Source organism: Diaphorobacter sp. MNS-0, assembly GCF_019602835.1.
Taxonomy (GTDB): domain Bacteria; phylum Pseudomonadota; class Gammaproteobacteria; order Burkholderiales; family Burkholderiaceae_C; genus Diaphorobacter; species Diaphorobacter nitroreducens.
In genome coordinates this window covers 1267501-1325171 of sequence record NZ_CP080761.1, presented here as the reverse complement: position 1 = coordinate 1325171, position 57671 = coordinate 1267501, and the positions used below count along the sequence as shown (strand labels likewise).

Annotated in this window: 43 protein-coding genes, 2 tRNA genes, 2 rRNA genes and 10 pseudogenes (2 of these 57 only partly in view); 21 read left to right on the top strand and 36 right to left on the bottom strand. The window is 64.2% G+C overall.

What is annotated here, in order from left to right; translation table 11 throughout:
- From K2L43_RS06335 to K2L43_RS06305, 7 genes and pseudogenes are all read left to right on the top strand, one after another.
- Positions 1 to 613, top strand: partial view of a copper resistance system multicopper oxidase gene (locus K2L43_RS06335; protein WP_011804655.1) — the 3' end only. 1280 nt of this gene lie to the left of the window's left edge; the window shows 613 of its 1893 coding nt (coding positions 1281–1893); its start codon lies beyond the left edge, outside the window; its stop codon occupies positions 611 to 613.
- 25 nt (positions 614 to 638) lie between these two features.
- On the top strand, positions 639 to 1619 hold the full coding sequence (locus K2L43_RS06330) for a copper resistance protein B (protein ID WP_011804654.1): 981 nt from the start codon (positions 639 to 641) through the stop codon (positions 1617 to 1619).
- A 42-nt stretch (positions 1620 to 1661) separates the two neighbouring features.
- Positions 1662 to 1865: pseudogene (locus K2L43_RS06325) on the top strand (copper-binding protein); the annotation flags it as partial.
- Positions 1862 to 4981 (top strand): efflux RND transporter permease subunit, encoded by a 3120-nt coding sequence (locus K2L43_RS06320; RefSeq protein WP_011804653.1) that lies wholly within the window; start codon positions 1862 to 1864, stop codon positions 4979 to 4981. The pseudogene K2L43_RS06325 and the gene K2L43_RS06320, both read left to right, overlap by 4 nt.
- A gap of 208 nt (positions 4982 to 5189) precedes the next feature.
- Positions 5190 to 5318 (top strand): annotated as a pseudogene (locus K2L43_RS06315) (LysR family transcriptional regulator); the annotation flags it as partial.
- 83 nt (positions 5319 to 5401) lie between these two features.
- Positions 5402 to 6490 carry an IS5-like element ISDisp1 family transposase gene (locus tag K2L43_RS06310; protein ID WP_011803559.1) on the top strand — a complete coding sequence of 363 codons (1089 nt, stop codon included), beginning with the start codon at positions 5402 to 5404 and terminating at the stop codon, positions 6488 to 6490.
- 147 nt (positions 6491 to 6637) lie between these two features.
- On the top strand, positions 6638 to 7405 hold the full coding sequence (locus K2L43_RS06305; protein WP_041836219.1) for a LysR family substrate-binding domain-containing protein: 768 nt from the start codon (positions 6638 to 6640) through the stop codon (positions 7403 to 7405).
- A gap of 31 nt (positions 7406 to 7436) precedes the next feature.
- Here K2L43_RS06305 and K2L43_RS06300 read toward each other — a convergent pair.
- A pseudogene (locus K2L43_RS06300) lies at positions 7437 to 7592 on the bottom strand (helix-turn-helix domain-containing protein); the annotation flags it as partial.
- Positions 7593 to 7631: 39 nt separating this feature from the next.
- A pseudogene (locus K2L43_RS06295) lies at positions 7632 to 8060 on the bottom strand (transposase); the annotation flags it as partial.
- A gap of 64 nt (positions 8061 to 8124) precedes the next feature.
- Between K2L43_RS06295 and K2L43_RS06290 the strand changes: the two are divergent.
- Positions 8125 to 9323 (top strand): IS3 family transposase gene (locus K2L43_RS06290; RefSeq protein WP_103738857.1). Its coding sequence is split into 2 segments (ribosomal slippage): positions 8125 to 8392 and positions 8392 to 9323, totalling 1200 coding nucleotides; the frame shifts between segments, so codons are not numbered across the junction.
- Between the two features lie 39 nt (positions 9324 to 9362).
- On the opposite strand, the pseudogene K2L43_RS06285 reads toward K2L43_RS06290, so the two are convergent.
- Positions 9363 to 10163 (bottom strand): annotated as a pseudogene (locus K2L43_RS06285) (IS256 family transposase); the annotation flags it as partial.
- A 68-nt stretch (positions 10164 to 10231) separates the two neighbouring features.
- A pseudogene (locus tag K2L43_RS19015) lies at positions 10232 to 10375 on the bottom strand (transcriptional regulator); the annotation flags it as partial.
- 119 nt (positions 10376 to 10494) lie between these two features.
- Here K2L43_RS19015 and K2L43_RS06280 point away from each other — a divergent pair.
- Positions 10495 to 11130, top strand: a complete 636-nt coding sequence (locus K2L43_RS06280) for a LysR substrate-binding domain-containing protein (protein WP_035624309.1) — start codon at positions 10495 to 10497, stop codon at positions 11128 to 11130.
- Positions 11131 to 11154: 24 nt separating this feature from the next.
- On the opposite strand, the gene K2L43_RS06275 is transcribed toward K2L43_RS06280, so the two are convergent.
- Entirely contained in the window at positions 11155 to 12144 is a 990-nt protein-coding gene (locus K2L43_RS06275) for a GlxA family transcriptional regulator (RefSeq protein ID WP_009516242.1), read from the bottom strand.
- 334 nt (positions 12145 to 12478) lie between these two features.
- Here K2L43_RS06275 and istA point away from each other — a divergent pair, with 334 nt between their 5' ends.
- The 3 genes from istA (at position 12479) to K2L43_RS19005 (ending at position 15470) form a co-directional block, all read left to right on the top strand.
- Positions 12479 to 14083 (top strand): IS21 family transposase, encoded by a 1605-nt coding sequence (gene istA, locus K2L43_RS06270; RefSeq protein ID WP_034303860.1) that lies wholly within the window; start codon positions 12479 to 12481, stop codon positions 14081 to 14083.
- Positions 14080 to 14844, top strand: a complete 765-nt coding sequence (istB, locus tag K2L43_RS06265) for an IS21-like element helper ATPase IstB (RefSeq protein ID WP_011804279.1) — start codon at positions 14080 to 14082, stop codon at positions 14842 to 14844. Before istA ends, istB begins: the two co-directional genes overlap by 4 nt.
- Before the next feature lie 290 nt (positions 14845 to 15134).
- Positions 15135 to 15470, top strand: coding sequence for an isochorismatase family protein (locus K2L43_RS19005; protein ID WP_231403488.1), 336 nt, complete (start codon positions 15135 to 15137; stop codon positions 15468 to 15470).
- Positions 15471 to 15533: 63 nt separating this feature from the next.
- On the opposite strand, the pseudogene K2L43_RS06255 reads toward K2L43_RS19005, so the two are convergent.
- From K2L43_RS06255 to K2L43_RS06185, 15 genes and pseudogenes are all read right to left on the bottom strand, one after another.
- Positions 15534 to 16847 (bottom strand): annotated as a pseudogene (locus tag K2L43_RS06255) (tyrosine-type recombinase/integrase); the annotation flags it as partial.
- Positions 16848 to 16966: 119 nt separating this feature from the next.
- Positions 16967 to 18419 (bottom strand): annotated as a pseudogene (locus K2L43_RS06250) (IS5 family transposase).
- 103 nt (positions 18420 to 18522) lie between these two features.
- Positions 18523 to 18810 (bottom strand): annotated as a pseudogene (locus K2L43_RS06245) (integrase); the annotation flags it as partial.
- A gap of 31 nt (positions 18811 to 18841) precedes the next feature.
- A complete protein-coding gene (locus K2L43_RS06240; RefSeq protein ID WP_015913892.1) occupies positions 18842 to 20395 on the bottom strand; it encodes an IS66 family transposase in 1554 nt (517 codons plus the stop codon).
- 80 nt (positions 20396 to 20475) lie between these two features.
- On the bottom strand, positions 20476 to 20808 hold the full coding sequence (tnpB, locus tag K2L43_RS06235) for an IS66 family insertion sequence element accessory protein TnpB (protein WP_015912732.1): 333 nt from the start codon (positions 20806 to 20808) through the stop codon (positions 20476 to 20478).
- Entirely contained in the window at positions 20805 to 21143 is a 339-nt protein-coding gene (locus tag K2L43_RS06230) for a transposase (protein ID WP_015912731.1), read from the bottom strand. The genes tnpB and K2L43_RS06230 overlap by 4 nt, the downstream gene beginning before the upstream one ends.
- A gap of 53 nt (positions 21144 to 21196) precedes the next feature.
- Positions 21197 to 21604: pseudogene (locus K2L43_RS06225) on the bottom strand (Arm DNA-binding domain-containing protein); the annotation flags it as partial.
- A gap of 227 nt (positions 21605 to 21831) precedes the next feature.
- Positions 21832 to 21907: transfer RNA gene (locus K2L43_RS06220), tRNA-Gly, on the bottom strand.
- Positions 21908 to 22004: 97 nt separating this feature from the next.
- Positions 22005 to 24425: an endopeptidase La gene (gene lon / locus K2L43_RS06215; RefSeq protein WP_220638718.1), complete on the bottom strand. Its 2421-nt coding sequence runs from the start codon at positions 24423 to 24425 to the stop codon at positions 22005 to 22007.
- 139 nt (positions 24426 to 24564) lie between these two features.
- Positions 24565 to 25830: an ATP-dependent Clp protease ATP-binding subunit ClpX gene (clpX, locus tag K2L43_RS06210; RefSeq protein ID WP_011804642.1), complete on the bottom strand. Its 1266-nt coding sequence runs from the start codon at positions 25828 to 25830 to the stop codon at positions 24565 to 24567.
- A gap of 97 nt (positions 25831 to 25927) precedes the next feature.
- The gene (gene clpP, locus K2L43_RS06205) at positions 25928 to 26536 is read right to left on the bottom strand and encodes an ATP-dependent Clp endopeptidase proteolytic subunit ClpP (RefSeq protein ID WP_015912823.1); all 609 of its coding nucleotides are present in this window, start codon (positions 26534 to 26536) and stop codon (positions 25928 to 25930) included.
- A gap of 123 nt (positions 26537 to 26659) precedes the next feature.
- Positions 26660 to 27970: a trigger factor gene (gene tig / locus K2L43_RS06200; RefSeq protein ID WP_047351258.1), complete on the bottom strand. Its 1311-nt coding sequence runs from the start codon at positions 27968 to 27970 to the stop codon at positions 26660 to 26662.
- Between the two features lie 78 nt (positions 27971 to 28048).
- Positions 28049 to 28135 (bottom strand) — tRNA-Leu (locus K2L43_RS06195).
- 89 nt (positions 28136 to 28224) lie between these two features.
- Entirely contained in the window at positions 28225 to 31374 is a 3150-nt protein-coding gene (locus tag K2L43_RS06190; RefSeq protein ID WP_220638717.1) for an efflux RND transporter permease subunit, read from the bottom strand.
- An 11-nt stretch (positions 31375 to 31385) separates the two neighbouring features.
- Positions 31386 to 32639, bottom strand: a complete 1254-nt coding sequence (locus K2L43_RS06185; RefSeq protein WP_220638716.1) for an efflux RND transporter periplasmic adaptor subunit — start codon at positions 32637 to 32639, stop codon at positions 31386 to 31388.
- Positions 32640 to 32726: 87 nt separating this feature from the next.
- On the opposite strand from K2L43_RS06185, the gene hpnC reads away from it, so the two are divergent.
- Complete coding sequence (gene hpnC / locus K2L43_RS06180; RefSeq protein ID WP_220638715.1) at positions 32727 to 33617, top strand: squalene synthase HpnC; 891 nt, start codon at positions 32727 to 32729, stop codon at positions 33615 to 33617.
- An 84-nt stretch (positions 33618 to 33701) separates the two neighbouring features.
- Here the strand turns inward: hpnC and K2L43_RS06175 are convergent, their stop codons facing one another.
- Complete coding sequence (locus K2L43_RS06175) at positions 33702 to 34868, bottom strand: glycosyltransferase (RefSeq protein ID WP_220638714.1); 1167 nt, start codon at positions 34866 to 34868, stop codon at positions 33702 to 33704.
- Positions 34869 to 34873: 5 nt separating this feature from the next.
- Complete coding sequence (locus tag K2L43_RS06170) at positions 34874 to 35764, bottom strand: UDP-2,3-diacylglucosamine diphosphatase (protein WP_015912818.1); 891 nt, start codon at positions 35762 to 35764, stop codon at positions 34874 to 34876.
- A 147-nt stretch (positions 35765 to 35911) separates the two neighbouring features.
- Between K2L43_RS06170 and hpnD the strand changes: the two genes are divergently transcribed.
- Both hpnD and hpnE read left to right on the top strand, forming a co-directional pair.
- On the top strand, positions 35912 to 36751 hold the full coding sequence (gene hpnD, locus K2L43_RS06165; RefSeq protein ID WP_011804634.1) for a presqualene diphosphate synthase HpnD: 840 nt from the start codon (positions 35912 to 35914) through the stop codon (positions 36749 to 36751).
- Positions 36748 to 38052, top strand: coding sequence for a hydroxysqualene dehydroxylase HpnE (gene hpnE, locus K2L43_RS06160; protein WP_220638713.1), 1305 nt, complete (start codon positions 36748 to 36750; stop codon positions 38050 to 38052). Before hpnD ends, hpnE begins: the two co-directional genes overlap by 4 nt.
- 24 nt (positions 38053 to 38076) lie before the next feature.
- Here hpnE and K2L43_RS06155 read toward each other — a convergent pair whose 3' ends face one another.
- On the bottom strand, positions 38077 to 39366 hold the full coding sequence (locus K2L43_RS06155) for a YihY family inner membrane protein (RefSeq protein ID WP_172206596.1): 1290 nt from the start codon (positions 39364 to 39366) through the stop codon (positions 38077 to 38079).
- A 21-nt stretch (positions 39367 to 39387) separates the two neighbouring features.
- Between K2L43_RS06155 and K2L43_RS06150 the strand changes: the two genes are divergently transcribed.
- The 6 genes from K2L43_RS06150 to xth all read left to right on the top strand — a co-directional run bounded on the left by K2L43_RS06150 (position 39388) and on the right by xth (position 44234).
- The gene (locus tag K2L43_RS06150) at positions 39388 to 39804 is read left to right on the top strand and encodes a DUF2069 domain-containing protein (protein WP_220638712.1); all 417 of its coding nucleotides are present in this window, start codon (positions 39388 to 39390) and stop codon (positions 39802 to 39804) included.
- Positions 39805 to 39845: 41 nt separating this feature from the next.
- The gene (locus K2L43_RS06145; protein ID WP_220638711.1) at positions 39846 to 41270 is read left to right on the top strand and encodes an FAD-binding oxidoreductase; all 1425 of its coding nucleotides are present in this window, start codon (positions 39846 to 39848) and stop codon (positions 41268 to 41270) included.
- 52 nt (positions 41271 to 41322) lie between these two features.
- Positions 41323 to 42156, top strand: a complete 834-nt coding sequence (locus K2L43_RS06140; protein ID WP_047351250.1) for a thymidylate synthase — start codon at positions 41323 to 41325, stop codon at positions 42154 to 42156.
- A 37-nt stretch (positions 42157 to 42193) separates the two neighbouring features.
- Complete coding sequence (locus K2L43_RS06135; protein ID WP_011804628.1) at positions 42194 to 42889, top strand: phospholipase D family protein; 696 nt, start codon at positions 42194 to 42196, stop codon at positions 42887 to 42889.
- Between the two features lie 2 nt (positions 42890 to 42891).
- Positions 42892 to 43386, top strand: coding sequence for a dihydrofolate reductase (locus K2L43_RS06130; RefSeq protein WP_220638710.1), 495 nt, complete (start codon positions 42892 to 42894; stop codon positions 43384 to 43386).
- 71 nt (positions 43387 to 43457) lie between these two features.
- Entirely contained in the window at positions 43458 to 44234 is a 777-nt protein-coding gene (gene xth, locus K2L43_RS06125) for an exodeoxyribonuclease III (protein ID WP_011804626.1), read from the top strand.
- Positions 44235 to 44276: 42 nt separating this feature from the next.
- Here xth and K2L43_RS06120 read toward each other — a convergent pair whose 3' ends face one another.
- From K2L43_RS06120 to K2L43_RS06060, 13 genes are all read right to left on the bottom strand, one after another.
- Positions 44277 to 45230: a PA2169 family four-helix-bundle protein gene (locus K2L43_RS06120; protein WP_220638709.1), complete on the bottom strand. Its 954-nt coding sequence runs from the start codon at positions 45228 to 45230 to the stop codon at positions 44277 to 44279.
- 181 nt (positions 45231 to 45411) lie between these two features.
- Positions 45412 to 46947 carry a nitrogen regulation protein NR(I) gene (gene ntrC, locus K2L43_RS06115; protein WP_103738720.1) on the bottom strand — a complete coding sequence of 512 codons (1536 nt, stop codon included), beginning with the start codon at positions 46945 to 46947 and terminating at the stop codon, positions 45412 to 45414.
- Positions 46948 to 46998: 51 nt separating this feature from the next.
- Entirely contained in the window at positions 46999 to 48069 is a 1071-nt protein-coding gene (gene glnL / locus K2L43_RS06110; protein WP_047351613.1) for a nitrogen regulation protein NR(II), read from the bottom strand.
- 34 nt (positions 48070 to 48103) lie between these two features.
- On the bottom strand, positions 48104 to 48607 hold the full coding sequence (locus K2L43_RS06105; RefSeq protein WP_015912808.1) for a hypothetical protein: 504 nt from the start codon (positions 48605 to 48607) through the stop codon (positions 48104 to 48106).
- A 206-nt stretch (positions 48608 to 48813) separates the two neighbouring features.
- Positions 48814 to 50229 carry a type I glutamate--ammonia ligase gene (glnA, locus tag K2L43_RS06100; protein WP_015912807.1) on the bottom strand — a complete coding sequence of 472 codons (1416 nt, stop codon included), beginning with the start codon at positions 50227 to 50229 and terminating at the stop codon, positions 48814 to 48816.
- Between the two features lie 156 nt (positions 50230 to 50385).
- Positions 50386 to 51207 carry a molybdopterin-binding protein gene (locus K2L43_RS06095; protein ID WP_172206593.1) on the bottom strand — a complete coding sequence of 274 codons (822 nt, stop codon included), beginning with the start codon at positions 51205 to 51207 and terminating at the stop codon, positions 50386 to 50388.
- Positions 51204 to 52094, bottom strand: coding sequence for an EI24 domain-containing protein (locus K2L43_RS06090; protein WP_234305600.1), 891 nt, complete (start codon positions 52092 to 52094; stop codon positions 51204 to 51206). The genes K2L43_RS06095 and K2L43_RS06090 overlap by 4 nt, the downstream gene beginning before the upstream one ends.
- 27 nt (positions 52095 to 52121) lie before the next feature.
- Entirely contained in the window at positions 52122 to 53120 is a 999-nt protein-coding gene (locus K2L43_RS06085; protein ID WP_047351605.1) for a sterol desaturase family protein, read from the bottom strand.
- Between the two features lie 50 nt (positions 53121 to 53170).
- On the bottom strand, positions 53171 to 54007 hold the full coding sequence (locus tag K2L43_RS06080) for a polysaccharide deacetylase family protein (RefSeq protein ID WP_220638708.1): 837 nt from the start codon (positions 54005 to 54007) through the stop codon (positions 53171 to 53173).
- Positions 53994 to 54968, bottom strand: a complete 975-nt coding sequence (locus tag K2L43_RS06075) for a beta-propeller fold lactonase family protein (RefSeq protein WP_220638707.1) — start codon at positions 54966 to 54968, stop codon at positions 53994 to 53996. Before K2L43_RS06075 ends, K2L43_RS06080 begins: the two co-directional genes overlap by 14 nt.
- A 159-nt stretch (positions 54969 to 55127) precedes the next feature.
- The gene (locus K2L43_RS06070) at positions 55128 to 55865 is read right to left on the bottom strand and encodes a 16S rRNA pseudouridine(516) synthase (protein ID WP_220638706.1); all 738 of its coding nucleotides are present in this window, start codon (positions 55863 to 55865) and stop codon (positions 55128 to 55130) included.
- 74 nt (positions 55866 to 55939) lie between these two features.
- A 5S ribosomal RNA gene (gene rrf / locus K2L43_RS06065) occupies positions 55940 to 56052 on the bottom strand.
- Between the two features lie 120 nt (positions 56053 to 56172).
- Positions 56173 to 57671, bottom strand: a 23S ribosomal RNA gene (locus tag K2L43_RS06060) (it continues 1377 nt past the right edge of the window).

Below are 57671 nucleotides of genomic sequence, written 5' to 3'. Positions count from 1 at the left end.
AGGCATGAATCACGGCGCCATGAACCACGGTGGCATGGCGATGGATCACAGCCAACACGCCGCGGCGGCGGGGGGACTGGCCGTGCCCAGCACTACTGCTCGCCACGCTCGCACCGAGTATGGTGCCAGCACGGACATGCGCGTTGACATGGCGCGCACCAACCTCGATGACCCCGGCATCGGACTGCGCAACAACGGTCGGCGCGTGTTGACCCTCGCGGATCTGCATACCCCGTCGGGGCCGCTGGACAAGAGAGGCCCCGGCCGGGAGGTCGAACTGCACCTCACGGGCAACATGGAACGCTACGCATGGTCCCTGGACGGGCTGGAGTTCGGAAAGTCCACGCCGGTGCACTTCAAACACGGCGAGCGGCTGCGGGTCATTCTGCACAACGACACCATGATGACCCATCCCATGCACCTGCACGGCATGTGGAGCGAGCTGGAAAGCCCCGACGGTCGCTTCCTTGCGCGCCGCCACACCCTGCCGGTGCAGCCGGCACAACGCATCAGCTTCCTGGTGACAGCCGACGCGCTCGGCCGCTGGGCGTGGCACTGCCACCTGATGTTCCACATGGATGCCGGCATGTTCCGCGAAGTCGTGGTGTCTTGAACCCAGCGCACAAGGAAGACCAAGAATGTCCAAAGCACTCCCCACTCGCGCACTGGCCACGACGCTTCTGGCCCTGGTAAGCGTCGCCGCCCAGGCACAAGCACAGAACGACCATGCAGCGCACGGCCAGGCCGACGCTCAAACGGCCGCGCCATCCACTCAGACCGTGGCTCCTGCCGCCGACCCGCACGCGGGTCACGCGACGTCGGCGAGCGGCTCGACCGCGGCCCCGGCCATGGATCACGGCAACATGCAGATGCAGGGCGGGTCGGCGCCTCCTGACGCCCGCGATCCGCATGGCTACTCCAATGGCCTGACATTGGGATCGGGCGACTACGCCGTACCCGGTGTGCCGCGGCTGATGCTGGCCGACGAACACAGGTTCTTTTCGTTGCGCGGCGAAACTCTGGAACGCCGCTTCACGCGCAAAGGAGACGACTCCACGGCCTACGACCTCCAGGCGTGGTATGGGACGACCTACAACAAGGCCGTCGTGAAGGCCGAAGGCGATATCGCCAAAGGAAAGCTCGAAGAATCGCGTACCGAGCTTCTCTGGGGGCACGCCGTCGCACCGTACTGGGACACCCAGCTCGGCGTTCGGGTGGATAACGGGGAAGGCCCGAGCCGTCAATGGTTGGCTTTCGGCATCCAGGGCCTCGCCCCCTACTGGTTCGAGCTGGAGGCGACGGGCTACCTGGGAAGTGGTGGACGTACGGCGCTGCGTGTCGAAGGCAGCTACGAGCTGCTGCTGACCCAGCGACTGATTCTGGAGCCTCGCGCCGAGTTGCAGTTTTATGGCAAGGACGACCCGGAACGCGGTATCGGCAAGGGCCTGGCCGAAGCGTCTGCTGGCTTGCGCCTGCGCTATGAATTCAGTCGCCAGTTCGCCCCCTATATCGGCGTGGAACGGGCGGGCAGCTTCGGACGCACCGCGGACTATGTGCGTGCCGAAGGCGGCCGTGCGCAGCAGACGCGCTGGGTGGCTGGCGTGCGATTCTGGTTCTAGAACCTAGCGGGTTTGAGGCGGGTCAGTTTTGCGTGGAAATTAACAATCGAGGAGATGTCGCCCACCGAGCTGACGCTGGCGCACGAGGCCGTGCCGGCCCTCCAATGGCCGGCCATGACCATGGGCTTCAAGCTGAGCAGCCCGCAGCTCGCCGCGGGTCTTTCGGTTCGGCAGCAGGTGCGATTCACCTTCTCCAAGCAAGGTGAGGACTACGTGATCACGGCCATCGAAAAGGTGCAGCCATGATCGCCAAGCTGATTCGATGGTCGGTGGCCAATCGCTTCCTGGTGCTGCTGGCCACCGCCATGCTCACGGCATGGGGCGTGTGGGGCGTTCGCAGCACGCCCGTGGATGCGCTGCCGGACTTGTCAGACGTGCAGGTCATCATTCGCACCAACTACCCAGGACAGGCGCCGCAGATCGTCGAGAACCAGGTCACCTACCCGTTGGCCACCACCATGCTGTCGGTGCCAGGGGCCAAGACCGTGCGCGGCTTCTCGTTCTTTGGCGACTCGTTCGTCTATGTCTTGTTCGAGGACGGAACCGACCTGTACTGGGCCCGCTCACGGGTACTGGAATACCTGAACCAGGTCCAGGGCCGATTGCCCGCCACGGCGAAGCCGGCCCTGGGTCCGGACGCCACAGGCGTCGGCTGGATCTTCCAGTACGCGCTCGTGGATCGCACGGGCAAGAACGATCTGGCGCAACTGCGTGCGTTGCAGGACTGGTTCCTGAAGTTCGAACTCAAGAGCCTGCCCAACGTGGCCGAGGTGGCATCGGTGGGGGGCATGGTCAAGCAGTACCAGGTCGTGCTCGACCCGATCAAGTTGGCGTCCTATGGCCTCAGTCAGGCTCAAGTCCGCGATGCCCTGATGGCGGCCAACCAGGAGACCGGCGGCTCCGTCCTGGAATTGTCAGGCGCGGAGTACATGGTCCGCGCGAGCGGATACCTCAAGACCCTGGACGAGTTCCGGGAGATCCCCTTGACGGCACGCGGCGGTGTGCCGGTGCGGCTGGGGGATGTGGCGATGCTCCAGATAGGCCCGGAGATGCGGCGTGGCATTGCGGAACTCGACGGAGAAGGCGAGGTCGCCGGCGGCGTGGTGGTGCTGCGCTCCGGCAAGAATGCCCAGGAGACGATCGCTGCCGTCAAGGCCAAGCTGGCGGAGCTGCAGGGCAGCCTGCCGCCGGGCGTCGAGATCGTCACCACCTACGACCGCAGCGCGCTGATCGAGCGGGCCATTCGCAATCTCACGACCAAGCTGGGCGAAGAGTTTCTGGTGGTGGCGCTGGTCTGCGCACTGTTCCTTTGGCATCTTCGTTCTGCGCTGGTGGCCATCATCTCGCTACCTCTGGGCGTGATGACGGCGTTCCTGGTCATGCGCTACCAGGGCATCAACGCCAACATCATGTCGCTGGGGGGGATTGCCATCGCCGTGGGGGCGATGGTGGATGCAGCGGTGGTGATGATCGAGAACGCCCACAAGAAGCTGGAGGCTTGGCAGCACGCGCACCCGAATCAACGACTGCAGGGCAAGGAACGGTGGGACGTGATCACACAGGCCGCGGAGGAAGTCGGTCCTGCGCTCTTCTTCTCGCTGCTCATCATCACGCTCTCGTTCATCCCGGTCTTCACCCTAGAAGCGCAGGAAGGCCGGCTGTTCGGCCCGCTGGCATTCACCAAGACCTACGCGATGCCTGCGGCCGCAGGGCTGTCGGTGACGCTGATTCCCGTACTCATGGGCTACTGGATTCGCGGGCGTATCCCAGATGAGCAGAAGAACCCCATTACCCGCATCCTGATTGCAGCCTACCGGCCAGCACTGGAGTGGGTACTGCGCCGGCCCAAGGCGACGCTGCTGATCGCCGTGCTGGCCTTGGCGACCACGGCCTGGCCCTTGGCGCGGCTCGGCGGTGAGTTTCTGCCGAGGTTGGACGAAGGGGACCTGCTCTACATGCCCTCGGCCCTGCCGGGACTCTCGGCGCAGCGCGCCACGGAGTTGCTGCAGCTGAGCAACCGCATGATCAAGACCGTACCTGAAGTGGACAAGGTGTTCGGCAAGGCAGGACGGGCCGAAACTGCGACCGATCCGGCGCCCCTGGAGATGTTCGAGACCACGGTGAAGCTCAAGCCCAGGGAACAATGGCGTCCAGGCATGACGCCCGAGAAGCTCGTGGAAGAGCTGGATCGTGCCGTGAAGATCCCGGGCCTGTCCAATATATGGATTCCCCCTATCCGCAATCGCATCGATATGCTGGCTACCGGCATCAAGAGCCCGATCGGGGTGAAGGTGACTGGCAACGACCTGGGCGTGATCGATCGCATCGCTGCAGAGGTCGAGCAGGTCGCCAAGGGCATTCCCGGCGTGACGTCATCACTCGCGGAGCGCTTGACGGGCGGGCGCTACGTGGATGTTCAGATCGATCGCGTAGCCGCCGGTCGCTACGGCCTGAACATCGCCGATATCCAGGCGGTCATCGCCGGCGCGGTGGGTGGCGAAAACGTCTCGGAGACGGTCGAGGGGCTTGCCCGCTTTCCGATCAATCTGCGCTACGCGCGAGAATGGCGTGATTCACCACAACGGCTGGCAGAACTCCCCATCTTCACGCCGATGGGTCAGCAGATTACGTTGGGGACCGTGGCACGCATCGCGATCACCGATGGGCCGCCCATGCTCAAGAGCGAGAACGCACGGCCCTCCGGTTGGGTCTATGTCGATGTGCGCGGCCGTGATCTAGCCTCGGTGGCCAATGAACTGCGCGATGCCATCGGGCAGCAGGTCAAGCTGGAGCCGGGTGTGAGCATCACCTACTCCGGGCAGTTCGAATACATGGAGCGGGCCAATGCACGCCTGAAGGTTGTGGAGCCTGCCACCCTGTTGATCATCTTCGTTCTGTTGTACCTGACCTTCGCGCGTGTGGACGAAGCGGGCTTGATCATGGCGACTTTGCCCTTCGCGCTCACGGGGGGCATCTGGTTCCTGTACCTGCTGAATTACAACCTGTCCATCGCCACCGGCGTGGGATTCATCGCGCTGGCAGGTGTGGCGGCGGAGTTCGGCGTGGTGATGCTCATCTATCTGAAGCAGGCCTTGGCGGAACGTTGCCCCGATGGACGCGAACCGACGCGAGAAGAACTGCTCGATGCGATCCGGGAAGGGGCGGTGCTGCGCGTGCGCCCAAAAGCGATGACCGTTGCGGTCATCCTGGCGGGCCTGGTACCCATTGTTTGGAGCAGCGGCACGGGCTCTGAAGTCATGAGCCGCATAGCAGCCCCGATGCTCGGCGGGATGGTGACCGCACCGTTGCTGTCGCTGTTCGTGATTCCGGCTGCCTACCTGCTGATGCGTAAGCCACGCTAACGTTGCAACGCGGCAGGGCCTCACGACGAGGCCCTGCTGGACGCGAGGGATCAAGCCGCCCGCGCAGAAGCCGGGAGCATTTCTCTCTGGCAAGGACTTCCTATTGCATTGATCTTTACAAGAAAATAATCATCTGCTCATCACTCTGTCAGGGGTGACCTGAACAATGGTTAAGCAATTCATGCATTCAATCTTGGGGCACTGATCCATGGAATTGCGACACCTTCGTTGTTTTGTAGCCCTAGCAGAAGAGTTGCATTTCACCCGAGCGGCGGAGCGCCTGCATATCGAGCAACCCCCGCTGTCCCGAGCCATCAAGGAACTTGAGGATGAGTTAGCAGGCCGTTGAAAAATCCCCCGCCGACGCCCGCGTTGGCCGCTACGATCTGAAGCCATCGGTGAACGACCCAGACGAGGACGATGAGAGGCAGTCAAGATTTCCAGGGGGCGATGTTCAGCTACATCAGCCTTGAAGAGCGCGTGCCGCAGGCACACCCGCTGCGCAAGTTGCGCGCGGTGGTTGATGCGCTGCTGGCAACCATGAACCGCGAGTTCGAAGCGGTGTACGCCCGCCGTGGCCGCCCATCGGTGCCACCGGAGATGCTGCTCAAGGCCTTGCTGCTGCAGATCCTGTTCTCCATCCGCAGCGAGCGCCAGTTGGTCGAAGCGATCAACTACAACCTGCTGTACCGCTGGTTCGTGGGCCTGAACATCGAAGACAAGGTCTGGGACCACTCCACTTTCAGCGCCAACCGCGAACGTCTGTTCAACGAAGACCTCGCCCGCGCCTTCTTCGAGCGCGTCAAGCTCAGTGCCCAGTGGGGCAAGCTCGCCAGCGACGAGCACTTCAGCGTGGACGGCACGCTCATTGACGCCTGGGCCTCGCACAAGAGCTTCAAGCGCAAAGACGACGACAGCGGCACGCCGCCTGGGCGCAACCCCGAGGTGGACTTCAAGGGGCAGGAGCGCTGCAACGACACCCACGAGAGCACCACGGACGCCGATGCCCGGCTGTTCAAGAAGAGCCAGGGCGACAAATCCCGCCTGTGCCACATGGGGCACATCCTCATGGAGAACCGCAACGGGCTGATCGTGGATGTCGAGATCACCCACGCCAGCGGCACGGCCGAGCGCGAGGCGGCGCTGGCCATGTTGGAGCGTCGGGGCAACAGGAACAAACGGGCCACGGTCGGTGCCGACAAGGGCTACGACAGCAAGGCCTTCATCAAAGGCTGCAGAAAGCTCAAAGTCACGCCCCACGTGGCGGCCAAGGACAAACACTCGGCGGTGGATGCGCGAGTGACACGGCACGAGGGCTACAAGACCAGCCTGAAGGTGCGCAAGCGCATCGAAGAGGCCTTTGGCTGGATCAAGACCGTCGGTGGTCTGGCAAAGACCAAGCTGATCGGTCAGGCCAAGCTCACGGGCCAGGCGCTGCTGTGCTTTGCCACCTACAACCTTGTGCGAATGGGCAGCATCGGCGGCTGGTGGGACGCGCATCATGCGTGAGCCCAGGGATACGTGCGCCCGAAATGGGCGGGAGGGCCTGCAAACCGGCCAGATGGGCCGTTGCAATCGCTGCGCAGACGCGTCTGGGCAGCTCGTGTCTTCGCACTCAGCGTCCCTGATGCGTTCGAAAAGCACTTTTTCAACGGCCTGTTAGGAGTGGTGCTCTTCGATCGAAATCGACGTGGAACTCTGCTGACCTCCGCGGGCGTCGCCTTTCTGCAGGACGTTCGCAGATTGTTTACCGTATTGGAACAAGCACGGGAGAACGTCAAAGCGGTAGCAGCGGGCTCACAAGGGAGCCTGCGCATCGCCGTATCCGACGGCGCGATTGATCCTCGGCTGTCGGCGTTCCTGGCCCATTGTCGCGAGGAAGAGCCGGAGATCGAGATTCGCCTGTCCGAAGTGCCCTTGGCCGAGCAAGTGCGAGGACTCCGATCAGGCGACTTCACCATCGGATTTGCGCACGCTGCCGATGTGGGCGAAGGCATCGTGGCCGAAACAATCTGGCAGGATCCATTGGTGGTCGCGATGCCTCCTAGGCACCCGCTGTTGTCGCACAAGAAGATTCCCCTGCACGAACTCGCCTGCCATCCTCTGGTGCTGTGCAACCCACAGGTATGCGAAGGCTACTGCCGTGAACTGGCCCGGCTCTTGCGGCCGCTGGAACGTGAACCCAACGTCGCTGAGCAGGTGTCTTCGCTCGACATGATGCTCACCTTGGTTGGCGCAGGCTATGGTGTCGGCTTCACAACCGCGGCCAGGATCGCAGTCAGCCAGCGTCCTGATGTCGTAGTCCGTCCCCTGGCCGTTGATTCGGCGGTGATCACCACCTATCTGCTTCGGCCCGATAGCGACGACTTGCCGGAGGCGCTGGAGCGATTTATCGTGCGCCTGCGCGAACACTCGGGTGACTGAGGGAAGGTGCTGCCCTTCGGAACGCTCGATCTCAGGCCTCGGTTGGATTGCGAAGATTGCTTTCCGTTGCCGCGATCAATTCGGCCGCACTGATCTTGAGCGCCATGGAAATTTTAAGTATGAGGGGGAGCGTGGGTACATGCTCGCCACGCTCGATCTTGCCCATGTGCGAGCGCGAAATGCCTGCCAGGGGCGTGTCCGAATTTTTGTGTAAACGGTTCGGACTTCAGTTGACGGAGATGCGGTCTCCGAACTGAATGGTAAAGCGGGTCAGCGCAGCCTTCCAATCCCGGATGGGCATGGTCCACTTCTGGCTGATGTTGCGCAGGGCCAGGTAGAACAGCTTGCTCAGCGCCTCATCGCTGGGGAATGAGCCCCGGTTCTTGGTCAGCTTCCTCAGGCCCATGTTCACCGACTCGATGGCGTTGGTGGTGTAGATGACCTTGCGGATTTCCGGCGGGTAGTCAAAGAACGGGATGAGTCGGCTCCAGTTCCTGCGCCAGGACTGGCCAATGGGCAGGTACTCGGCATCCCAGCGCTCCTCGAATTCCCCGAGCATCAGCTCGGCCTCCTCGGCGGTGGCGGCCGTGTAGATGCGGCGCAGGTCGGCAGCCACCTCTTTGCGGCGCTTCCATGAGACGTAGTTCAGGCTGTGTGAGGTTGCCCCTGAAAAGTGGAGTTCTTAACCCTTGTTGAAGATACCGACAAGGAGTTCAGAGATGAGTGACAAGCAGGTGCGTGCGCAGTACACGCGAGAGTTCAAGCAGGAGGCTGTTCGGCAGGTCCGCTCGGGTCAGGCGATTGCGGTGGTGGCCAAGGTACTGGGCATCCCCAAAGCGAGCCTGGGCAACTGGGTGCGGCTGTCAGCCAAGGGAGAATTGGACGGTGCGGGCGGTGGTGACAAGGGCATCCAAGTCTCGCCCGAGCAGATGGAGATAGCCCGGTTGCGTGCAGAGAATGCTCGCCTTCGCATGGAGCGCGACATCGCAAAAAAAGCCGCGGCGTACTTCGCGCAGGACACGCTGCGAGGTACGCCTGGATTCACCAAATGAGAAAGCTGTACCCGGTGAGTGTGTCCTGCGGGGTGCTGGAGGTCAGCGCGAGCGGGTACTTCAACTGGCTGCGCCGGCGTGAGTCTGGCCACGGTGGACCTGCCCGGCGTCACAGCGACGAAGCCCTGCTGGCGTACATGCGCGCCATCCACGCCGAGGTGAAGGGGGAATACGGCTGGCCACGCATGCACAAGGAACTGCTGGCCCGGGGCATCCGAGTGGGCAAAGACCGGGTGCGCAAGCTCATGCAGCAGCACGGCATCAGGGCCAAGACCAAACGCAAGTTCGTGGTGACCACCGATAGCCGCCACAGCCTGCCGGTGGCGCCCGACTTGGTACAGCGGCGCTTCAACCCCGAGGCGCCCAACCAGCTCTGGAGTGGCGACATCACCTACATCCAAACCGACGAGGGCTGGCTGTACCTGGCTGCGGTCATCGACCTGTTCAACCGTCAGGTGGTGGGCTGGAGCCTGCAGCCGCACATGCAGGCCAGCCTGGTCAAGGACGCGCTGGCCATGGCGTGGTGGCGCCGCAGGCCGCCTCCTGGGCTGATATTCCACAGCGACCGGGGCAGCCAGTATTGCAGCCATGAGTTCCAGGATGCCTTGAAGGGCTGGGGCATGCGTTCATCGATGAGCAGAAAGGGTAACTGTTGGGACAACGCACCGACCGAGAGCTTCTGGGGCCGGCTGAAAACAGCCAGCGTACATGGGTGCAAATTTGCTACCCGTGAGCAGGCCAGGCAGGCGGTGATGGACTGGATGGCCTTCTACAATCACCGAAGGCTGCATTCGTCGCTGGGCTACCTCAGCCCGATGCAGTACGAGCAGCGCTGGTACGAGGCACAGCGTAAAAAGGCCGCGTGAACCGTGGGTTAAGAGCTACACGAAACAGGGGCAAGGTCAGTGGCGCACCATGTGAACGATGCATAGTTGCACCACCGCCTTGGGAAAGACGGCCTCAATGGCGTCAGGGAAGCCCTTGAGCCCATCGACGCAGGCGATGAAGATGTCCTGCACGCCCCGGTTGCGCAACTCGGTGACCACCTGCAGCCAGAACTTGGCGCCCTCGGTCTGGGCCAGCCACAGGCCCAGCACCTCCTTGTCGCCCGTCATGGTGATGCCGATGGCCAGGTACACCGCCTTGACCCGCACCGCGCCCTCGCGCACCTTCACATGGATGCAGTCCAGATAGACGATGGGATAAATCGGCTCCAGCGGTCGGGCCTGCCAGGCCTTGACCTCGTCGGCCACGGCATCTGTCACCGAGGAAATCAGGCTGGGTGAGACCTCGGTGCCGTACATCTCTTCGAGGTGGGCCTGTATCTCGCGCACCGTCATGCCACGGGCGTACAGCGAGATGATTTTGTCGTCGAAGCCGGCCCAGCGGGTCTGGTGCTTGGGGATGAGCTGAGGCTCGAAGCTGCCATGGCGGTCGCGTGGCACTTCGATGGGCAATTCGCCGAACTCGCCCTTGAGGGTCTTCTTGCTCTTGCCGTTGCGGGTGTTGCCAGCGGGGTTGGCCACCGCCTCGTTGCGTTCATGGCCCAGGTGCTCAGTCAGCTCAGCGTCCAGGGCTCGCTCGACCAGCAGCTTGGTAAGTTGCTTGAGCAGACCGTTCTCGCCGATGAGGTCTTCGGGCTTCTTGTAGTTGGCCAGCAGGCCAGACAGCAGTTCTTCGGGTACGTCGTGTTTCTTGGTGTTCATTGTGCTTACGGACAGGCCGGCTTACGCCGGCGGTGGATTGTCCGTTTACACAAAATTCTGCACACCCTCCCTGCCAGGGCTGCGAACTCGTCTTGAGCGATTGCTTGAGCGACACGCGCTGCGCGTACGGCCTGCCCAAACGCCATTGCTGGAGCGGACTCATACGTAGATGTGCCAGCGGGACGACCTGGCTGAATAGTGGGCTTCTGCATCAGCAGAAGCGTCGAATAATCCGCAAAAATTAACCACGTTAAAGTTATAGACGTTAAACTTCACTCTATTAATTCATGTTGGCTGAACCTGATCTGCTTTTTCGCTTTTATAGGCTCACATGCCCACCGTCATCAGCCAACCTCCCCATCTCAGGCTTGCGATAGCGCCAGGCGTAACGTCATCGAGGCTTTCGGACCTGCTTGCGCTCCAACGCGCCGAAGAGCCAGAGGTCACCATAGCGCTCCTTGAGGTCAGAGGTGACGAGATTCTTGCGGGACTGAAGGATGGCCATTACGACGCAGCGATGTCGCTTCAAGGAGCGACCGATTCGGCTCTCCATACACAACCCTTGTGGATCGAGCACATGGCAGTTGCTATGCCGTTGCGATCCTCTTTGATGGATCACGCCAAGCTCGCGATCGCCGATTTGCTGGATCACCCTGTCTTCCGCTGGCAGGCAGAGAGTTGCCCTTTGCTGGATCAGCGGTTGTCTTCACTTCCTGCGGTGAGGCAGCAGAGCACGCAGTACGTGGCTTCCTTCGAGATGCTGGCGCTCAAGGTCGCCGCAGGCTATGGCGTGGGAATCTCTACGCAATCGCGCATCGAGCGCGCTCACGGATGGGGACTCAGTATGCGATCGCTCGCCGACGGCCCCTACGAGGTCGTGACGTACCTCCAGCGGCCCTACGTACAAGCCACTCCGGCGACCGAGCGGTTCGAGCGCAGAGCGCTGCAGGTTGCAGTTACGATCTGATAGTGACAGGCGAGGCGGGCGCGATCAGCACACTGTCCTGAACCGGCTGCGGTACTCGGCCGGCGTGGTGCCCAGGGTCCTGCGGAATGCGCGGTTGAGCGCGTCAGTGGTATTGAAGCCGCAGGTTGTGGCAATCCGTTCAAGCGGTTCGTCGGTGGTTTCCAACCGATTGCGCGCCATCTCCACGCGCACCGATTCAATGTAAGCGGCCGGCGTCATGTTCAATTCCGTCTTGAAGATGCGGGTCAGTTGCCGATCGCTTACATGTGCCTGTTCGGCCAGTTCCGCGATGCTCATGGGCTTACCGATGCAGCGCATGATGTAGTGGCGCAGCGCATCCATGCGCCGGGTCTTGGACGCCGGTTCCAGCGAGGCACTGAATTGGCTTTGCCCACTCGGGCGCTTTAGGAACATCACCAGTTGGCGCGCCACGCGCAGCGCCAACCGCTCGCCGAAGTCATCGGCGACCAAAGCCAACGCCAGGTCCAGACAGGCGGTCAGGCCGGCGCCGGTCCAGACATCACGGTCGCGGATGAAGATCGGGTCGGCATCCACCTTGACCTCCGGGTGCTCGTCAGCGAGTTGTTGCGCGGTGGACCAATGTGTGGTGACACGACGGCCTTCGAGCAGGCCTGCCGCAGCCAGGACATGCGCGCCCACGCACACGGACGCGAGGCGTCGGGTATGGCCTGCAAGCGCCCTCACAGATACCACCACCGAAGGCGCTACGACGGCGCGCACGCGTCGCTGCGCATCGACCTCGACCGCGCCCGGCACCACGAGGGTGTCGATCCTACGGGGGGCGAGGTCGGCGAATGTCGTATCGGGCAGTACACGCACACCGGCCGAAGTCATGACGGGCGCAAGCGTCGCAGCCGCCAACACCACCTCGTAGCCCGTCGGCTCGTCCATCTCGCGCTGAAGAAGTGAGAACACCTCGGCCGGACCGGTCACGTCCAGCAGATAGACGTGCTCGAACAGCACCATGACGATGAGGCGCTTGATGTTTGCCATGCTGCAAGCTCCGTGGGTGCCCGCGCACCGCAATGTCTGAATCTACATGTTAGATGACATTGCCGACATTCCGCTGCGCTTCTAGCATGACGAGGCGGTCATTTCTGATGGCCGGATCCTCCATTTCCCATTCAAGGAAGTACAACCATGAACTCCTCGACCACGCTGCGCCAGCTCAACGGACTGGACCCCCGGCGGCCACCCAAACTCCCCCACTGATGGCCACCTCAAACTCCCCCACCTGAGTTGATCGGGGACAGGGGGTAAACGCCGGCGCCGCTGGCACCTGTTGGCAGGACAGTAGTTCTGGTCTTCCCCGAGGGGAGGCCAAGGAGTGAATGTCTTGAAACCCAACCAACGGGCCACCGTCTACACGCTGCTCGAGCGTGGCAGCACCCAGCGCGAGATCGCGCGCATCACCGGAATCGACCGCAAGACCGTCAGGAGTTACCAACGTCGCCGGCAGGCCGAGCAGTCAAATTCCCCCGGGGTGGCCACCGGCCCTGATGCCATGGCCGCTCACGTGGCCGCGCAAATTCCCCCACCCTGGCCACCGGCTCCCACGTCAGTGGCCGCCTCCCTATGCGAGCCGTACCGCGACTTCATCGAGGCCCAACTGCGTCTCAAGCGCAACGCCACGGCCATCTACCAGGACCTGGTCGATGTCCACGGCTTTGCCGGCCAGTACAACTCGGTCAAACGCTTCGTGGCCCGGCTGCGTCACAAGGAGCCCGAACAATTCGACCGCCTGTCCTTCCTGCCCGCAGAGGAGATGCAGGTGGACTACGGTGAGGGTGCACCCACCCGGGTGCCGGGCAGCAACCGGTACCGCAAACCGCGCCTGTTCGTGGCCACGCTGCGCTACTCGCGGGCCAGCTTTCGGCACGTGGTCTGGAAGTCCAGCCAGCAGGTCTGGGCCGAGCTGCACGAGCGCGCGTTTCGCCACTTCGGTGGCTGCCCGCAGTACGTGGTGCTGGACAACCTCAAAGAGGGCGTCATCAAACCCGACCTGTATGAGCCCGAACTCAACCCGGTCTATGCCGCCACCCTGGCGCACTACGGCGTGGTGGCCGACCCGGCCCGGGTGCGTGACCCCAACCGCAAGGGTACGGTAGAGCACGCCATCGGCCACACCCAGGCCACGGCCTTGAAGGGCCGGCGCTTTGAGTCCATCGAAGAGCAGAACACCTTCCTGGCGCAATGGGAGAAGAATTGGGCAGCCAAGCGCATCCACGGCACCGAGCGGCGCCAGGTGCAGGCCATGTTCGCGGAAGAACGCCCCCACCTCAAAGCTTTGCCACTGCTGGGCATGCAGTATTTCGAAGAGGTCCAGCGCACGGTGTGCGACGACAGCTGTGTGCGGGTGGAGCACAGCAGCTACGCCGCGCGCCCGGCGGTCATCGGATCGAAGGTGCGGGTGCGCATCTTCGCCCAGCGCATCCAGATCTTTGATCTGCAAACCGGCACCTTGCTGCGCAGTCACCCCAAGGCTGAACGCCCCGGCACCGTGGTGCTGCCCCAGGATGAGCGGGTGTTCAACCCCTCGCGTGAGACCCGCCTGATCCTGCGCCAGGCCGGCCAGATTGGCGAACACGCCGCCCGGCTGTGCCAGTTGCTCTTTGCCATCGAGGGCCGGGTGGGCCAGCGCAAGCTCTGGGGCATCGTCGGCCTGGTGCGCCGATATCCGGCGCATTGTGTCAACGCCGCTTGCGCCCAGGCTCTGGAGCAGGGCATCTACAGCTTCAAGCGCGTCCAGGCATTGACAGAGGCGCTCTTTGCCGATGCGCTTGAAGCCATCGAGACCCAGGCCGGTGGCGAGCATGTAACGCCCACCACGGCGACCCTGACCCAGCAGCACGAGCTGATCCGCGATGCCGATGAATACGGTGACCTGTTTGCCCACGCTGCGGCCACCGCCGCAGTTGGGAGCCAGCCATGAACATGGTCGAGATCGAGCGCGCGCTGCGCCAGCTGCGCCTGTCGGGTATTGCCGAGACCCTGTCGACCCGCGTGATGCAGGCCCAGGTCGCCCAGGAGCCATTTCTGCAGACCTTCGCCGCCATGCTTCAGGATGAGCTCGACCGGCGCCGATCGCGCCTGACAGAGCGCCGCTACAAGCGCTCGGGTCTGGACGAGAAGGTCAGCCTGGCCGACTTCGACTGGCGTTTCAACCCCAAGCTGCCCCGCGCGGCCTGCTTTGAGCTGCACACCCTGAAGTTCATCGCCGAGGGTTCCAACGCGCTCATCGTCGGTAAACCCGGCACCGGCAAGTCTCACATTGCCAAGGCCATCGCCTACCAGGCCACGCTGGGCGGCCACGATGTGCGTTACCTCGAGGCCGACGCCGAATTCGCCCGCTACGCGCTGGCAAGTGCCACCGAGCGCATCGGCCTGCTCAAGGAGTGGGTGGAGCCTGACCTGATCATCTTGGACGATCTGTTCCTGGCCAGGCGTATCAGCGAGCACGCCGCCGAGGTCCTGCAGGCCATCGTGCATCAGCGCTACAAGCTGCGCCGCGCCATCGTGGTGACCTCCAACCGCGTGGTGCAGGACTGGGGTCGCTATCTGGGCGACGCCACAATGGCGACCACCATCCTGGACCGCCTCATGCACCGCTGCACGATGCTGGAATTCGAGGGCAAGAGCTACCGGCTCAAAGAGGCCGCCGCACGCATCGCCATCGGCACTGAGTCGTCATAATCCAACCGGTCTTGCCTGGGGAATTTGGGGTGGCCACAGGTGGGGGAATTTGGACTGGCCATCGGGGGACTGGACCCCACACCGGCCACGTTAGACGGTGCCACCTTGATCCTCGTGGACTACCAGAACACCTACACGCGCGGCGTCATGGAACTGGCCGGCTGGCAGCCGGCGCTGGCTTCGGCATCTGAACTGTTGACCCGGGCGCGCGCCGCCGGCACCAACAGCATCCATGTCGTTCACGATGGTGGAGAGGGCTCGCCCTACGACCTCGCCGCCAAGATCGGCAGATTCATCCCGCCGTCGCGCCGCTGTCCAACGAGCCCGTGGTCGTCAAGACGGCGCCCAATGCATTCGTCGGCACCGATTTGGGCGAGCGCGTTGAGGCGGCCGGTAACAAACAGGTCATCGTCATGGGATTAATGACTCACATGTGCGTGACGTTCACCGCCGAGGGTGCGTTTCTACGCGGCAACCAGCCCACCATGGTGGCCGATGCATGCGCGACGCGGCCCATCCGAAGGGGCGTGGTGAATGTGTCGGCCGAGGTGCTGCATGAGGGCGCGTTGGCGACGATTGCCGATCTGTACGCCGTCGTGGTGCGCTCGGGCACATCGTTGCAATAAGGCGAAATGCAGTGGTCAGCGACAGGAATGGTGCCGCTGGCCACGGTACCGTCGAACCTCGGATTACGCCGTCTCAAGCATCGCAGCGCTGTCCACCAGCCGACGAACGCTCTGCTGGACGTCCTCGGGGATGAGCCTCGGCGGCAAGCCAGCCTCAGACGCACCTGTCTGCTGGTGGGTGGCCGCGATGACCCGGACGACCATGCCCAGATTGCTTGGCGTCACGATGTCGATGGCGGCACGATCACCCAGGTCCGGATGTGGCCGGGTGAGCATGCGATACAGATCCCACGAGTCCGCCCGCGGACATTGATTCATGAGCACCTGAGCCAGCTTGTGCTTGAGCGGCACCAGTTGCCAGTCGGGAACCCGCTGCCCCCGATTGCCCAGGCTGATGGACAGTAGCTTGCCGGCTTTCAGCCCCCGGTTGATCTGGTCCTTGGACTTTCCGGCCAGCTTGCCGAACAGCGGCACCGGCAGATTGTTCGGCGACTCGTACATGGCCAGCATTTCCTCGCGCTCCCGCTGGATTGCGGAGACTTCCGGCTCCGGAGCATGCGTCGGCGGTGGCGGCACCTGCGACAGCCGCTGGAACGTGATCTCGCCACTGTTCGGGGTCACGACGATGGGCGTGGCCACCATCGGCGGGACGCCAGGGGAAGCGGGCTCGGCCACCATGGGGACCGCGTCCACCACGTCCTCAGTTTCCGCCATCGCCGGCACCCCGTCGATACGCATCGTCAGATGCGCGCTGGCCGCTTCCACTTGGCCCTGTTCGAGCAGATCGAGACGATCCGCCCAGTCCTGCATCATCCGGCGGCGCGGCTCAACATACTTGGCGTGGTTGTAGGCCGAACTCACCTTGTTCGGGTCCGAGTGCGAAAGCTGCGCGTCCACCCAAATCTTGGGATAGCCGATCTCGTTGAGCGCCGTCGAGATGGTTCCGCGGATGCCGTGACCGGTCAGTTGATCCTTGTAGCCCATTCGTTTCAAGGCCGCGTTGAGGGTGTTCTCGCTGATGCGCTTCTTGAGTTCGCTGCGGTGCGTGAGCAGATGGACCTGAGCCGGCCTCATCACACCCAACAGGTAGCGCACGATCTCGATGGCCTGCACGGACAACGGCACGATGTAGGGCGGAACGTCCTGCGGGCGCTTGCCGGCCTTGCGCATCTCGTCCTGGAGTTGCTTGACGATCTGCGGCGGGATGATCCACAGGCCACGGTCGAGATCGAACTGGTCCGGGGTCGCCAGCCGCAGCTCGCCGGTACGCACGCCGGTCAGGAACAGCAGCCGGATGCCGAGTTGGGTCTGCCAACCACGAGGGTTGTAGAGCCTGAGCTTGTGCAGGAACTCGGGAAGCTCCGGAAGATGCAGGTAGTCGGCCCTGAAATATTCATTTCAAGCCTGGGAGAGCCTGCCAGCCCCCAAGGTCAGCCGGTTGGCCAGGGCTGTGCACAGGGTTGATCGGGCATCAGCAGCCCAAGAGCGCATGCCCATCACAGCGGCCAGCCAAGAACGCTCCTGTGTGCTGGCTTGCAGCAGGCACAAAAAAACCACCTGCAAGAAGGCCACCCCCTTCTTGACGATCATGCGCAGCAGCCACTTGATGTTGTAGCCGGCCGCGCACAGCACCGCGTGCAGGCGGTCGCCCTGTTCGCCCTTGAGGTGGCAGCGACCCATGCGGTGATCGGCCTTGAGGTGCCCGATGATGGGTTCAATAGCCTGGCGCCGCCTGAGCAGCTTTCTTTCCTGCTCACTGATCCGCTTGGCCTTGCCCCGGTGCACGATGTGCACATCCGGGTTGTCCGCATCCACCCCCCGGTAGCCCAGATCAACGAACGCTGTCGCTGGTTTTGCATCGCTGTCCTGCATCAGGATCGTGGCCTGCTCCAGTTGCTCTGTGAGGGTGTGACCATCGTACGGGTTGCCGTGGAAGGCCCGGGCGCCCACGATCAGGTTGCCTTTGAGCGTGCTGGCAATGCCCACCTTCACGCCGAACTCGTAGGGCTGCTTGGCCTTGCCTTTGCTGATGCAGTCCACCTCCGGGGCATGCCAGGCGTACAGCTTGGGCTGTCCATCCACCGCCTTGCGCTGGCCGCTCTGGGCCACGATGCGCGCGGCCTTGCTCAATGTCTGGGCGAGCGCTTGGCGCACGGCTTGCCCGATGGCGCTGGCCCCAGTGGCGATCTTCCTCTCGATCTCGCGCTGCAGCCGCCCGACGATGGTGCGCTGGCGCTTGATGGCGCGGCGCATGCGCTTGAACTGGCGCGCGTGGGCATAGCGCCCGGCCTTGCGGCCCAGCTCCTTGCCTTCCTTGGCAAAGGTCTGCTTCAAGTCGATGCCGGCACCCTTGGCTGCTTCGACCAGCTTGACCCTGGCTGTCTCCAGCAGGCGGCTGTCGGTGGGGTGCGCAATCGCCTTGTGCTGCACCGTGCTGTCCACGATCACGCGAGAGAGCTCCTGCGGCTTGATCAGCTTGAGTTCAACGGCCACGTTGATGGTCTGCGCCAGCAGCTCTTCCACGCCTTCTTCGCCCAGCAACTGACGGAACTTGACCAGGGTGGTGGCGTCGCAGGGCTGGCGGTCTTCGTAGTACGCGCAGCCCGAGAAGAACTGCCAGCGCGGGGTGTCGGCCCAGCGGGCCACCACGCCCTCATCGGATTCGTTGAACGCGTGCTTGAGGTACAGCAGCGAGACCATGATGCGCAGCGCCACGCGCGGGCGCCCGGCCTTGCTGGCCGCAGCCTGGCGCTGGGGCTTCTCGCCGAACAAATCCAGATCGGGCATGGCCTGCCCGGCGTGGGCCTTGCGCACCAGCAGGTGGGCCACCCGCGCCTCGATCTCCTGCCAGGGCATGCGCGAAGACAGCACCGCCAGCGGATGGCGCAGATCGATCATCTGGTCGATGCGCGAGCGGAAGAAATCGTCGGTGGCGGGGCAGGTGAACATCACGGCACGAAACTCCCAGAAATCAAGGCGGATGCGCTATCAGAACGGGAGAAATTATACGCCGGAATGAAGAAAATATCCAGCAAAATCAATGGCTTACGAATAAATCAGGGGCGACCAGGTAGGGGTTGTGGTTCACCGGGGGCTTGGGCTCGGCCACCACGTCCAGGTCGGAGGCCGGATTGGCTTCCAGCCCCTCCACGATGACGAGGGCATAGCGGAACAACTGCCCCAGCCAGGTGCGGACCTTCTCGGCAGTGGTGAACGCCTTGCGCTCCTCGATCCTCGCCAGGACGCCCAGGAGTTGGGGCCGGCGAATGTCGTAGATCGACATCTGCTTGAGGCTAGGCAGCACGTCCTTGTTGAAGATCCGCAGGATCTGCGTAAGCGTCCGGCAAACCCAGGCCTACCGAGGCCGGTGATCAGGCGTCGGCGGGTTTCCAGCGGTGTGGCAGGAGCTCGACGATGCGGCTGGCCTTGTGCGTGGGCAGTCGCGTGAGCACGTCCTTGAGGTAGGCATACGGGTCGTGCCCGTTCATACGGGCCGACTGGATCAGGCTCATGACGGCGGCCGCTCGCTGGCCCGCACGCAGGCTGCCGGCAAACAGCCAGTTGTTACGACCGATGGCAATGGGCCGGATCTGGTTCTCGATCCAGTTGTTGTCGACCGGCAGTTGTCCGTCATCCACGAATCGGGTCAGCGCATCCCAGCGCCGCAGGCTGTAGTCCAGCGCCTTGGCGGTTGCTGATCCGTCGGGCACCTGGCGCCGTTGCAGCGTCATCCACTCGTTAAGAGCGTCCAGGATCGGCCGGGTCTGCTGCTGCCGAACGGCTTGCCGTTGCTCGGTGTCCAGCTCTTTGACGTCCCGCTCGATCTCATAGACCCGGGCGAACTGCTGCAGGGCGAACTCGGCGATCTGGCTCTGGTTGGCCGCGTGCAGGTCGAAGAACTTGCGCCGGGCATGGGCCAGACAGCCCACCTCGGTCACGCCGCTGGCGATCAAGGCCTTGTAGCCGCTGAAGTCGTCGCAGGTCAGGCAGCCCTTCCAGGCCTTGTCGGTGCCGTGGCCCAGGAAGCGCCGGGCGTGTTCGCCCGAGCGGGATTCGCAGAAGTCGTAGACCACAGCCTTGATGCTCTCGAAGGCCCCCGGCGCATAGGCCCAGAGGTAGGCGCGGTGCGTCTTGCCATCGCCGGGCTTGAGCATGGCCACCGGCGTCTCATCGGCGTGTAGCACCCGGTGGCTGAGGATCTCGGTCTTCAGGGCATCGACCAGCGGCTGCAGCCGCACCCCGCAGGTGCCCACCCACTGCGCCAGGGTCGAGCGAGGGATGGCCAGGCCAGCGCGGCCGAAGATCGCCTCCTGCCGGTACAGCGGCAGGTGATCGGCGTACTTGCCCACCAGCACCTGGGCCAGCAGGCCGGTGGTGGGGATACCTTTGTCGATGACGTGCGCCTCGACCGGCGCTTGTTGAATGGTCTCGCACCGGGCGCAGGCCCACTTGCCGCGGATGTGGCGCTCGACACTGAAGACGCCGGGCACATAGTCCAGCTTCTCGGCCACGTCCTCGCCCACGCGTTTCATCTGGCAGCCACACGCGCACGTGGTGGACGTGGGTTCGTGGCGGATCTCGCGGCGTGGCAGGTGCGCCGGCAAGGGCATCCGCTTGGCCTGTCTCTTCTCGGGGGTGGCCGGTGCTTGCGTCTGCGCCAGCGCGTCGATCTCGCTGGCCACGGCCGCCAGGTCCGCTTCGATCTCGTCGTCGAGCAGGCTCTTCTGCTCAGGGCTGAAGCGCTCTGATTGGGCGGCGAACTTCATGCGCTTCAAGAGCGCGTTCTCGTGCGTGAGCTTGTCGATGAGGGTCTGCTTGAAGGCAAGCTCCTGGTCCTTGGCAGCAGCGGCTTGCAGCATGGACAGCAGCGCCGAGCGCAATTGCTCGGGACTCAGACTATCCAGGGATTGCGGCTCTACGACCATGGGCATGACTGTGCCAGCGCCGGTAACGCCACGCCATTGGCACATGCACCGATTGGCAGGCCGCATGTCAGCGATCAGATTCAGAGCACGGTGATGAGGCCACCATCGCCCAGGCGCTGCCAAGGCAACCCGAGCACCAGAGCGTCGAACTGCGAGCGGCTGAGCGTGGTGGTCAACGCACCGTCACGCGGCCAGACGAACTTGCCGCTGTTCAGGCGCCGCGCCGCCAGCCACACCCCAATGCCGTCGTGCACCAACACCTTCATGCGGCTGGCTCTCCGGTTGGCAAACAGGTAGGCGTGATGCGGACGCGCAGCACCGAAGACGGCCACCACACGGGCCAGCGCGGTGTCTGTGCCGGCACGCATGTCCAGCGGCTCGGTAGCCAGCCACAGGGCGTCGATGCGGATCACTTGAGCAGGTCCCGCATCCAGGCCGCGCAGTGCTCGGCCGCGCAGACCGGCCAGGTCAGCGAGATGCTGGTAGCGCCACGGCGCAACTCGATGCGGATGTCTGGGGCCGGCGCACAGCTGGGCGCAGGCAGCGTCACCGGCACGAAGGTGGGAACTTGCATATCTGTGCTGGGGGCATGGGCCAGTCGGCGCCATTTGTGCACGACGTTGGCGTTGATGCCGTGCGAGAGCGCCACGCTGGCCACCGATGCACCGGGCTGGGCGCACTCGGCCAGGATCTGCTGCTTGAGCTCGGCGCTGTGGCGCCGACGGGTCTTGTTCTGGGCTTCGGTCATGGTGTCCACCTATCTGGTTTGGTGGACACCATCGTTGCCGCTTACGCCGCCGCCCTCAAGGGTGGGATGACCGTGCGCTTACGGATCTGCGACAGCGTGCTGTTCCTGCCCTCCTTGATTTCCTTGCGGCGATGCTCGACCCACGCATCGAAGACGGCCTTGAAGGTGTAGTCGGCCGCAAGCTTGACCGCGTGTCGCTTCTGTTTCCGATCGGTATGGGGGTTGACGCCCTTTGCCAGAAGCGCCCGGGCTTCGTCGCGCAAGGTGCGCGCTTCGCGCAAACCGATCTCGGGGTAGTTCCCCAGGGAGATGCGCTTTTGCTTGCCGAGCCAGTAATAGCGCAAATGCCACGACTTGCCGCCGGTGCGGGCGACCACCAGGCCGAGGCCATCGGTGTCGGGGATGCTGTAGGTTTTCTCGGCGGCCTTGGCTTGCCGCACGGTCAGATCAGAGAGTGTCATCATCAAGCTCCTAAGTCTTGGACTTAGGCCCGATGCTGCTTGTCATCCCGATCCAACCCCAGCAACAACCCGGAACCGGCACGACCCGCATTCTTTGGCCTTGTTTTTGGCCTCAAAAATGGTGGCTGTCAGTGGACTTCCGTGGCTTTCGCTGGAATGAAAAAAGGAGCCGAAGCTCCTCTTTTCAATGACTTACAGACGTCAGTGGAAGTCTGTAGATCATAAATTGGAGCGGGAAATCGGTCTCGAACCGACGACCTCAACCTTGGCAAGGTTGCGCTCTACCAACTGAGCTATTCCCGCATTTATCTAAGCCTCACACTGTAGCATGTTTAGCGTCGACAAGTGAAATTATAGAGTACTTTTCGCGGGCTCCAAGAATAGTGCAAAGTTTTTTCCATCAATGTTTCACGGAGCCCCGTGACACATCGGCGGAGGCAGGCACCGCCACGGTTTGGGCACTGTCGTCCTCTGCCAATGCAACAGGCTTGCGCTCGAGTGCTATCTCCAGAACCTTGTCGATCCACTTCACAGCAATGATCTCCAGCCCCATCTTGACGTTGTCTGGAATTTCCTGGAGGTCTTTTACGTTTTCTTCAGGAATCAACACCGTCTTGATCCCTCCACGCAATGCCGCCAAAAGTTTCTCCTTGAGCCCACCAATTGCTGTGACCTCTCCGCGCAATGTGATCTCCCCCGTCATCGCAACATCTGCGCGGACCGGTATTCCGGTCAGCGCAGAAACGATCGCCGTCGTCATCGCAATGCCGGCGCTAGGACCATCTTTAGGGGTCGCACCATCGGGCACGTGGATATGAAGATCTCGCTTCTCGAACGCCTCATCGCGAATACCAAGTAAGCGCGCACGGCTACGCACTACCGTGCGGGCCGCTTCGACCGACTCCTTCATGACATCGCCCAGCGATCCTGTGCGAAGGATGTTGCCTTTGCCGGGCATGGTCGCGACCTCGATCGTGAGCAGATCCCCGCCGACTTCGGTCCATGCCAGGCCAACCACTTGTCCCACTTGGTTCTGCTGTTCCGCGCGACCATAGGTGTACTTGCGCACTCCCAAGTATTCAGGCAAGTTGTCCGCCGACACCTCCACGGGAGCCGTCAGCTTCTTGAGCTGGATTGCCTTGACCACTTTTCGGCAGATTTTGGAGAGTTCGCGCTCTAGGGAGCGGACGCCCGCTTCACGCGTGTAGTAGCGCACGATGTCTCGTACGGCGGATTCCGTGACCTGCAACTCGGCATCTTTCACACCGTTGTTTTGCATCTGCTTGGGGAGCAAATACTTGATGGCAATGTTGGTTTTTTCGTCCTCGGTATATCCGGAAAGACGTATCACCTCCATGCGATCAAGTAGCGCCGGCGGGATGTTCATCGAGTTCGAAGTCGCGACAAACATGACATCGGAAAGGTCGAAGTCGACCTCCACATAGTGGTCGCCGAACTTGTGGTTCTGCTCAGGATCGAGGACTTCCAATAACGCGCTCGAGGGGTCACCTCGAAAGTCCATGCCTAGTTTGTCAATTTCATCGAGCAGGAACAACGGATTGCGCGCCCCCACCTTGCTCAGGCTCTGCAATACCTTGCCTGGCATCGCCCCAATGTAGGTACGACGGTGACCCCGGATCTCTGCTTCGTCACGCATCCCCCCCAGCGCCATACGCACGTACTTGCGCCCCGTTGCCTTTGCAATGGACTGCCCGAGCGAAGTCTTGCCCACACCCGGTGGGCCGACCAAGCACAGGATGGGCGCCTTCACCTTGTCCACCCGCTGCTGCACGGCGAGATATTCCAGGATCCGGTCTTTCACCTTTTCCAGGCCATAGTGGTCCTCGTTTAACACAGCCTCTGCATGGGCAAGATCGTGCTTGACCTTGGACTTCTTGCTCCAGGGCAGTCCCGTGAGCACATCAATGTAGTTGCGAACCACAGTGGCTTCGGCAGACATAGGAGACATGAGCTTGAGCTTTTTCAGCTCGCCTTCCGCCTTCTTGCGCGCTTCGACCGGCATGCGCGCGGCCTTGATCTTTTTCTCGATCTCCTCAAGATCCGCGCCTTCTTCGCCTTCGCCCAGTTCCTTCTGGATCGCCTTGACCTGTTCGTTGAGATAGAAGTCCCGCTGGTTTTTCTCCATCTGGCGCTTCACGCGACCGCGAATGCGCTTATCCACATTGAGGATATCCACTTCGCGGTCCAACTGCTCGAACAGATTCTCCAGACGCTGCTTGACGCCTGCCAAGTCGAGAACAACCTGCTTGTTCTCCAGCTTGAGCGGCAAGTGCGCGGCAATGGTGTCAGCCAGCCGCCCCGGATCGTCGATGGCCGAAATGGAAGTCAGAATCTCAGGGGGAATCTTCTTGTTCAGTTTGACGTACTGATCAAACTGCTGCATTACCGCCCGGCGTAGCGCTTCAATTTCACTCGAAGCGGCGTCCTCAGCGGATGCCTGCATGGGCTCAACCGTCGCCGTGAAGTGAACGTCCGATTCATGCACCATGCGAACGTGGGCGCGCTGCTGCCCCTCCACCAGCACCTTCACCGTGCCATCGGGAAGCTTCAGCATCTGCAGGATGGTGGATATGCAACCGACTTCGAACATATCCGAAACCTGCGGTTCATCCTTGGCGGCTGCTTTTTGCGCAACCAGCATGATTCGTCGATCGGCATCCATGGCGGCTTCCAGCGCCTTGATGCTCTTGGGACGCCCCACAAACAGGGGAATCACCATGTGAGGAAAGACCACCACATCGCGCAAAGGCAACAGTGGTAGATCCAGGGGCGTATCGGGCAGGGGTGTGTGTCCGGACATGGGGCAATCCTCTAGTAGTTCCATGGAATATGGTCCATGGACCACATTTTTCAACCCGGCAGCATCTGCACCCAGGTGTTAGCAACATGGCTCGCCGGGCGCATCACTAACGCGCGCGACTCCCGGCGACACACGGCTTTCAGGCGGTCTTGGCGGCCTCGCGATAAACCAGCAAAGGGGCCTTGTTCTCTTCGATGGTGGCCTCGTCCACCACCACCTTTTCCACGTTGGAGACGTTGGGCAAGTCAAACATGGTGCCAATCAACGCTTGCTCAAGAATGGAGCGCAAGCCGCGGGCACCCGTCTTGCGTGCGATGGCTTTTCGCGCGATGGACTTCAACGCAGCGGGACGAATTTCCAGCTCAACGCCTTCCATCGCCAGCAACTTGCTGTACTGCTTGACCAAGGCGTTTTTGGGCTCGGTGAGGATTTGCACCAGCGCGTCCTCGCTCAGTTCGGCCAGGGCTGTGACCACGGGCATGCGACCCACCAACTCTGGAATCAGGCCGAATTTGATGAGGTCCTCAGGCTCGATATCCTGAAACACCTCGGTCAAAGAACGCTGCTTCTTGCTACGCACTGCCGCGCCAAAGCCAATACCGGAAGCTTCAGTACGGTTCTCAATGACCTTTTCCAGCCCAGCAAACGCACCACCACAAATGAACAGAATGTTGGTGGTATCGATCTGCAGAAAATCCTGATTGGGATGCTTGCGTCCACCTTGTGGAGGCACGCTCGCCATGGTCCCCTCGATGAGCTTGAGCAGCGCTTGCTGCACACCTTCACCTGAGACATCCCGCGTAATACTGGGGTTGTCGGATTTGCGCGAAATTTTGTCGATTTCGTCGATGTAGACAATGCCCCGCTGGGCACGTTCCACATCGTAGTTGCAGCTTTGCAGGAGTTTCTGGACGATGTTCTCCACGTCCTCTCCAACATAGCCGGCTTCCGTCAGCGTGGTGGCGTCAGCCATCACGAAAGGCACATCGAGCTGCCGCGCCAAGGTCTGCGCCAGCAACGTCTTGCCCGACCCCGTAGGGCCGATCAACAGGATGTTGCTCTTGGACAGTTCCACCTCGTCCTTACCGGCCTTGTCCTTGTGGCGCAGGCGCTTGTAGTGGTTGTACACGGCGACGGCCAGCGTACGTTTGGCCTTTTCCTGGCCAATCACGTAATGATCGAGGTTGGTCTTGATTTCCGCAGGCGTAGGCAGATCTCCGCGGCCTTCGCGTCCGGCATCGCCGGTGGGCAGCTCATCACGGATGATCTCGTTGCACAGGTCAATGCACTCGTCGCAGATAAAGACCGACGGACCGGCGATCAGCTTCTTTACTTCATGCTGGCTTTTACCGCAAAAAGAGCAGTAAAGGGTTTTTTCGCTGGAGGAGCCTTTTTTCTCGGCCATGGGGGCAATGCCTTATGACTGGGGATGTTGTCAAGATGATAACGAAATAAAAACGGCGTTTCCCACAGGGGGAAACGCCGCGCGCGCCGGCCAAAACTCAGGGGCGCTTGGCAATGACCTGGTCCACGATGCCGTAATCCTTGGCTTCGTCCGCGGTCATGAAATAGTCCCGCTCGGTATCCGCCTTCACCTTCTCGATGGGCTGTCCCGTGCGCTCCGCCAGGATGCGGTTCATCTGATCCTTGGTACGCAGAATGTCGCGGGCGTGGATCTCGATATCCGTCGCCTGTCCGCGGGCACCGCCCAGCACCTGGTGGATCATGATTTTGGAGTTGGGCAGCGAATAGCGCTTGCCCTTGGCCCCTGCAGCCAGCAGGAAAGCCCCCATGCTCGCCGCAAAGCCGCAGCACAGCGTGGACACATCCGGCTTGATGAACTGCATGGTGTCATAGATGGCCATGCCCGCCGTCACGCTGCCACCCGGGGAGTTGATGTAGAACGAAATATCCTTGTCCGGGTTCTCGCTCTCAAGGAACAGCAGCTGCGCAACCACCAGGTTGGCAGTCTGGTCATTGACCTCACCCACCAGGAAGATCACGCGCTCCTTCAACAGGCGCGAATAAATGTCGTAGGACCGCTCGCCGCGGCCGGACTGCTCAATGACCATGGGGATCATGCCCAGGGCTTGCGTTTCCAATGCGCTCATACGTTTCTCCAGTCAGGCGGATACTGTACCCAGAAAATGAATTGGGGCTTGTGCCGCAAAGCACAAGCCCCGCCGGGTTTCGTCCTCACCCCTGGGTCAAAGCCCGGGGCAAGGGCCAGCTACTCAGGCCTGGCCCATCAGTTCATCGAAGGACACGGCCTTGTCGTTCACCTTGGCCTGGCCCAGCACGAAGTCGGTCACATTGTTCTCGATGACCACGGCTTCCACCTCAGCCAGGCGATTGCGGTCGCTGAAGTACCAGCGCACCACGTCCTCAGGCTTCTCGTAGCTGGCAGCCAGCTCGTCCACGTGGGCCTTCAACTGCTCCGGCTTGGCCTGCAGGTTATTGGCACGCACGAGTTCGGCGACCACCAGGCCCAGGCGCACGCGGCGCTCGGCCTGAGGGCGGAACACGTCCTCGGGGATTTCGGCCTTGTCGGCGTCCTTGATGCCGCGCTGCTTGAGGTCAGCGCGTGCAGCTTCCAGCAGGCGGGCAATTTCAGCCTGCACGCTGGCTTTGGGCAGATCCAGTTCCGCTTTGGACACCAGAGCGTCCATCACGGCTTGCTTGTTGCGGGCCAGCAGGCGGAATTTGACTTCGCGCTCCAGGTTCTTCTTGATGTCGGCGCGCAAGCCTTCCACCGTGCCGTCGGCAATGCCGAGCGACTTGGCCAGTTGCTCATTCACCTCGGGCAGGTGGGCCGCTTCGATCTTCTTGACGGTCACCATGAAGTCGGCCGTCTTGCCAGCCACGTCCTTGCCGTGGTAGTCCTCGGGGAAGGCCAGGGGGAAGGTCTTGCTCTCGCCCGACTTCATGCCGCGCACTGCGTCTTCGAATTCCTTGAGCATCTGGCCCTCGCCCACCAGGAACTGGAAGTCCTCGGCCTTGCCGCCCTGGAAGGGCTCGCCGTCGATCTTGCCCTCGAAATCCACCGTCACGCGATCGCCGTCTTCTGCAGCAGCGGCCAGGGCACGCTGTGCAAAGGTACGGCGCTGCTTGCGCAGGATGTCCAAGGTCTTGTCGATGGCGCTGTCGGTCACTTCGGCGGAGAGCTTCTCGACTTCCGCGGTGGACAGATCGCCGATCTTGACCTCGGGGAACACCTCGAACACGGCCTCGAAAGTCACTTCGCCTTCAGGCGCGCCGTCCTTCTCCGTGATGCGGGGCTGGCCTGCCACGCGCAGGTTGGCTTCATTGGCGGCCTGTGCAAACGCCTCGCCCACCTTGTCGTTCAGCACTTCGTATTGCACCGAATAGCCGTAACGCTGAGCCACTACGCTCATAGGGACCTTGCCGGGACGGAAACCATCCATCTTCACCGTACGGGCCAGGCGCTTGAGGCGCGCGTCCACTTCGGTCTGGATCGTGGTCAGGGGCAAGCTCAGCGTGATCTTGCGCTCAAGCTTTTCAAGGGTTTCAACAGTTACGGCCATGGTTGTTCCTAGTGTCTGGATGCGGACCGTGCCGACTTGCAGTGCAAGCCTGCACCACGTTCCGCCAAAGTCTCACGTTGGTGCGCGGGGGGGGACTCGAACCCCCACACCATTGCTGGCGTCAGGACCTAAACCTGGTGCGTCTACCAATTTCGCCACCCGCGCAGTTCTGAAAGCCACCCGGATGGCAGGCACAGCAGGCCACCCCGGTGAAATAGGTCAAACGGCAGATTTTACCCTGTTGCGGCCCGCCTTTAAATGGAATCGGTTATCGGCGTTCCGGGATCGGGCCGCCGCACACGAAACCACGCGGCGTACATCGCGGGCAGTGCCAGCAGCGTGAGCACCGTGGCCACGACCAGTCCACCCATGATGGCCACAGCCATAGGCCCCCAGAACACGCTGCGCGACAGCGGGATCATGGCGAGCACCGCCGCCGCCGCCGTCAGCACGATGGGCCGCAGGCGCCACACGGCCGCCGCCACGATCGCGTCCCACGCCGGCACGCCGGCCGCACGGTTGAGCTCGATCTGGTCGATCAGGATCACCGAATTGCGCTGGATCATGCCCATGAGAGCGATAACCCCCAACAGCGCCACAAAGCCGAAGGGCCGGTTCAGCAGCAGCAGCGCCGCCGCCACTCCCGCAATCCCCAACGGGCCGGTGAGGAACACCAGCACGGAGCGGCTGAAGCTGTGCAGCTGCAGCATCAGCAGCGTGAACACGATGAACAGCATGACGGGCACGCCCGCCACGATGGAGGCCGAGCCCTTGCTGCTCTCCTCCACCGCACCCGCGACCTCGATGCGCACGCCGTTCTCACCGGCCTCCTGCCAGCGGGCCTCCAGCGCGCGCAGCTCGGGCAGCAGTTGCGCCGTGACGGTGGCGCCCTGCAGCCCCTCCACCAGGTCGCCCTGCACGGTGATGGCGTAGTTGCGGTTCCAGCGCCACATCACCCCCGGCTCCCAGGTGAACACGGGCCTGGCGATCTGCGTGAGCGGAATGGAGCGGCCCGAAGCCGTGGGCAGGTAGGCGTTGCCGATGTCGGAGATCGCCTCGCGCTCGTCCTGCGCCTGGCGCAGCACGATCTCGATGAGCTTGTCTCCCTCGCGGTACTGCCCCACCGTGGAGCCGCTGAACATGATGCGCGAAGCCTGGGCGATGGACTGGCTGGTCACTCCCAGCGCGCGCGCCTTGTCCTGGTCCACCTCCAGGCGAACCACCTTGACCGACTCGTTCCAGTTGTCGTTCACGCCGATCAGGTTGGCGTTGCCGCGCATCAGCGCCTTCACCTCGTCGGCGCGCTCGCGCAGCACGGCCGGGTCGCTGCCCACCACGCGGAACTGCACCGGGTAGGGCACGGGCGGGCCGTTGGGCAGCAGCTTCACGCGGCCGCGTGCCTCGGGGACCTCCTCGGCCAACAACCGGGGCAGGCGCAGGCGCAGCGACTCGCGCTCGGGCAGGCTCTTGGCCAGCACGATGAACTGCGATACGTTGGGCTGGGGGAACACCTGGTCCAGCGGCAGGTAAAAACGCGGGGCGCCCGAACCCACCCACGCGGCCACGCTGGCCACGCCTTCCTGCTCCATCAGCCGCTGCTCTACACGGCGCACCACGGCCTCGTTGGCTGCGAAGGAGGTGCCCTCGGGGAACCACAGGTCCACCATGATTTCCGGCCGGCTGGAGTCGGGGAAGAACTGCTGCTGCACGCGCCCCATGCCCACCAGCCCCAGCGCGAAGATGCCGATGGTGGCGCCGATGGTGATCCACCGGTGCGCCACGCACCAGTCCACCATGTGCCGGAAGCGGTGGTAGAAAGGCGTGTCGAACACCTCGGGCGGCGGCGCGTCGGGCGCATGCGGCTTCACCTTTAGCAGCAGCGTGCCCAGGTAGGGCACGAAATAGACCGACACGATCCACGACAGCACCAGCGAAATCACCGTCACCGCGAAGATCGCGAAGGTGTATTCGCCCGTGACCGACTTGGCGATGCCGATGGGCAAGAAACCCGCAGCCGTGATGAGCGTGCCGGTGAGCATGGGCTTGGCCGTCACGGCATACGCAAACGTGGCCGCGCGCACCTTGTCGTAGCCCTCCTCCATCTTGCGCACCATCATCTCCACGGCAATGATGGCGTCGTCCACCAGCAGCCCCAGCGCGATGATGAGCGACCCCAGCGACACCTTGTGCAGCCCTATTCCCAAATAGTGCATGGCCAGGAAGGTCACGGCCAGCACCAGCGGGATGGTGATCGCCACCACCAGGCCCGGCCGGTAGTCCACGTGCCAGCCAAAACGCCCGCCCTTGTGCAGCCCCAGCGAAATGAAGCTCACGGCCAGCACGATCACCACGGCCTCGATCAGCACCTTGATGAACTCGCCCACCGAATCGGCCACGGCCGCTGGCTGATCCTGCACCTGGTGCAATTGCACGCCGGCCGGCAGCCGCGCCTGGATGTCGGCCGCTGCAGCGCGCAGCGCCTTGCCCAGCCGGATGATGTCGCCACCCTTGGCCATGGAGATGCCCAGGCCGATGACCTCGTGCCCCTGGAAGCGCACCTTCACCCCCGGCGGATCGACATAGCCCCTTCGCACCTCGGCGATGTCGCCCAGGCGCAGCTGGGCTCCAGAGCCGCCGCGGATCGGCATGTCGCGCAGCTGCTCCACGCTGGTGAACTGCCCGCCCACGCGCACCTGCACCACATCCTGCGGCGACTGGATCGCGCCCGCGCTCTCCACCGCATTCTGCGCACCCAGCTGCTGCAACACCGCGTTGAAGTCCAGCCCCAGCTGCGCCAGACGCTTTTGCGAGACCTCGACCCAGACGCGCTCGTCCTGCACGCCGAACTGCTCGACCTTGGCCACATCCTTCACGCGCAGCAGCTGCTGGCGCACGTCGTCGGCGAAGTCCTTCAGCTCGGCATAGCTGAAGCCCTCACCCTGCAGGGCGTAGATCACGCCGTACACGTCGCCGAACTCGTCGTTGAAGAACGGCCCCTGGATATTGCCCGGCAACTGGTAGCGCATGTCACCCACCTTTTTGCGCACCTGGTACCAGATGTTGGCCACCTCCGCCGGCTTGGACGAATCCTTGAGCTCGAAGATGATCTGCGACTCGCCCGGCTTGCTGTAGCTGCGGATCTTGTCGGCGTAGGGCACCTCCTGCAGGGTGCGCTCGATCTTGTCCGTCACCTGCTCGGCCACCTGCTGCGCCGTGGCGCCGGGCCAGTAGGTGCGCACCACCATGGCGCGGAAGGTGAAGGGCGGGTCTTCGTCCTGCCCCAGCTGAAAGTACGCGGCGATGCCCAGCACCATCAGCACCACCATCAGGTAGCGCGTGAGCGCGGCATGTTCCAGCGCCCAGCGCGACAGGTTAAAGCCCTGCTTGGGCTGCGTCTGCTGCATGGGGCGGCTCCTCAGCGAGCGGCAGCGGAGGCCGCTGGCGCTTCATTATTAATAGCTGATAGCGCTTGTCCTTCGGGCGTTGGAGCCGTTTTTGGCTTGTACACCGTCACCACCTGTCCCGGCGCCAGCACATGCACGCCCGTGGCCACCACCCGCATGCCGGGGGTGAGGCCGGCGGCGATCACGGCCTCGTTGCCGTCGGCCGTGGCGATCTGCACCGGCTGCAGGCGCACGGTGCCGGTGGCACTGCCGTCCTTGGCCTCATAGACCCACACCACCGTCTGGCCGCCCTCCTGGCGCAGGGCGCTGGTGGGCAGCTTGATCGCCTGCACGCCGCTCCGCGCCAGCACCTGCGGCGCCACATACACGGTGGCGCCCAGCGGCGGCACGTCCGCGCCCTCCACCGCCACTTTCACGAGGAAGGTGCGCGTCACCGGATCGGCGCTGGCCGCCACCTCGCGCACCCGGCCCTGCAGCAGCGCGTCGCCCGACCAGGCGCGCACCTGCACGGCCTGCCCTGCGCGCAACTGGCCCACCTTGTCCTCCGGCACCGAGAACACCGCGTCGCGCGGGCCGTCGCGTGCAATGCGCACCACCGGCGTGCCCGCAGACACCACCTGGCCGGGCTCGGCGTCAACCGACGTCACCACCCCCGGCGCATCCGCCACCAGGCGCGTGTACTCGGTCTGGTTGCCCTGGGAAGCGAGCTGCGCGCGCGCCTGGTCCAGCGAAGCCTGCGCGGCCTTCAGCTGAGCCTGGCGCCGGTCCAGCTCCGCCCCGCTGATGAAGTTCTGCGCGCGCAGCTTGGAAAAGCGCTCGAAATCCGCCGCGGCCAAATCACGCTGCGTGGTGGCGGACGCCACCTGGGCGCGCGCGGCCTGCGCAGCCAGCTCATAGTCGCGCGGATCCAGCTGCGCCAACACCTGGCCGGTCTGCACGCGCTGGCCCAGCTCGGCCTGGCGCTGCACGATCTTGCCGGCCACGCGAAAACCCAGGCGCGATTCCACGCGCGCGCGCACTTCGCCCGCGTATTCCAGGTGCATCTGCAGGGGCGCCACGCCGACGGTGAGCAGTTTCACCGCGCGCACCGGCTCTGGCGCCGGCTCGCGGCGCGAACATCCCGCCAGCGCCAAGGCAGCCACTGCCAGCACCAGTGCAGCACCCGCCACGCCGCCACGCGGCGGCCACAAAAAAACCCCGCGGCGGGGTTGCAATGAAGACGGGCCCGGCAGGCCCGCGGCGCGCTGTGCGACAGGGTGGGTCATGGAAACATCCGGCATGCCAAATTACTGACTGACTGGTTAGTAATCTATGAGAGGCCGGTCGCTCTTGTCAAGCACGACAATGGCCGCGTGAAGCATCCCGAGTCCCCCGCCCCCCTGCGCGATCCGCGCACCGCGCCCGCCGAGGCGCCGCCGGTCACGCACTACGAGAACTTTCCCGTGGCTTCGCTGCTGTGCCCGCCACGGCTGCGTCCGCCGATCGCCGCGATCTACGCGTTTGCGCGCACGGCCGACGACATTGCCGACGAGGGCACGGCCACCGCCGACGAGCGCCTGGCCGACCTGCGTGCCTACCGCGCCGAGCTTCAATCCGTGGCGGCCGGGCACTCCCCCCAGACGCGCTGGGCCGCCGTGTTTGGGCCGCTGCAGGCGGTGTTGCGCAGCCACCAGCTGCCCGTGCCGCTGCTGGACGACCTGCTGGACGCCTTCATGCAGGACGTCACCCTGACAGAGGCCGGCGCCACCTACCCCGACCGCGGCTCGCTGCTGGACTATTGCCGCCGCTCGGCCAATCCCGTGGGGCGTCTGCTGCTGCACCTGTACGGCGTGCACGGGCAGGACGCACTGCGCGAGAGCGACGCCATCTGCACCGCACTGCAGCTCATCAACTTCTGGCAGGACCTGAGCGTGGATCTGCCCCGCGGGCGCCACTACCTCACCGATGCCGACTGCGCCGCCCATGGCGTGGCGCGCGCGGACCTCGCGGCGCAGCGCCGCTCCGCCGCCAGCGACCGACTGGTGCTGGACTGCGCCGCCTGGGCCCGCGCTCTCATGCTCCAGGGCAGCCCCCTGGTACACCGGCTGCCCGGCCGTGTGGGGTGGGAGCTGCGCCTGGTCGTGCAGGGCGGTCTGCGCATTCTGGACAAGGTGCAGGCGCTGGATGGCGCCAGCCTGCTCGCGCGGCCGCGGCTGGGCACGCTCGACTGGCCCCGCATGCTGGCGCGCGCCGCGCGCATGTAAGGGCCGCCCCACCGGCTGCAGCAGCGCGAGCACGCGGGGGTCAATGGGGCCCCATCACCGCATCGCGCGGCGCGCGTGCAACCCTCAGGCCACCCAGCGCCCGGCCCATTCGGCGCGGGCCTGCGCATGGCGCAGGATCTGCGCCAGCGCCTGCGGCACTTCGGCCGCCGCACGGTTGTGCATGCGCCGCGTCGCGGCCTGGTAGCGCGGCAGGTCGGCCAGCAGGGCCTGCACGCCCGATGCGATGGACCGGAAGCTCGGCAACACCAGTCCCAGGCCCTGCTCACCCACCCATTCCGTGCAGTAACGCTCCTGCGGCATGGTCCACGCATTGCGCGTGACGATGGGCGGCAGCCCCATGTGCACCGCCTCGCTCAGGCTGCCGCTGCCCGGCTTGCCGATGAAGAAGTCCGCCAGCTGCATGACGCGCGCCATCTCGCGCGTGTATTCGAGCACCACGGTAGGCGCGTTGCGGCGCAGCGCGCGCAGATCCTGCGCCAGGGCCGCGTTGCGCCCGCACGCCAGGATCAGCGGGGTGTCCGTCAAGCGGCGGGCTATCGTCACCATCTCCCTGGAACCCTCGGAGCCGAAAAGCACCAGCCCCACGGGACGCTCGTCCAGCCCCAGCCGCGCCCGCTCGGCGGCACGATCCTGGTCCACCGGCGCATGGAACTGCGCACTCAGCACCATGCCCGAGGTTTCCCAGATGCGGTGGGGCGGAAGGTCCGCAGCGCGCGCCTGGTCCACGGCATAAGGCGAGCCACAGACCACGATCTGCTGGGTTTGCGGCTCCATCCAGAAGCTGGGCGGGCAATCGGCCAGATCGGTCATCACCGTGACGTAGGGCACGCCTGGCAGGGCCTGCTCCAGCGCGTCCGCCATGGCGCGGTTGAAGTTGGGCACCAGCGACACCACCATCGCCGGCCGGCGTGCCGCCCAGTGCCGGCGCAGCGACTGCATGAGCCGCTGGTGGTTCCAGCGGATCATGCCCTGCAGCAGGCGCAACTCGTGCGTCAGCCCCAGCGTCCAGCCCCGGGCCAGGCGCTTGTTGTAGACGTCTTCCGGTTCCATGCCCGTCCACTGGCGAAAACGCGCGTTCGGGTCCAGCACCTCGAAGAGATTGGTGCGGCACACCTGCCACGGCAGCCCGGCGCGGGCGATGGCCGCTTCCAGCGCCAGCGCGGAGGTGCGGTGTCCGCCCCCGGCATTGAAATAGATCAGCTCGACCAACGGGGCAGCTTCAGGCGCCATGGACTTCAATCCGTAGTGACAGGAATGGGTTGCGGTAGTTGTGCGCCGCTCTTGCGCTGCACGGGCATGTGCTGCGCCCAGTGCAGGATCTCCAGGCGCCCATCGGCGTGCTCGGCCAGCGCGCTGAGGCTTTCCACCCAGTCGCCATCGTTGGCATACAGGATGCCGTCGATGTCTCGCAGCTCCGCATGGTGGATGTGCCCGCACACCACGCCGTGCAGGCCGCGCTTGCGCGCTTCGCGCGCCACCGCGTTCTCGAAGTCGCCCACGTAGCTCACGGCGCGCTTGACCTTGAGCTTGAGATATTTGGACAGCGACCAGTACGGCAGCCCCAGGCGCGCGCGCAGGGTGTTCAGGTGCCGGTTGAGCTTGAGCGTGAATTCGTAGAGCGAGTCGCCCACATGGGCCAGCCACTTGGCGCACTGGATCACACCGTCGAACAGGTCGCCATGGATCACCCACAGCGCGCGGCCGTCGGCCGTCTCGTGCACCCAGTCCTCGGCGACGGCAACACCGCCGAAGTTGAGCTGCACATAACGGCGCGCAAACTCGTCATGGTTGCCGGGGATGAAGATCACGCGCGTGCCCTTGCGGGCCTTGCGCAACAGCTTCTGCACCACGTCGTTGTGCGCCTGCGGCCAGTACCACTGGCGGCGCAGTTGCCAGCCGTCGATGATGTCACCCACCAGAAACAGCGTCTCGCACTCGGTGTGCTTGAGAAAGTCCAGCAGCGCCTGCGCCTGGCAGCCGGGCGTGCCCAGGTGCAGATCGGAGATCCAGAGCGTGCGGTAGCGCAGCGGGGGGCGCGCCGGGTCGCATGCATCATCCGCCGGGTCGTCCGGCGGCCGGGCCGCGGAGGATTTCCAGGCGTTCAGGAAGGCATCGTCGCGCATCATGAACAGGCATGGTGGGCCGGCGCCACGACAGCGGCATGACATTTCCACGTCTGGCCAGTGACGTTGCGGCGGCGCAGCGCTCAGGCCCTGCGCCCCGCATGTTTCCCCCGCGAGCCCCGCCCAGGGCCATGGGAGAATCACGCCCCCATGAGTCCTGAACAGTACGTCCAGCAAAAGGCCGCCGCCTCCGGCAGCAGCTTCTACTACGCCTTCCTCTTCCTGCCGCGCGAGCGGCGTACGGCCATCACGGCCTTCTACGCCTTTTGCCGCGAGGTGGACGACGTGGTGGACGAAGTCTCCGAAGCCAGCGTGGCCCAGGCCAAGCTGGCCTGGTGGCAGGGCGAGGTGGCCAAGGCCTTTGCCGGGCAACCCAGCCACCCGGTGATGCAGGCGCTGATGCCGCATGCGGCCGCCTACGGCATCGAACAGCGCCACCTGCTGGCCGTGATCGAGGGCTGCCAGATGGACCTGGAGCAGACGCGCTACCTGGACTTCGCGGGCCTGGCGCGCTACTGCCACCTGGTGGCCGGCGTGGTGGGCGAGGTGGCGGCGCGCATCTTCGGCCAGCAAGATGAGCGCACCACGCAGTACGCGCACAAGCTGGGCCTGGCGTTCCAGCTCACCAACATCATCCGCGACGTGGGCGAGGACGCCATGCGTGGGCGCATCTACCTGCCCATTTCCGAGCTGCAGCAGTTCGATGTGAAGGCGCACGAGATCACCAAACGCGAGTACTCCGAGCGTTTCACCACGCTGATGCGCTTTCAGGCCGAGCGCGCGCACCTCTTCTACGACCAGGCACTGGCGCTGCTGCCCGACGTGGATCGGCGCGCGCAGAAGCCCGGCCTGATGATGGCCAGCATCTACCGCACGCTGCTGCGCGAGATCGAGGCCGACAACTTCCAGGTACTGCACCAGCGCACCAGCCTCACGCCGCTGCGCAAGTTCTGGCTGGCCTGGAAGGTGCAGGCGCTGGGGATGATGTGAAGGTTGCCATCGTCGGCGCCGGCTGGGCCGGCATGGCCGCGGCCGTGCATGCGGTCCAGGCGGGCCACGCGGTCAGCGTGTTCGAGGCCAGCCGCACCCTGGGCGGGCGCGCGCGCGCCGTGGCCGCCCAGCGCGCGGACGGCTCGCCCCTGGTGCTGGACAACGGCCAGCACATCCTCATCGGCGCCTATGCCGAATGCCTGCGCCTGATGCGCGCCGTGGGCGTCACGCCCGACTCCGCCCTGCTGCGCCTGCCCCTGGCGCTGGTGTTCCCCGACGGCAGCGGCCTGGCCCTGCCCGATGCCCCGCCGCCCTGGGATGCGCTGGCCGGCATCGCCCGCGCACGCGGCTGGAGCCTGCGCGAGCGTGCGGCCCTGCTGGCGCGCGCCGCACGCTGGCGGCTGGCGGGGTTCCGGTGTGCACCGGGCACCAGCGTGTCGGACTTGTGCGCAGGCCTGCCGCAGCGGCTGGTGGACGAGTTCATAGCGCCGCTGTGCGTGTCGGCGTTGAACACGTCCGTGCAAGATTCCTGCGGCCAGGTGTTCCTGCGTGTGCTGCACGACAGCCTGTTCGCCGGCCGGGGCGGCTCCCACCTGCTGCTGCCGCGCACCGACCTGGGCGCGCTGTTCCCCGAGCCCGCGGCGCACTGGCTGCAGCAGCGCGGCCACGCGGTGCACCGCGGCCAACGCGTGCAGGCACTCGCACGCGACGAGGCCGGCTGGCGCGTGGACGGCTGCGCGTTCGACGCCGTGCTGCTGGCCACCAGCAGCACCGAGTCCGCCCGCCTGGTGGCCGAAGCCGCCGTGCCCGCAGCCGAGCGCCCCGCCCTGCAGACCTGGGCCGCCGGTGCGCAGGCACTGCGCTTTGGCGCCATCGCCACCGTGTATGCCGAACTGCCGGGAGCGCGCACCCCGCTGCTGCCCCGCCCCATGCTGGCGCTGCGCGCGCGCGCACAACGGCCCGCGCAGTTCGTCTTCGACCGCGCGCTGCTGGGCGGCCCGGCCGGGCTGTTGGCGTTCGTGGTCAGCGCCTTCGAGGGCGAGCGCACCGCGCTGGAGCGCGAGGTGCTGGCCCAGGCGGCCGAGGACCTGGCCCTGCCCGGCCTGCGCGCGGTGCAGACGGTGGTGGAAAAGCGCGCCACCTTTGCCTGCACGCCCGCCCTGGCGCGCCCGCCGCGCGTGATTGCGCCCGGACTGCAGGCCTGCGGCGACTACGTGGCAGGGCCCTACCCCGCCACGCTGGAGGGCGCGGTACTGCACGGCGCGGCAGCCGCGCAGGATTTAGGCCAAAACAGCCTCTAGCGCTTATCCACCAAGCGCTAACAGCTATCGTTTAAGGAGCATCTCAGGCGGCCGCTGCACGGACTCGCGCGGCAGCACGTCGGCCAGCGTGAGCACCTCCAGCCCCGTGTGCGCCCACAGGCGCTCCAGCGGCGGGGTGCGCGCCAGCAGCAGGCGCTGCACCAGCGGCTCCATGTGCGTGGTGGCTGGCTCGGCCAGCAGCACGTAGCGTGCGTCGGCTGCGTCGGACCCATCGGCGGCCGTCTCGTCCACCCGCACCACCCAATCCAGCGCCGCCAGCACCGGCAGCACGGACCCCACCTGCAGCACATCCACGCGCAGCCGCTGGGCCAGCTCCAGCACGCTCAGCCCGTGGGGCGGTTGCTGGCGCGCGCGGTGCAGCTGCTGCAGCACCTCCACGGCCAGCAAGAAGGCCCAGCCCTCGCCCGTGGCGCAGCGCGCCACGCCGGCAAGCAGGCTCGGCAGATAGGCGGCCACCACCGCACCCAGCAGCACGATGACCCAGGCCACGTACACCCACAGCAGCAAGATGGGCAGCGTGGCGAACGTGCCGTACAGCACCGAATAGGTGGGTACCGACGCCAGGTACAGCGACAGCACTTTCTTGGCCAGCTCGATGCCCACGGCGACGAACACCCCGCCCGCCCAGGCGTGGCGCCAGTGCACCTGGGTGTTGGGCACATAGCGGTACAGCGCCGCCATGCCGGCGGCCAGCACGAAGAACTCGATCGCATCGAACAGCAGGCGCGCTCCGCCCGGTAGCGTGTCGCCGATACCGCGCGACGCGGCGCTGGCGACCGAGGTGGTCAGCGCCAGGCTGGCCGCCAGCACCAGCGGACCGAGCGTGAGCGCAGCCCAGTAGATCAGCACGCGCTGGCCCAGCGGGCGCAGGCGCTGCACGCGCCAGATGTTGTTGAGCGTGCGGTCGATGGTGAGGATCAGCGCCAGCGCCGTCACCATGAGGATGGACAAGCCCGCCGCTCCCAGGCCATGCGCCTTGGCGGCGAACTGCGTGAGGTAGCCCAGCACCGGGCGCGAGATGCTGTCGGGCACCAGGCTGTCCACCAGCCAGCGCTGCAGCACGAGCTGCATCTCGGCAAACATGGGGAACACGGTGAACATGGCCAGCGCCACCGTCACGAACGGCACCAGCGACAGCAGCGTGGTGAACGTGAGGCTGCTGGCCGTCAGCCCCAGGCGGTCCTCGCGAAAGCGCTCGCGCAGCGTCTGCGCGGTGGTGCGCCAGGGGAAGTGGGAAAGCTCCACCAGCCACTCCTCGGCACGCACTGCAATGGACTGTAGGGACAACGACATGACCGATATGATGCCAGCCCCATGCATCGCGAAACCCTGCCCCCCGCCCCCGCCCTGCACATCGCCACCGACGTGGCGGCCACGCGCTGGCTGGCCGTGGGCAGCCTGGCCGCGCTGATCGTGCTGAGCCTGGCCTGGGAGCTGTGGCTGGCGCCGGTGCGCCCGGGCGGCTCGTGGCTGGCGCTCAAGGCCCTGCCGCTGGCGGTGCCGCTGGCCGGGTTGCTCAAGCGGCGCATGTACACCTACCGCTGGGTCAGCCTGCTGGTGTGGCTGTATTTCACCGAAGGGGTGGTGCGCGCATGGAGCGACCCGGCGCCCGGCAACTGGCTGGCGGGCCTGGAGATCGTGCTGTGCCTGCTGCTGTTCACCGCCTGCGCGCTGCATGTGCGGCTGCGCCAGCGTGCCGCCAAGGCGGCCCGCGCCGCCGCGCCTGCCTGAGCGTGCTGAGCCTCTGCCTGACATCGACCGGATTGACCGCCATGACCACTGCCCTGCTCGACACCCTGCGCCGGATCGTCGGCGCCGCCCATGTACTGACCGAGGGCGACCTTGCCGCCTATGAACAGGACTGGCGCAAGCGCTCCCATGGCAAGTCCCTGGCCGTGGTGCGCCCGGGCTCCACGGCCGAGGTGGCAGCAGTGGTGCGCGCCTGTGCCGATGCCGGCGTGGCGATCGTGCCGCAGGGCGGCAACACCGGCCTGTCGGTGGGCAGCACGCCCGACGGCAGCGGCACACAGGTGGTGCTGAGCCTCACGCGCATGAATGTGGTGCGCGCCATCGACCGCGACAACCTCACCATGACGGTGGAGGCCGGCTGCATATTGCAGGCCCTGCAGGAGACGGCCGAGAAAGCCGATCTGCTGTTTCCGCTGTCGCTTGCCGCAGAAGGCAGTTGCACCATCGGCGGCAACCTGTCCACCAATGCCGGCGGCACGCAGGTGGTGCGCTACGGCAACACGCGCGAGCTGTGCCTGGGCCTGGAGGTGGTCACGCCCCAGGGCGAGGTGTGGAACGGCCTCTCGGGCCTGCGCAAGGACAACACCGGCTACGACCTGCGTGACCTGTACATCGGCAGCGAAGGCACGCTCGGCATCATCACCGCGGCCACCATGAAGCTCTTCCCCCAGCCCGCCGCGCAGCTCACCGCCTGGGCCGCCGTGCCGTCGATGGCGGCGGCCGTGCGCCTGCTGGGCCTGTCGCATCAGCACCTGGGGGCCGGGCTCACGGGTTTCGAGGTGATGGGGCAGTTTGCACTGTCGCTGGTCATCAAGCACATGCCGCAGCTGCGCGTGCCGTTCGCCGGGCTGGACGGCGCGCCGCCCTACTACGTGCTGCTGGAAAACAGCGACAGCGAATCCGAAGAACATGCGCGCCAGCGCTTCGAGGCGCTGCTGGAACTGGCCTTCGAGGACGGCTGCGTGCTGGACGCCGTGGTCGCCGAGAGCCTGTCGCAAGCGCATGAGCTGTGGCATATCCGCGAGAGCATTCCGCTGGCCCAGGCCGAAGAAGGCCTGAACATCAAGCACGACATCTCGATCGCCGCGTCGCGCATCCCCGCGTTCGTGGAGCACACCGATGCGCTGCTGCAGCGCGAGATTCCCGGCGTGCGCCTGGTCAACTTCGGCCACCTGGGCGACGGCAATCTGCACTACAACGTACAGGCGCCCGCGGGCGGCGATGCGCGCGAGTTCCTGCGCACGCAGGAGGACCGCGTCAACGCCCTGGTGTACGACGCGGTGGCGCAGTTCGACGGCTCGTTCTCGGCCGAGCACGGCGTGGGCGTGCTCAAGGCCGACAAGCTGGTGCAGTACAAGTCGCCCGTGGCCTTGGGGCTGATGCGCGCCATCAAGCAGGCCCTGGACCCGCAAGGCATCATGAACCCGGGCTGCATTCTTCAAAAATGAGAGCTGTTGGCGATTGTCTAGCAAGCGCTGGAGCCACTTTTCATTCAAGACCATGACCCCACGCCCCATCCGCCACCAATACGAAGACCTGATGCGCCATGTGTTCGAGCACGGCACGGCCAAGGGCGACCGCACGGGCACGGGCACCAGGAGCGTGTTCGGCCACCAGATGCGCTTTGACCTGGCCGAAGGCTTTCCCCTGGTGACCACCAAGAAGGTGCACCTCAAGTCCATCATCCTGGAGCTGCTGTGGTTCCTGCGCGGCGACAGCAACGTGCGCTGGCTGCAGGAGCGCGGCTGCACCATCTGGGACGAGTGGGCGCGCGACGACGGCAGCCTGGGCCCCGTGTACGGCGTGCAGTGGCGCAGCTGGCCCACGCCGGACGGCGGCCACATCGACCAGATCCAGCAGGTGATCGACACCCTCAAGACCCACCCCGACAGCCGCCGCATCATCGTGAGCGCCTGGAACGTGGCCGAGCTGGACCAGATGGCGCTCATGCCCTGCCACGCGTTCTTCCAGTTCTACGTGGCGCCATCCCAGGTGGCTGGTGAGCCGGGCAAACTGAGCTGCCAGCTCTACCAGCGCAGCGCAGACATCTTCCTGGGCGTGCCGTTCAACATCGCGTCGTACGCGCTGCTCACGCACATGGTGGCGCAGCAGTGCGACCTGCAGGTGGGCGACTTCATCTGGACCGGCGGCGACTGCCATATCTACAGCAACCATTTCGAGCAGGTGCAGACCCAACTGGCGCGCCAGCCCTATGCCTACCCGACGCTGCAGATCAAGCGCCGGCCCGCATCCATCTTTGATTACGCCTACGAAGACTTCGAAGTGGTGGGCTATGAACACCACCCCGCCATCAAGGCGCCGGTGGCGGTGTAGCCAGTCTTTTCATTAACTTAAATACCAAGCAATATCAATGGCTAAGTTTTTGAACACTAGCGCAACCAATTATTTTCTAGAAGAACTAATCAAAGATGCTAAAGATCGCTTAGTTTTAATCAGTCCTTTTTTAAAACTTAACGATCGAATCAAGGAGCTTCTAGCAGACAAAAACAGGCTTAAAATTGATGTAAGAATCGTTTACGGAAAAAGCGAACTCCAGCCTGAGGAAATTTCCTGGCTAAATGACCTCACTTACATCCGCACAAGCTTTTGTAAAAATTTGCACGCAAAATGCTACATAAACGAATCGTTTTGCATTGTAACAAGCCTAAATCTCTATGAATTCAGTCAAGTCAATAATAACGAAATGGGAGTTTTATTTAATCGCACCGATGATCCAGAACTTTATCGCGACGCCTACGAAGAGGCTCAACGCATTATCCGGATCAGCGAAGAGGTAAGAATATCTTTAGAGCGGATAAATTCAAAAGATTCCGAAGAAACTACAGAGGAAGAACCGGGAAGTAAATTAACTTCATCCAAAATAGCAGCCAAACACGGCCTTAAAACAGCTCAGTTCATTGAACGTCTGATTGGCACAGGGCATCTAGAACTCAAAGATGGGAAGCCCCACCTCACGGCTAAGGGTAAAGATGCAGGTGGCGAGTACAAATTCAGTAAAAAATTTGGCTCTTACTTTATCTGGCCCGACGATTTGCAATTCGAATAGCAATGCAAACTGCCCTCATCTACGCGCGCGCCGCCAACGGCGTGATCGGCAAGGACGGCACCATGCCCTGGCACCTGCCCGAAGACCTGGCGCATTTCAAGGCGCTCACCCAGGGCCACCCGGTGATCATGGGCCGCAAGACCTGGGACTCGCTGCCCCCGCGCTTTCGGCCGCTGCCGGGCCGCGCCAACATCGTCGTGACGCGCCAGGCCGACTGGCAGGAAAGCGGCGCCCAGCGCGCGTCCAGCCTGCCTGAGGCACTCGCCTTGGCCCAGCAGTCCGGCAGCACCACGGCATGGGTCATCGGCGGCGCGCAGATCTATGCCCAGGCCCTGCCCCTGGCCACGCGCGTCGAGGTCACCGAGATCGCACGGGACTACGAGGGCGATGCCTACGCGCCGGCCCTGGGACCGGAATGGGTGGAAACGGCCCGCAGCAGCCATGTGGGCGCGGGCGGCCTGCCCTACGCCTTCGTGACCTTCGAGCGCCGCGGCTGACGCCCGCGCACTTCTCACTATATTTTTGATAGCTGCTTGCGCTTACTGCAAAAGCGCTGGAGGCCAAAAACATGCAAATCGCCACCTGGAACATCAATTCCCTCTCCGTGCGCCTGCCGCAGGTGTTGGCCTGGCTGGAGGCCAACCCCGTGGACGCCATTGGCCTGCAAGAGCTCAAGCTGGTGGACGAGAAATTCCCGCACGACGCCTTCGAAGCAGCGGGCTACCACGCGGTGTGCTTCGGCCAGAAGACCTATAACGGCGTGGCCATCCTTAGCCGCACGCCGCTGCGCGACGTGGTGCGCAATATCCCGGGCCATGGCGACGAGCAGGCCCGCGTCATCGCCGCTACGCTAGATACGCCTGAAGGCCCGCTGCGCCTGGTGAACTGCTACTTTGTGAACGGCCAGGCGCCAGGGACCGAGAAGTTCAGCTACAAGCTGCTGTGGCTGGAGGCGCTGCGCGACTGGCTGCGCACCGAGCTGGCCGCGCATCCGCGACTGGTGCTGGTAGGCGACTTCAATGTGGCTCCCGAGGACCGCGACTCCTTCGATCCCGTGGGCTTGAAGGACACCATCCACCACACGGTAGAGGAGCGCCAGCACTTCCAGGACCTGCTGGGGCTCGGCCTGACCGACGCCTTCCGCCTGTTCGATCAGCCCGAGAAGAGCTATTCGTGGTGGGACTACCGCATGCTGGGGTTTCAGAAGAACCGCGGGCTGCGCATCGACCACATCCTGGTCAGCGCTGCGCTGCGACCCTCCGTGACGGCCTGCCGCATCGACCGCGCGCCGCGCAAAAATCCGCAGCCCAGCGACCACGCGCCGGTCGTGGTATCGCTGGGCTGACAGGTGGCCGACGCGGGCGACAGGCGCCCGCGCTGAAGGCCATCAGGACGCGGCCTGGTAACGGTTGCGCAGCGCGCGCACTTCGTTGTGGTTGCGCTTCACGCCCTGGGCCTGGCGCTCGACCAGGGTGCGCACGGCGGGTGGCAGTGCGTTCTCCAGCGCCTTGTTGTAGCGGGCCACGGCCACGTCCTCGCCGCGCTCGCACTCTTCCAGCACGGCCTTGTCGTCATAGGTACTCAGCGCCGCCTTCACCGACACCCAGCCGCGGTGCAGCGCGCCGGCCATGGTGCCGCCGCTGGAGGGCTCGCCGCCGTGGCTGCGGATCGCGCTCTCCAGTTCCGTGGCGGCGGTTGCGCATTCCTGGGCGCGGCGCTCCAGCAGGCTCTTGAGTTCGGGCGATTCCGCACGCTCGGCCGAGGTGCGAAACCCGTACTCGCCGTCGCGGCTGCATTCCAGCAGATCGTCCAGCACGTCCACCACGTCCTCGTTGTCCATCAGCGTGGCGCCTGCCGCGGTGCCCGACGCGGTCACCGTGGGGTTGCGGCGCACGCGATCCCACGCGGCGCGCGCGGCGGGCTGGGCCTGCGCCCATTCCAGCGAGCTTTGGGCCCGGGCGCGGCCCCAGTCGCGCGACAGTTCGGGCTCTACCGTTTCAAAGTCACCGGGGTAGCGGCTGGCGGCGCTCCAGCCCAGCTCATAGGCGGGGCGGTATTCTTCGTAGGCCCGGCCGGTCACGTAGTACGGTTCGCGCTGGTAGGTTTCACGCCAGTAGGCGTCCTCGGCCGTAGGGTTGACCGCCTCGGCCGCCGCCTTGCCGGCCAGACCGCCGACAATGGCTCCCGCCACACCGCCCACAGCAGCACCGATGGGGCCGCCGATGGCGCCCGTGGCGGCGCCCGCAACGGCTCCGCCCGCGGCGCCTACGCCCGTGCCGATGGGGTGGGCCCCCGGTTCATTGGTCAGGGGGTCACGATTGGCATCCTTGAAATCCGACATGTATCGACTCCGGTTGGTTGAACAATGAATTCATTGTTGAAGCCCCCCGGGCACCATCGGGTCGGTGACGGCATCCCCTGCCTGTAGGACTCACGCGCACGCTGTGCATGCGCGCCACAAGGTCTTATGCTATCGAATCAATAGCTTCTAGCGCTTGTCCTCAAAGCGCCAGCGCCTTGTTTCACTCATCATCGTGCGCATCCAGGCCCAGTTCCTGGATCTTGCGCGTGATGGTGTTGCGGCCGATGCCCAGGCGCTGCGCCGCTTCCATACGCCGCCCGTGCGTGGCCTGCAGCGCCGTGCGGATCAGGCGCGACTCGAAACGCCGCGTGAGCACGTCCCACACGTCGGCCTGGCCGCTGCGCAGCAACTGCTGGGCCTCGCTCACCAGCGCGGGCTCCCAGCCCATGCCATCCAGGGCCGCAGCCTGGTCGGTGCGCGTGCCCGCCGGCGCAGGCGGCAGCGCGGGGGCCGACGCGCTCGTCGCGCCAGCGGCGACCTCGTCCGCCACGCCCTGCAACGGCGCGGCGGGATGCGGCGTGGCCTCCAGCACCTCGGGCGGCAGGTCCTGCGCCGAGATGACCTGCGCGGGCGCCATCACCGTCAGCCAGTGGCAGATGTTCTCCAGCTGGCGCACGTTGCCGGGGAAGGCAAAGCGTGTGAGCAGGGCCAGCGCCGCGTCGGAGATGCGCTTGGGCTCCACGCCCAGCTGCCGTGCGCTGCGCTGCAGGAAGTAGCGCGTCAGCATGGCCACGTCCTCGCTGCGCTCGCGCAGCGCCGGCAGGCGCAGGCGGATCACGTTGAGGCGGTGGAACAGGTCCTCGCGGAAGGCGCCGTCCTTCACGCGCTGCTCCAGGTTCTGGTGCGTAGCGGCGATCACCCGCACATTGGCCTTCACGGCGGCATGGCCGCCCACGCGGTAGAACTGCCCATCCGACAGCACGCGCAGCAAGCGCGTCTGCAGGTCGAAGGGCATGTCGCCGATTTCGTCAAGGAACAGTGTGCCGCCCTCGGCCTGCTCGAAGCGCCCGCGCCGCTGCGTCTGCGCACCCGTGAAGGCACCGCGCTCGTGGCCAAAGAGCTCGCTCTCCAGCAGGTCCTTCGGGATGGCCGCAGTGTTGATGGCCACGAAGGGCCCACCTGCCACGGGCGAGTGCTTGTGCAGCGCGCGCGCCACGAGTTCCTTGCCCGAGCCGGATTCGCCCGTGATCAGCACCGTGACCACGCTCTGGCTCAGACGGCCGATGGCGCGGAACACGTCCTGCATGGCGGGTGCCTGGCCCAGCATCTCGGGCATCGCGGTGAGCTGCTGCTCGGCGACCTCCTCGCGCTGGCTCTCCTCCACAGCGCGGCGGATCAGCTCCACCGCCTTGGGCAGGTCGAACGGCTTGGGCAGGTATTCGAAGGCGCCGCCTTGGAAGGCGGACACGGCGCTGTCCAGGTCGGAATACGCCGTCATCACGATGACCGGCAGGCCGGGCTGCAGGCCGCGCACCTTCTCCAGCAGTTGCAGGCCGGAGCCGCCCGGCATGCGGATATCGCTCACCAGGACCTGCGGTCCCTGGTGGGTGGGGTCGCCCGCGGCCACATCGGCCAGAGCGTCCAGTACATCGCGCGCCTGCGTGAAGCTGCGCGTGGGCAGGTTTTCGCGCGCCAGGGCCTTTTCGAGGACGAAGCGGATCGAAGGGTCGTCGTCTACTATCCAGATCGGCTTCATGTGTTCCAGCTCCCTTTACCTTTACCCGTTGGGGTCGTGCGTGTCAGGGACTCAAGGCAGCGGTATGAGGATGCGGAAGTCGGTGCGGCCCGGCTGGCTCTCGCACTCAATGAGCCCATGGTGTCGCTGCACAAAGGTTTGCGCCAGCGTCAAGCCCAGTCCCGATCCCCCGTCCCGCCCCGTCACCAGCGGATAGAAGATCCGCTCCTTGATGGCTTCGGGCACGCCCGGTCCGTTGTCGATGACATGCAATTCCAATGCCAGCCGGTAGCGTTGGCGCCCGAACGTGACCTGCCGCGCCACGCGCGTGCGCAGCGTGATGACCGCGTCGCCCGCGGCAATGCGCTCGTGCAACGCCTGCGCCGCGTTCTGCACGATGTTCAGCACGGCCTGGATGAGCTGCGCGCGGTCGCCGCGAAACTCGGGGATGGAGGTGTCATAGTCGCGCAGCACGGCCAGGCCCTGCGGATGCTCAACCAGTACCAGGGAGCGCACGCGCTCGCAGACTTCGTGGATATTCACATCGCCGACGAGGTGCGGGTGGCGGTGCGGCGCCAGCAACCGGTCCACCAGGCTTTGCAGGCGGTCGGCCTCGTGGATGATGACCTGGGTGTACTCGGTCAGGTCGCGGCTTTCCAACTCCATCTCCAGCAGCTGCGCCGCCCCTCGGATGCCGCCCAGCGGGTTCTTGATCTCGTGCGCCAGATTGCGGATCAGCTCCTTGTTGGCCTGCGCCTGCTCGCGCAGCCGCTCCTCGCGGTCCTGGCGCGCCTGCGCCTCCAGGGGCCACAGCTCCACGATCACGTCGCCGCTGTGCTCCACCACCGCCACGCTGGCGTGCACCGGCAAAGGCTCCTGCGGCGAGCGGCGCAGCACGGCTTCGAAGCGCAGCGCCGCGAAGTCGCGCCCGCGCGCGCCGGCCAGCGCCGTCTGCAGGATGGTCGGATCGGTGAACAGGCCGGCGAAGTCCACGCCTTCCAGCGTGCGGCGCGACAGGCCCAGGGCGTTTTCCAGCGCTGCGTTGACGAAGAGGGCCGCCCCGCCGGGGTGCAGCACGGCAATCAGCGTGGAGACGAGGTCCAGCGCCTGGTAGCGGTCCGTTGGGGTGGGCTCTTGGATGATCGCGCCTTCGTGCCGCACGCAGGGACCGCGGCGCTTACTTGTTCAGGCGCGAGAGTTCGCGCTTGATGCCGGCCACATCGGCCTCGGCCCGGGCCACGCTGGCCTTGAGCTCGGCCGTGCGCTCGATGTAGCCCTGCGGGTTGCGCAGCTCCAGCGCCGTGCGCTGAGGCGAGCCGTCGTTGTACTCCTTGCGCAACTCGGCCAGGCGGGTTTCCGCCTTGCTCAGTTCAGACTCCAGGATGGCGCGCGCATCGGCGTCGCGCGCACGTTGGTCGGCCGCGCCCACGCGCGGAGCGTTCGCGGGCGAACTGCTGGCGCTGGCACCGGAAGCGCCGGCGCTGCCGCCCGAGGAGGCCGCCGCCGGTCGCGAACCCTGCAGCACCGTCACATTGCCACCTTCCACGAGCTTGCAGCCGCGCTCCTTGGCCTGCGTGGCGTTGTTGGTGTATTCGTTGCCGCAGCGGTAGATGCGGTCCTGCGCCCAGGCGGGCTGCAGCACGGCGGCGATAACGGTCAGGGCGAACAAAGTGCTTTTCATCGAATTCCTCACATGGCATGCGTCGGGCATGCGCGGTGCCGGTGAGTATCCCCCAATCATTCCAACCCGCCAATTGCGGCGGCCCAACGCTGCGGTTTTGGTGCGACGGGCTGCCGTGCTCCGTCCACCCGGCACGCAGCCCGCCCATAGAAAAAGGCGGCCGGAGCCGCCCTGTTGACAACAGCCGGGGGCCTAAGCCCCTGCCATCACAGCGAGTAGTACATGTCGTACTCGACGGGATGCACGGCCATGCGGAAGCGCGTGACTTCCTGCATCTTCAGCTCGATGTAGGCGTCGAGCATGGAGTCGGTGAACACGCCGCCCTTGGTCAGGAACGCGCGGTCCTTGTCCAGCGCTTCCAGCGCCTGGTCCAGGCTGTGGCACACGGTGGGCACCAGCTTGTCTTCCTCGGGCGGCAGGTGGTACAGGTCCTTGGTAGCGGCTTCGCCCGGGTGGATCTTGTTTTCCACGCCGTCCAGACCCGCCATCAGCAGGGCCGCAAAGCCCAGGTAGGGGTTCATCAGCGGATCGGGGAAGCGCGCTTCCACGCGGCGGCCCTTCGGGTTGGCCACGAACGGGATGCGGATGGAGGCCGAGCGGTTCTTGGCCGAGTAGGCCAGCTTCACCGGCGCCTCGAAGTGCGGCACCAGGCGCTTGTAGCTATTGGTGCCCGGGTTCGTGATGGCGTTCAGTGCGCGAGCGTGCTTGATGATGCCGCCAATGTAGTACAGCGCGAAGTCCGACAGACCCGCATAGCCGTCGCCGGCGAACAGGTTCTTGCCGTCCTTCCAGACCGACTGGTGCACGTGCATGCCCGAGCCGTTGTCGCCGTGGTAGGGCTTGGGCATGAAGGTGGCGGTCTTGCCGTAGGCGTTGGCCACGTTGTGGATCACGTACTTCTGCAGCATGGTCCAGTCGGCACGCTCCACCAGCGTGCTGAACCGGGTGCCGATCTCGTTCTGGCCGGCACCGGCCACTTCGTGGTGGAACACCTCGACCGGAATGCCCAGGGATTCAAGGATCAGGGACATCTCGGCGCGCATGTCCTGCGTGCTGTCGACCGGAGGCACGGGGAAATAGCCGCCCTTGGTGGTGGGACGGTGGCCGCGGTTGCCACCTTCGAGCTTGGAGCCGGTGTTCCAGGGGGCTTCGTACTCTTCGATCTCGTAGAAGGTGTGGTTGGGATCGGTGCTCCAGCGCACGCCGTCGAAGATGAAGAACTCGGGCTCCGGGCCGAAGTAGGCCGTGTCGCCCATGCCGGAGGCCTTCAGGTACGCCTCGGCACGCTTGGCGATGGAGCGCGGGTCGCGGTCGTAGGCCTTGCCGTCGGCCGGCTCCACCACGTCGCACGCCATGATCATGGTGGTTTCTTCGAAGAACGGGTCGATGTTGGCGGTGTTCGGATCGGGCATGAGCAGCATGTCCGACGCCTCGATACCCTTCCAGCCGGCGACCGACGAGCCGTCGAACGCATGGCCCGAGGCGAACTTGTCTTCGTCGAAGTGCGAGATCGGCACGGTGACGTGCTGTTCCTTGCCGCGGGTATCCGTGAAGCGGAAGTCCACGAACTTGACTTCGTTTTCCTTCACCATCTTCATCACGTCTGCAACGGTCTTGGCCATCAGGGTTCTCCAGGGATAGAAGTGCTCATCAACAATGATGCGCACAGAAAAGCAGTTTGCGTGCCAGCGAATGGGGACACCCGTACGGGGCAAGCCGGGCGCAGGGCCCTGCGACGGCGCACCAAACGCGTGCAGGATTTTAAGTGGCCCGCCTTCTTACCATTTGCGCACCATTTCAGGGCCTATGGATGCACCTGTTTGGTGCAAACCTTCCTGCAGCGCCTGCCACGCGGCAGGCACCAAGGCAGCGGCCCCCTTGACGCCCAATTCCACATGGCGCCCGTGCACTGGATGGTCCACGCTCGGCAAGCTGAACACCTTGATCCCCGGATGTCCGGCCTCGACCCGCTCCATGAGCGGGGTCAGCGCGGCTTCCATCGCGCCGTAAAGCACGACGGAGCGCTCCATCTGCGGCTGCTGGTTGAACCACCGGGCACAGTAATGCTGGAGTGCCCAGTCCACCATAGGCCAAGCCATGACCGGGAACCCCGGCACGAAATGCACCATGCCGCCCCCAGGGCCGTCACACGAGAAGCCGGGGATCTTGTTGTAAGGGTTGGGAATGATGCGCGCGCCCTCAGGAAAAACGCCCATGTTCAGCCGATGCAGATTGTCGGCGCGGTCGGGGTCGAACGCCTCGCCCTGCTCCCGTGCCACATCCTGCATGCGCTCGGTGATCAGGCGCTTGGCCTCGGGGTGCAGGACCAGCGGGCGTTGCAATGCGGCCGCCGCGCACTGGCGCGTGTGGTCGTCGGGAGTGGCACCAATGCCGCCGCAACTGAACACGATGTCCGACGAGGCAAAGGCCCGCTGCAGCGCCGCCGTGATGCGCGGACGGTCGTCGCCTACGTAGTCCGCATAGGACAGCGCAAGCCCGCGTGCCGCAAGCAGTTCGATGACCTTGGCGAGGTGCTTGTCCGCCCGCTTGCCCGAGAGGATTTCATCGCCAACGATGATGAGGCCGAAAGCCGGTGTCATGGGTTGTCCTGCAGCTGAGACGAGGATGGCAAAGAAGACGCTGGCGTTGCGGGCGCGGCGGTTGCAGGCGTATCGCCCGGCGGCCGTTCGCCTCGCTGCTCGCGCAGCTGTTGCAGCGCGGCCAGACAGAAATGCGTGAACCACAGCGATGAGAAGGCGAACACCAGCGTATAGATCCAGATGGCGATCGGCACCAGGACGAGGAACGCCGCTGCGAACACCACGCCCGACGCCCAGACAATGCCGGGCGCGGCCCCTAGAAATCCGCTCAGCACGCCAATGCTCAGCAGGCTGAGCTGATGGCGCTTGAAAATCTCCTGCCGCTCCGGCTTGCTCGCGTGTTCGGCCAGTGCGTCAAAGGCCATGACCCGGTAGGTGAGCCATCCCCAGATAAGCGGAGGCAGGATCAACACCAGCGGCGGGACCAGCCACAGCGGCATGGACAGCACCAGCGCAATGAGCGCCGCGATGGTCGACCCCAGAGACCACAGCACGCTGGCGAGGAATGAACCGCCCCGCTTGCGCTGCAGTTGCGCAAAACGCCGCTGCGCCACCAGAGTCACGATGGCAGGGGCCATCAACACCGCCACCGCGAGCACGCAGACAATGACGATCAGTGGCGTGGCTCCCATAAGCACCAGCAGCGGCGCCAGCGCCACGGGGAGGTTATCCACGCCAAAGTTGTGCAGCCACCCCCACAGCAGGCCCAGCCAGGTGGAGCTTTCCAGCGCCGTCTGCGTCCAGGCCACGGCAGTTGTCCAGAACAGATAGCCGCCGCCCAGCGCCACCACCGTGATCAGCACCAGCGGCAGCAGCGACAGCGCAATGACGCGCGGCATCAGGCAATAGCCCACTGCGCGCCAGAAGGAATCGATGAAAAGCCCCATGCGCGCGAGCATAGCGCGATCGGCTCTCTACGCCCGTCCCACCAGCCGCAGCAGGCCGCGCCACTGCTGCGCCCAGAACCCCCGCCCGTAATCACGCACGCGGCCGTCCGCGTCCGCCTCCACCTGGTCGCGCACGCCCGTGGGCTCGTAGCGATGCTCGAAGTTGGCCGTACCGAACAGCATGTCCCACCACGGCAACAACACGCCGAAGTTGTTGCCCCCCGGCACTGCCGCATGCAGGTGCTGATCGGTTCCCTGCCCAGGTGCAGCTTCAGGGCCCACGCCCATGGCGTGGTGCATGCGGTGGAAACGCGGGCTGACCCACAGGCGCTCGCCCACCTGGCCGAACCACAGGCGCAGGTTGGCGTGGTGCAGGTTCTCGCTGAGCTGCGTGAGGGCCACGATGGCGACAAACTGCCCCGGCGCCACACCAATGCACTGCGCGACGAACACGATGATGGCATCGCGCAGCAGATCGTCCAGCAGATGGTTGCGGTTGTCGCTCCACATCGTCATCTGCCGCTGCGAATGGTGGAGCGCATGCAGCCTCCACCACCATTCAAAGCGGTGCTGGCCGCGGTGGATCCCATAGTCCACGAAGTCGAACACCAGCAGGTATAGCAGCAGGCTCACGACGGGCAAGTCGGAGACACCCGGCCAGAGCGCATCCAGCTGCAGGGTCTTCCAGCCATGGGCGCGCAGGGCGCCAAACAGTGCATTCCACAGAGGCTCCGTGGTGAAGAACAGTGCCAGGCGAAAAAGACCCAGGCGATGGATCAGCGTGTAAAGCATGTCCACGTGCACGGCATCACGGTCGCGCAACAGCTCCACCGGGCGCCAACGCTCCAAAGGCCCGATCACCGCGACCATCACCCCCAGTTGCAGCAGTCCCACCAGCAGCCACCCGGTGGCGGCATAACCGTCCTCCAGCACATTGGCCTGGCCCAGCATGAAGAGCGCGGGCTGTACCAGCGTCTCGAACAGCCATTGCTGCGCGGTATCGAATAAATAGGTCAGCCCTGACATGAGTCACCGTGGCGTTGCGTGGGTGCGCGGCAGCATAGCCGGGCGTTGTGTCATTTTCTCTGCGCTTGTGCTCCGTACACAGGATGCTCGCGCAGCGTGCGAAAGCACAGGCCCCGCGCCTTCAGGCCTTTGACGAGAGGCTCCAGCACAGCGGGTGCCCATGGATCCTTGCGTGACCAGATGCCCAGATGCGCCAGCAGGATGTCGCCGTCACGAACGGTGCGCAACGCACGCTCCAGCAGGGCCGTATTGCTGTAGTGGTCGCTGGGCAGCTCGTCCCCGAGGAACCCTGCAGCACTCCATCCCACATGCGTATAACCGCAGGACTTGGCAGCCTCCAGCAGGCGCTGAGAGGTCTTGCCGCCCGGCGCGCGGAATAGCGGGAGCGGCTCCCGGCCCGTCAGGACACGCAACCGGCTCGCAGCGCCATCGATCTGTGCGCAGTATTGCGCCCCCGTCATCGTCAGGTCCTGACCTGCCTGAGGACCGGCCGATGGTCTGACCTTGAACCGCGGCTGCAGCGGCGTCCCCTGGTCGGCACGCCAGTACACATGGTGCAGCGTGTGCGATGCGAACTCGTGCCCTTCTGCAGCGCGCGCGCGCCACCAGGGCGCCCAGTAGCCATCCAGGCTGCTGCCGCCCGTCTGAGTCGGTTCGTCTGCGGCAAAGAAGGTCGCCTTTACCTGCTGGCGCTTCAGCACCTCGGCCACCAGATGCGCAACGCCCATGTGGCCAGTGTCAAAAGTCAGGTACACCGCGCCTTTGCAGTCATTTTGGCCTGCAGCGCTTGCTGGATAAGCGCCAACAGCTATCAAAACTGAAGCACAACAAATATGCCACCTCCGCCGTGCTCCGGGGGAGCGGCCGCGTGGCTCAGCGCTTGGCATGTCGGAGTGTCCAAACGCCGTGGGGAGACTTGCCCACTTGAACGGCCCGTGCCACCTTGCGCTCCACCGTGTCGATCACGAGCATCTTGCGCGCCCAGCGGGCGCTGACGTAGAGCCAGCGGCCATCCGCCGAGACATCCATGCAGTCCGGCCCGCCGGGTGCCGGATAGCCATCCACCACGCGCAGCGCCTGCATGTCGATCTTGCTGATGGTATTGGCCACTCGGTTGCTCACGAACAAATGGCGGCCGTCGCCCGCAGCGCGAAAGGCATGGGCGCCATCTCCCGTCTTGATGCGTTGCACGCTGCGCGGCTGCTCACCGGCAATGTCGAAGACCTCCACGCTATCGCTGCCGGTAAGGCCGACAAAAAGATGCTTGCCGTCGGGGCTGCCGTACACATCCGCCGGCATGGCACCTGTCTTCGTGCGCCACTTGATCTTTTGCGTCGATATATCGATGGCCACCAGCTCATCGCTGTCCTGCATGGTCGAATACACCGTGTGGCTGCCGGCATCGATCCACAGGTGGCTTGGCGTCTTGCCAGTGGACACGCGCTGCACGAGCGTGAGCTCCTTGCCGTCCCAACGGTAGAAGTCCACATGGTTGAGGCGGTTGGCGGCCGTGACCAGCCAATTCATGTCAGGTGAAAACCGCAAGTGGTAAGGATCCACGATCCCCCGCACCGTACGCTGCACTTGCGCAGTGGCCGGGTCCACGAAGGTCAGGCTATCGCCGAGCGCGTTGGCAACAATCAGCGATTTCTCGTCAGGCGTGAGGTACAGGTGGTGCGGCTCCTTGCCAGTGGCAATACGGCCGATTTCGGTCCAGGTCGCGGGGTCGATGACGCTGATGTCCGCCTGCAGCGAATTGAGAACGAACACCGGTGGCTCACTCGCACCAGCGGACGTTCCCCACACCAGCCAAGCAGCCCACCACGCGCATGCCACGCGCCTCATCATCTGATTGACCACCCTGCTCCCCTTCCTACTGGGCACCCGCCTGCGAACATTCGGACATCACTCACAGAAGTGACTTGCAGACAACGGACGCGATGTGCGCGACGTTGACGCAACCGCCTATTGGATCGCGACGGGCGCAGACCACTTGTCTGTCTTTCGCTACCGCAGCAGGGCGAGTTCCTCTTCGCCGAGCCAACGCCACTCCCCCGGCTGCATATCCGCCGGCAATGCCAAACGGCCGATGTGCGACCGATGCAAGGCTTCCACCCGATTGCCTACCGCGGCAATCATGCGCTTCACTTGGTGGTACTTCCCTTCCGTCAGGGTCAGGTCAAGCACATGCGCGTCGACTAGCGCGCAGGCAGCCGCCCGCACAGGGCGTGGGTCATCATCGAGCACCACACCTCCCAGCAAGCGGTCGACCTGCTCCTTGGTCAGCGGATGCTTGGCAGTCACACGGTACACCTTTGGCACATGCTTTTTGGGCGAACTCATGCGGTGGATGAATTGCCCATCGTCACTGAGTAACAGCAAACCGGTGGTGTCTTGGTCCAAGCGCCCCACGGCCTGCACACCATCCACAGCCCCCTTGCTGGGCCTCTGCCTAAGAGGAGCGGGCAACAACGTGTAGATGCTGGGATAGGCCGAGGGCTTCTGCGAACACTCGGTTCCTGCAGGCTTATGCAGCATGACATAGGCCTTGGGTTGGTATGGCCAATCCACTCCTTGAACGCGCAACACCAAACCTTCGACATCAATATCCTGCGTCGCGTCTTGGCAGATCGTGGGCTCTCGGGTGCCTGTCGCATGAATGGCAACTCTGCCCTGCTGAATCAAGCCGGCGCAAATGCGGCGCGTGCCGAATCCTTGCGAATAGAGAATGTCCTGAAGCTGCATGAAATACGGCGTTATCGCTGCAAAGCAAAACGCCCTCCCACTGTTGTAGTGGGAGGGCGGTTTGGGCTGTAAGAGCCTGACGATGACCTACTTTCACACGGGAACCCGCACTATCATCGGCGCGAAGTCGTTTCACTGTCCTGTTCGGGATGGGAAGGAGTGGGACCAACTTGCTATGGTCATCAGGCATAAAGGGTTGCTGAGCAGTGAGGACTGCACAGCGAATTCATAGAGTCTGTGAATCAGCGTGGATTTGATTGCGTACTTGGCATAACAGTCTTGAACTGCGATTGGCAGTCAAAGTTATAGGGTCAAGCCGCACGGGCAATTAGTACTGGTTAGCTTAATGCATTGCTGCACTTCCACACCCAGCCTATCAACGTCGTGGTCTACAACGACCCTTCAGGGGGCTCAAGGCCCCGGCAGATCTCATCTTGAAACGAGTTTCCCGCTTAGATGCTTTCAGCGGTTATCTCTTCCACACTTAGCTACTCGGCAATGCCACTGGCGTGACAACCGATACACCAGAGGTGTGTCCACTCCGGTCCTCTCGTACTAGGAGCAGGCTTCCTCAAATCTGCAGCGCCCACGGAAGATAGGGACCAAACTGTCTCACGACGTTTTAAACCCAGCTCACGTACCTCTTTAAATGGCGAACAGCCATACCCTTGGGACCGACTACAGCCCCAGGATGAGATGAGCCGACATCGAGGTGCCAAACACCGCCGTCGATATGAACTCTTGGGCGGTATCAGCCTGTTATCCCCAGAGTACCTTTTATCCGTTGAGCGATGGCCCTTCCATACAGAACCACCGGATCACTATGTCCTGCTTTCGCATCTGCTCGACTTGTCAGTCTCGCAGTTAAGCACGCTTATGCCATTGCACTATCGTCACGATGTCCGACCGTAACTAGCGTACCTTCGAACTCCTCCGTTACGCTTTGGGAGGAGACCGCCCCAGTCAAACTGCCTACCATGCACTGTCCCCGATCCAGCTAATGGACCTAGGTTAGAACCTCAAACGCACCAGGGTGGTATTTCAACGTTGGCTCCATGAGATCTAGCGACCTCACTTCAAAGCCTCCCACCTATCCTACACAGATCCGTTCAAAGTCCAATACAAAGCTACAGTAAAGGTTCATGGGGTCTTTCCGTCTTTCCGCGGGGAGATTGCATCATCACAAACATTTCAACTTCGCTGAGTCTCAGGAGGAGACAGTGTGGCCATCGTTACGCCATTCGTGCAGGTCGGAACTTACCCGACAAGGAATTTCGCTACCTTAGGACCGTTATAGTTACGGCCGCCGTTTACTGGGACTTCAATCAAGAGCTTGCACCCCATCATTTAATCTTCCAGCACCGGGCAGGCGTCACACCCTATACGTCCACTTTCGTGTTTGCAGAGTGCTGTGTTTTTATTAAACAGTCGCAGCCACCGATTTTTTGCAACCGCTTTGGGCTCCCTTTGTACAAGTTCACCTACTTGCGGCATACCTTCTCCCGAAGTTACGGTATCAATTTGCCGAGTTCCTTCTCCTGAGTTCTCTCAAGCGCCTTAGAATACTCATCTCGCGCACCAGTGTCGGTTTGCGGTACGGTCGTCAATAGCTGAAGCTTAGTGGCTTTTCCTGGAAGCAGGGTATCACTCACTTCGTCTGCAAGCAGACTCGTTATCACCCCTCATCTAAGCCCGGCGGATTTGCCTACCAGGCACGACTACAGGCTTGAACCAACATATCCAACAGTTGGCTGAGCTAACCTTCTCCGTCCCCACATCGCACTATTGATCGGTACAGGAATATTG

Excerpts from the sequence above, each read along its gene's own strand:
- clpX (WP_011804642.1), bottom strand. The coding sequence starts at position 25,830 with ATGGCCGAGAAAAAAGGCTCCTCCAGCGAAAAAACCCTTTACTGCTCT.
- K2L43_RS06085 (WP_047351605.1), bottom strand. The coding sequence starts at position 53,120 with ATGTCAGGGCTGACCTATTTATTCGATACCGCGCAGCAATGGCTGTTC.
- K2L43_RS06185 (WP_220638716.1), bottom strand. The coding sequence starts at position 32,639 with ATGACCCACCCTGTCGCACAGCGCGCCGCGGGCCTGCCGGGCCCGTCT.
- ntrC (WP_103738720.1), bottom strand. The coding sequence starts at position 46,947 with ATGAAGCCGATCTGGATAGTAGACGACGACCCTTCGATCCGCTTCGTC.
- K2L43_RS06330 (WP_011804654.1), top strand. The coding sequence starts at position 639 with ATGTCCAAAGCACTCCCCACTCGCGCACTGGCCACGACGCTTCTGGCC.
- tig (WP_047351258.1), bottom strand. The coding sequence starts at position 27,970 with ATGGCCGTAACTGTTGAAACCCTTGAAAAGCTTGAGCGCAAGATCACG.
- xth (WP_011804626.1), top strand. The coding sequence starts at position 43,458 with ATGCAAATCGCCACCTGGAACATCAATTCCCTCTCCGTGCGCCTGCCG.
- K2L43_RS06170 (WP_015912818.1), bottom strand. The coding sequence starts at position 35,764 with ATGATGCGCGACGATGCCTTCCTGAACGCCTGGAAATCCTCCGCGGCC.
- lon (WP_220638718.1), bottom strand. The coding sequence starts at position 24,425 with ATGTCCGGACACACACCCCTGCCCGATACGCCCCTGGATCTACCACTG.
- K2L43_RS06095 (WP_172206593.1), bottom strand. The coding sequence starts at position 51,207 with ATGACACCGGCTTTCGGCCTCATCATCGTTGGCGATGAAATCCTCTCG.
- K2L43_RS06075 (WP_220638707.1), bottom strand. The coding sequence starts at position 54,968 with ATGATGAGGCGCGTGGCATGCGCGTGGTGGGCTGCTTGGCTGGTGTGG.
- K2L43_RS06320 (WP_011804653.1), top strand. The coding sequence starts at position 1,862 with ATGATCGCCAAGCTGATTCGATGGTCGGTGGCCAATCGCTTCCTGGTG.
- hpnD (WP_011804634.1), top strand. The coding sequence starts at position 35,912 with ATGAGTCCTGAACAGTACGTCCAGCAAAAGGCCGCCGCCTCCGGCAGC.
- K2L43_RS06130 (WP_220638710.1), top strand. The coding sequence starts at position 42,892 with ATGCAAACTGCCCTCATCTACGCGCGCGCCGCCAACGGCGTGATCGGC.
- K2L43_RS06175 (WP_220638714.1), bottom strand. The coding sequence starts at position 34,868 with ATGGCGCCTGAAGCTGCCCCGTTGGTCGAGCTGATCTATTTCAATGCC.
- K2L43_RS06190 (WP_220638717.1), bottom strand. The coding sequence starts at position 31,374 with ATGCAGCAGACGCAGCCCAAGCAGGGCTTTAACCTGTCGCGCTGGGCG.
- istB (WP_011804279.1), top strand. The coding sequence starts at position 14,080 with ATGAACATGGTCGAGATCGAGCGCGCGCTGCGCCAGCTGCGCCTGTCG.
- K2L43_RS06135 (WP_011804628.1), top strand. The coding sequence starts at position 42,194 with ATGGCTAAGTTTTTGAACACTAGCGCAACCAATTATTTTCTAGAAGAA.
- K2L43_RS06240 (WP_015913892.1), bottom strand. The coding sequence starts at position 20,395 with ATGGTCGTAGAGCCGCAATCCCTGGATAGTCTGAGTCCCGAGCAATTG.
- K2L43_RS06230 (WP_015912731.1), bottom strand. The coding sequence starts at position 21,143 with ATGACCGAAGCCCAGAACAAGACCCGTCGGCGCCACAGCGCCGAGCTC.
- K2L43_RS06090 (WP_234305600.1), bottom strand. The coding sequence starts at position 52,094 with ATGGGGCTTTTCATCGATTCCTTCTGGCGCGCAGTGGGCTATTGCCTG.
- K2L43_RS06150 (WP_220638712.1), top strand. The coding sequence starts at position 39,388 with ATGCATCGCGAAACCCTGCCCCCCGCCCCCGCCCTGCACATCGCCACC.
- K2L43_RS06140 (WP_047351250.1), top strand. The coding sequence starts at position 41,323 with ATGACCCCACGCCCCATCCGCCACCAATACGAAGACCTGATGCGCCAT.
- K2L43_RS06275 (WP_009516242.1), bottom strand. The coding sequence starts at position 12,144 with ATGGCAAACATCAAGCGCCTCATCGTCATGGTGCTGTTCGAGCACGTC.
- K2L43_RS06070 (WP_220638706.1), bottom strand. The coding sequence starts at position 55,865 with ATGCAGCTTCAGGACATTCTCTATTCGCAAGGATTCGGCACGCGCCGC.
- glnA (WP_015912807.1), bottom strand. The coding sequence starts at position 50,229 with ATGGCCAAGACCGTTGCAGACGTGATGAAGATGGTGAAGGAAAACGAA.
- K2L43_RS06145 (WP_220638711.1), top strand. The coding sequence starts at position 39,846 with ATGACCACTGCCCTGCTCGACACCCTGCGCCGGATCGTCGGCGCCGCC.
- K2L43_RS06080 (WP_220638708.1), bottom strand. The coding sequence starts at position 54,007 with ATGCCAAGCGCTGAGCCACGCGGCCGCTCCCCCGGAGCACGGCGGAGG.
- K2L43_RS06120 (WP_220638709.1), bottom strand. The coding sequence starts at position 45,230 with ATGTCGGATTTCAAGGATGCCAATCGTGACCCCCTGACCAATGAACCG.
- K2L43_RS06280 (WP_035624309.1), top strand. The coding sequence starts at position 10,495 with ATGCCCACCGTCATCAGCCAACCTCCCCATCTCAGGCTTGCGATAGCG.
- K2L43_RS06105 (WP_015912808.1), bottom strand. The coding sequence starts at position 48,607 with ATGAAAAGCACTTTGTTCGCCCTGACCGTTATCGCCGCCGTGCTGCAG.
- K2L43_RS06310 (WP_011803559.1), top strand. The coding sequence starts at position 5,402 with ATGAGAGGCAGTCAAGATTTCCAGGGGGCGATGTTCAGCTACATCAGC.
- K2L43_RS06155 (WP_172206596.1), bottom strand. The coding sequence starts at position 39,366 with ATGTCGTTGTCCCTACAGTCCATTGCAGTGCGTGCCGAGGAGTGGCTG.
- clpP (WP_015912823.1), bottom strand. The coding sequence starts at position 26,536 with ATGAGCGCATTGGAAACGCAAGCCCTGGGCATGATCCCCATGGTCATT.